44 protein-coding genes are annotated in these 48,752 nt (G+C 64.3%); 11 read left to right on the top strand and 33 right to left on the bottom strand.

Annotated elements, in window-relative coordinates:
* The 16 genes from AS156_RS34465 to AS156_RS34390 all read right to left on the bottom strand — a co-directional run.
* On the bottom strand, positions 1–870 hold an 870-nt coding region (locus AS156_RS34465), incomplete at its 3' end, for an ABC transporter ATP-binding protein (protein ID WP_245313199.1).
* Positions 867–2,411: a glycerol-3-phosphate dehydrogenase gene (gene glpD, locus AS156_RS34460; RefSeq protein WP_066513815.1), complete on the bottom strand. Its 1,545-nt coding sequence runs from the start codon at positions 2,409–2,411 to the stop codon at positions 867–869. The genes glpD and AS156_RS34465, both read right to left, overlap by 4 nt.
* A 433-nt stretch (positions 2,412–2,844) precedes the next feature.
* A complete protein-coding gene (locus AS156_RS34455) occupies positions 2,845–3,675 on the bottom strand; it encodes a DeoR/GlpR family DNA-binding transcription regulator (RefSeq protein ID WP_066513814.1) in 831 nt (276 codons plus the stop codon).
* Positions 3,676–3,792: 117 nt separating this feature from the next.
* Positions 3,793–4,467 (bottom strand): HAD family hydrolase, encoded by a 675-nt coding sequence (locus AS156_RS34450; protein WP_066513813.1) that lies wholly within the window; start codon positions 4,465–4,467, stop codon positions 3,793–3,795.
* An 84-nt stretch (positions 4,468–4,551) separates the two neighbouring features.
* Positions 4,552–4,746: a hypothetical protein gene (locus tag AS156_RS34445; protein WP_066513812.1), complete on the bottom strand. Its 195-nt coding sequence runs from the start codon at positions 4,744–4,746 to the stop codon at positions 4,552–4,554.
* Positions 4,747–4,912: 166 nt separating this feature from the next.
* Positions 4,913–5,344, bottom strand: a complete 432-nt coding sequence (locus tag AS156_RS34440; protein WP_066513811.1) for an acyl-CoA thioesterase — start codon at positions 5,342–5,344, stop codon at positions 4,913–4,915.
* Positions 5,341–7,437 carry a 3-hydroxyacyl-CoA dehydrogenase NAD-binding domain-containing protein gene (locus tag AS156_RS34435; RefSeq protein WP_066513810.1) on the bottom strand — a complete coding sequence of 699 codons (2,097 nt, stop codon included), beginning with the start codon at positions 7,435–7,437 and terminating at the stop codon, positions 5,341–5,343. Before AS156_RS34435 ends, AS156_RS34440 begins: the two co-directional genes overlap by 4 nt.
* A gap of 2 nt (positions 7,438–7,439) precedes the next feature.
* Positions 7,440–8,723, bottom strand: coding sequence for an acetyl-CoA C-acetyltransferase (locus AS156_RS34430; protein WP_066513809.1), 1,284 nt, complete (start codon positions 8,721–8,723; stop codon positions 7,440–7,442).
* The gene (locus AS156_RS34425) at positions 8,723–10,990 is read right to left on the bottom strand and encodes an acyl-CoA dehydrogenase (protein ID WP_066513808.1); all 2,268 of its coding nucleotides are present in this window, start codon (positions 10,988–10,990) and stop codon (positions 8,723–8,725) included. Before AS156_RS34425 ends, AS156_RS34430 begins: the two co-directional genes overlap by 1 nt.
* A 402-nt stretch (positions 10,991–11,392) precedes the next feature.
* On the bottom strand, positions 11,393–12,643 hold the full coding sequence (locus AS156_RS34420) for an SMP-30/gluconolactonase/LRE family protein (protein ID WP_066513807.1): 1,251 nt from the start codon (positions 12,641–12,643) through the stop codon (positions 11,393–11,395).
* Between the two features lie 1,067 nt (positions 12,644–13,710).
* Positions 13,711–14,334 carry a flavin reductase family protein gene (locus AS156_RS34415; RefSeq protein WP_066513806.1) on the bottom strand — a complete coding sequence of 208 codons (624 nt, stop codon included), beginning with the start codon at positions 14,332–14,334 and terminating at the stop codon, positions 13,711–13,713.
* Between the two features lie 90 nt (positions 14,335–14,424).
* Entirely contained in the window at positions 14,425–15,033 is a 609-nt protein-coding gene (locus AS156_RS34410; protein WP_066513805.1) for a TetR/AcrR family transcriptional regulator, read from the bottom strand.
* A gap of 21 nt (positions 15,034–15,054) precedes the next feature.
* Positions 15,055–18,195: an efflux RND transporter permease subunit gene (locus AS156_RS34405; protein ID WP_066513804.1), complete on the bottom strand. Its 3,141-nt coding sequence runs from the start codon at positions 18,193–18,195 to the stop codon at positions 15,055–15,057.
* A 137-nt stretch (positions 18,196–18,332) separates the two neighbouring features.
* Positions 18,333–19,439 carry an efflux RND transporter periplasmic adaptor subunit gene (locus AS156_RS34400; RefSeq protein WP_066513803.1) on the bottom strand — a complete coding sequence of 369 codons (1,107 nt, stop codon included), beginning with the start codon at positions 19,437–19,439 and terminating at the stop codon, positions 18,333–18,335.
* Between the two features lie 316 nt (positions 19,440–19,755).
* A complete protein-coding gene (locus AS156_RS34395; protein ID WP_066513802.1) occupies positions 19,756–21,081 on the bottom strand; it encodes an MFS transporter in 1,326 nt (441 codons plus the stop codon).
* Between the two features lie 151 nt (positions 21,082–21,232).
* Positions 21,233–22,396 carry a winged helix-turn-helix domain-containing protein gene (locus AS156_RS34390; RefSeq protein WP_066513801.1) on the bottom strand — a complete coding sequence of 388 codons (1,164 nt, stop codon included), beginning with the start codon at positions 22,394–22,396 and terminating at the stop codon, positions 21,233–21,235.
* Between the two features lie 420 nt (positions 22,397–22,816).
* Here AS156_RS34390 and AS156_RS34385 point away from each other — a divergent pair, with 420 nt between their 5' ends.
* On the top strand, positions 22,817–23,446 hold the full coding sequence (locus AS156_RS34385; protein WP_066513800.1) for an OmpA family protein: 630 nt from the start codon (positions 22,817–22,819) through the stop codon (positions 23,444–23,446).
* Positions 23,447–23,460: 14 nt separating this feature from the next.
* Here the strand turns inward: AS156_RS34385 and AS156_RS34380 are convergent, their stop codons facing one another.
* Positions 23,461–24,777 (bottom strand): phospholipid carrier-dependent glycosyltransferase, encoded by a 1,317-nt coding sequence (locus AS156_RS34380; RefSeq protein ID WP_066513799.1) that lies wholly within the window; start codon positions 24,775–24,777, stop codon positions 23,461–23,463.
* A 221-nt stretch (positions 24,778–24,998) separates the two neighbouring features.
* On the opposite strand from AS156_RS34380, the gene AS156_RS34375 reads away from it, so the two are divergent.
* Together AS156_RS34375 and AS156_RS34370 are read left to right on the top strand one after the other, a co-directional pair.
* Positions 24,999–25,709 (top strand): FecR family protein, encoded by a 711-nt coding sequence (locus AS156_RS34375; RefSeq protein WP_066513798.1) that lies wholly within the window; start codon positions 24,999–25,001, stop codon positions 25,707–25,709.
* Positions 25,710–25,711: 2 nt separating this feature from the next.
* Positions 25,712–26,872, top strand: coding sequence for a hypothetical protein (locus tag AS156_RS34370; RefSeq protein WP_082747906.1), 1,161 nt, complete (start codon positions 25,712–25,714; stop codon positions 26,870–26,872).
* Positions 26,873–26,998: 126 nt separating this feature from the next.
* Here the strand turns inward: AS156_RS34370 and AS156_RS34365 are convergent, their stop codons facing one another.
* The 3 genes from AS156_RS34365 to AS156_RS34355 all read right to left on the bottom strand — a co-directional run bounded on the left by AS156_RS34365 (position 26,999) and on the right by AS156_RS34355 (position 29,068).
* Entirely contained in the window at positions 26,999–27,487 is a 489-nt protein-coding gene (locus AS156_RS34365; RefSeq protein ID WP_066513796.1) for a VOC family protein, read from the bottom strand.
* A gap of 30 nt (positions 27,488–27,517) precedes the next feature.
* Positions 27,518–27,949 (bottom strand): VOC family protein, encoded by a 432-nt coding sequence (locus AS156_RS34360; protein ID WP_066513795.1) that lies wholly within the window; start codon positions 27,947–27,949, stop codon positions 27,518–27,520.
* A 105-nt stretch (positions 27,950–28,054) separates the two neighbouring features.
* Positions 28,055–29,068 carry an alpha/beta hydrolase gene (locus AS156_RS34355; RefSeq protein ID WP_066513845.1) on the bottom strand — a complete coding sequence of 338 codons (1,014 nt, stop codon included), beginning with the start codon at positions 29,066–29,068 and terminating at the stop codon, positions 28,055–28,057.
* 228 nt (positions 29,069–29,296) lie between these two features.
* On the opposite strand from AS156_RS34355, the gene AS156_RS34350 reads away from it, so the two are divergent.
* Complete coding sequence (locus AS156_RS34350; protein WP_066513794.1) at positions 29,297–30,823, top strand: amidohydrolase family protein; 1,527 nt, start codon at positions 29,297–29,299, stop codon at positions 30,821–30,823.
* 142 nt (positions 30,824–30,965) lie between these two features.
* Here AS156_RS34350 and AS156_RS34345 read toward each other — a convergent pair whose 3' ends face one another.
* Both AS156_RS34345 and AS156_RS34340 read right to left on the bottom strand, forming a co-directional pair.
* On the bottom strand, positions 30,966–31,703 hold the full coding sequence (locus AS156_RS34345; RefSeq protein WP_066513793.1) for an enoyl-CoA hydratase/isomerase family protein: 738 nt from the start codon (positions 31,701–31,703) through the stop codon (positions 30,966–30,968).
* A gap of 165 nt (positions 31,704–31,868) precedes the next feature.
* The gene (locus tag AS156_RS34340; protein WP_066513792.1) at positions 31,869–32,390 is read right to left on the bottom strand and encodes a cupin domain-containing protein; all 522 of its coding nucleotides are present in this window, start codon (positions 32,388–32,390) and stop codon (positions 31,869–31,871) included.
* 146 nt (positions 32,391–32,536) lie between these two features.
* Here AS156_RS34340 and AS156_RS34335 point away from each other — a divergent pair, with 146 nt between their 5' ends.
* A complete protein-coding gene (locus AS156_RS34335) occupies positions 32,537–32,752 on the top strand; it encodes a CsbD family protein (protein WP_066513791.1) in 216 nt (71 codons plus the stop codon).
* Between the two features lie 57 nt (positions 32,753–32,809).
* On the opposite strand, the gene AS156_RS34330 is transcribed toward AS156_RS34335, so the two are convergent.
* From AS156_RS34330 to ggt, 3 genes are all read right to left on the bottom strand, one after another.
* The gene (locus tag AS156_RS34330) at positions 32,810–33,817 is read right to left on the bottom strand and encodes a D-2-hydroxyacid dehydrogenase family protein (protein WP_066513790.1); all 1,008 of its coding nucleotides are present in this window, start codon (positions 33,815–33,817) and stop codon (positions 32,810–32,812) included.
* A 28-nt stretch (positions 33,818–33,845) separates the two neighbouring features.
* Positions 33,846–34,247 (bottom strand): FKBP-type peptidyl-prolyl cis-trans isomerase, encoded by a 402-nt coding sequence (locus AS156_RS34325; RefSeq protein ID WP_245313202.1) that lies wholly within the window; start codon positions 34,245–34,247, stop codon positions 33,846–33,848.
* An 89-nt stretch (positions 34,248–34,336) separates the two neighbouring features.
* Positions 34,337–35,923 carry a gamma-glutamyltransferase gene (gene ggt, locus AS156_RS34320; protein ID WP_066513788.1) on the bottom strand — a complete coding sequence of 529 codons (1,587 nt, stop codon included), beginning with the start codon at positions 35,921–35,923 and terminating at the stop codon, positions 34,337–34,339.
* A gap of 168 nt (positions 35,924–36,091) precedes the next feature.
* On the opposite strand from ggt, the gene trhO reads away from it, so the two are divergent.
* A complete protein-coding gene (trhO, locus tag AS156_RS34315; protein WP_066513787.1) occupies positions 36,092–36,844 on the top strand; it encodes an oxygen-dependent tRNA uridine(34) hydroxylase TrhO in 753 nt (250 codons plus the stop codon).
* The gene (locus AS156_RS34310) at positions 36,837–37,052 is read left to right on the top strand and encodes a SlyX family protein (protein ID WP_066513786.1); all 216 of its coding nucleotides are present in this window, start codon (positions 36,837–36,839) and stop codon (positions 37,050–37,052) included. Before trhO ends, AS156_RS34310 begins: the two co-directional genes overlap by 8 nt.
* A gap of 34 nt (positions 37,053–37,086) precedes the next feature.
* Here the strand turns inward: AS156_RS34310 and AS156_RS34305 are convergent, their stop codons facing one another.
* Complete coding sequence (locus AS156_RS34305; protein ID WP_245313198.1) at positions 37,087–38,019, bottom strand: LysR family transcriptional regulator; 933 nt, start codon at positions 38,017–38,019, stop codon at positions 37,087–37,089.
* A 330-nt stretch (positions 38,020–38,349) separates the two neighbouring features.
* Between AS156_RS34305 and AS156_RS34300 the strand changes: the two genes are divergently transcribed.
* The 3 genes from AS156_RS34300 to AS156_RS34290 are packed head-to-tail and all read left to right on the top strand — an operon-like array spanning position 38,350 to position 40,760.
* On the top strand, positions 38,350–38,763 hold the full coding sequence (locus tag AS156_RS34300) for a TadE/TadG family type IV pilus assembly protein (protein ID WP_066513784.1): 414 nt from the start codon (positions 38,350–38,352) through the stop codon (positions 38,761–38,763).
* 1 nt (position 38,764) lies between these two features.
* On the top strand, positions 38,765–40,429 hold the full coding sequence (locus AS156_RS34295; RefSeq protein ID WP_066513783.1) for a pilus assembly protein TadG-related protein: 1,665 nt from the start codon (positions 38,765–38,767) through the stop codon (positions 40,427–40,429).
* A 40-nt stretch (positions 40,430–40,469) separates the two neighbouring features.
* Positions 40,470–40,760, top strand: coding sequence for a PilZ domain-containing protein (locus AS156_RS34290; RefSeq protein ID WP_245313197.1), 291 nt, complete (start codon positions 40,470–40,472; stop codon positions 40,758–40,760).
* A gap of 199 nt (positions 40,761–40,959) precedes the next feature.
* On the opposite strand, the gene AS156_RS34285 is transcribed toward AS156_RS34290, so the two are convergent.
* Positions 40,960–41,145 carry a hypothetical protein gene (locus AS156_RS34285; protein WP_066513843.1) on the bottom strand — a complete coding sequence of 62 codons (186 nt, stop codon included), beginning with the start codon at positions 41,143–41,145 and terminating at the stop codon, positions 40,960–40,962.
* A gap of 121 nt (positions 41,146–41,266) precedes the next feature.
* On the opposite strand from AS156_RS34285, the gene hemE reads away from it, so the two are divergent.
* Entirely contained in the window at positions 41,267–42,313 is a 1,047-nt protein-coding gene (gene hemE, locus AS156_RS34280) for a uroporphyrinogen decarboxylase (protein WP_066513782.1), read from the top strand.
* Between the two features lie 244 nt (positions 42,314–42,557).
* On the opposite strand, the gene AS156_RS34275 is transcribed toward hemE, so the two are convergent.
* The 6 genes from AS156_RS34275 to AS156_RS34250 all read right to left on the bottom strand — a co-directional run bounded on the left by AS156_RS34275 (position 42,558) and on the right by AS156_RS34250 (position 47,127).
* Positions 42,558–44,189: a GMC family oxidoreductase gene (locus AS156_RS34275; protein ID WP_066513781.1), complete on the bottom strand. Its 1,632-nt coding sequence runs from the start codon at positions 44,187–44,189 to the stop codon at positions 42,558–42,560.
* A 208-nt stretch (positions 44,190–44,397) separates the two neighbouring features.
* Positions 44,398–45,213 (bottom strand): GntR family transcriptional regulator, encoded by an 816-nt coding sequence (locus AS156_RS34270; RefSeq protein ID WP_066513780.1) that lies wholly within the window; start codon positions 45,211–45,213, stop codon positions 44,398–44,400.
* 134 nt (positions 45,214–45,347) lie between these two features.
* The gene (locus tag AS156_RS34265; protein WP_066513779.1) at positions 45,348–45,677 is read right to left on the bottom strand and encodes a 2Fe-2S iron-sulfur cluster-binding protein; all 330 of its coding nucleotides are present in this window, start codon (positions 45,675–45,677) and stop codon (positions 45,348–45,350) included.
* Between the two features lie 12 nt (positions 45,678–45,689).
* Positions 45,690–45,986, bottom strand: a complete 297-nt coding sequence (locus AS156_RS34260) for a ferredoxin (protein WP_066513778.1) — start codon at positions 45,984–45,986, stop codon at positions 45,690–45,692.
* A gap of 3 nt (positions 45,987–45,989) precedes the next feature.
* Complete coding sequence (locus AS156_RS34255) at positions 45,990–46,334, bottom strand: 2Fe-2S iron-sulfur cluster-binding protein (RefSeq protein WP_066513842.1); 345 nt, start codon at positions 46,332–46,334, stop codon at positions 45,990–45,992.
* Positions 46,335–46,359: 25 nt separating this feature from the next.
* Positions 46,360–47,127 carry an iron-containing redox enzyme family protein gene (locus AS156_RS34250; RefSeq protein ID WP_066513777.1) on the bottom strand — a complete coding sequence of 256 codons (768 nt, stop codon included), beginning with the start codon at positions 47,125–47,127 and terminating at the stop codon, positions 46,360–46,362.
* Between the last annotated feature and the right edge of the window lie 1,625 nt (positions 47,128–48,752).

Here is a 48,752-nt window from a genome sequence, read left to right as displayed (position 1 = left end):
GCGGCCGGCCGCGGCACTGCCGACCTCGAGCTGGTGCGCGCGGAAGCCGACACGGTAGATGCCGTCGGGCACATTGGCGTAGAGGCCGGTCGCGGGCGCCTGCTCGCCGCCGGTATAGATCACCTGCCCACCCTTCTTCTCGATACCGATGATGTTGAGCGGCGGATCGGAAAACACCTGCGCGACGCGCAGCGTATCCGGATGGCGGTAGACCTTCGGCGTCTCGCCGATCTGCAGCGCCCGGCCTTGCCACATGCACACGGTGTTGCCGCCGAGCAGCAGCGCTTCCGACGGTTCGGTGGTCGCATAGACGAAGATCGCGCCCGAGGCCTCGAAGATCCGCGGCAGTTCGGCGCGCAGCTCCTCGCGCAGCTTGTAGTCGAGATTGGCTAGCGGTTCGTCGAGCAGCACCAGGTCCGCGCCCTTGACCAGCGCCCGCGCGATCGCGGTGCGCTGCTGCTGGCCGCCGGAGAGCTGCAGCGGCGTGCGCTTCAGGAAAGGTTCGAGCCGCAGCAAGCCTGCGGCTTCCGCGACCCGCTTCTCGATCTCGGCGCGCGGCTTGCCCTGCACGCGCAAGGGCGAGGCGATGTTCTCGTAGACAGTCAGCGAGGGGTAGTTGATGAACTGCTGATAGACCATCGCGACCGAGCGCTGGCGCACGTCGGCGCCGGTGACGTCGTTGCCGTCGACCAGCACGCTACCCGTGGTCGGCTTGTCGAGGCCGGCGAGCAGCCGCATGATCGAGGTCTTGCCCGACAGCGTCGGCCCGAGCAGCACGCTGAGCGTGCCGCGCTCCAGCGTGAGCGAGACGTCGCGGATGGCCGGAATACCGTCCACCGTCCGCGTGACGTTCTGCAAAGTGACGCTCATGGCCGTCCTCCCGCTTCGCGGAGGGGACGTTCACCGGACACGCGGTTGGCGGCCATCCACTCGTCGAGCGCGGCGATTTCACTCGCCGTCATCCGCAGGCCCAGCTTGGATCGCCGCCATACGACGTCTTCCGCGCTCTGAGCCCATTCGTTCGCCATCAGGTACCGGACTTCACTTTCCGTCAAGGTGGCGCCGAACGATCGGCCTAGATCATCAGCGGATTTCGCATTGCCCAACAGTTTGGTCGCGCGCGTGCCATAGGCATGCGCAAGACGGTTCGCGTGCGGCTGCGAGAGGAACGGGTAGTTGCGCATCAACTCGGCGGTCAGCGCCGCGACCGCGGAGACGTCCATGTCGCCGCCGGGCAGCGGCGCCTTGCCGGTCCAACCCTCGGACGCTTTCGCGTTGCGAAGATAGGGTGACAGCCGCTCCAGTGCCTCTTCGGACAGCCGGCGATAGGTGGTGATCTTCCCGCCATAGATCGACAGCAGCGGCGCGCCACCGGGCGTGTCGAGCTCGAACACATAGTCGCGGGTTGCGGCCTTGGCCTCGCTCGCGCCGTCATCATAGAGCGGACGCACGCCGGAATAGTCCCAGACGACGTCCTCGGGCTTGACCGGCTTCGCCAGATATTCGCTGGCGGAGGCGCAGAGATATTCGATCTCCTCCCGCGTCGCCTTCACCTTGGCCGGATCGCCGTCATAGTCGCGATCGGTGGTGCCGATCAGCGTGAAGTCATCCTGATACGGGATGACGAAGATGATGCGGCCATCGGCGTTCTGAAAGATGTAGGCGCGGTCGTGGTCGTAGAGCTTCTTGACCACGATGTGCGAGCCCTGCACCAGCCGCACCTTGGCGCGGGCATTGACGCCGGCACCCGACGCCAGCACCTGCTCGACCCAGGGTCCGCCGGCATTGACCACGACGCGGGACTTGATCACCTCGCGCGCGCCGCTCGCGCGGTCCTCGATCGTGACGTGCCAGACGCCGTCGACCTGCCTGATCTCGACCGCGCGGGTGCGGGTGCGGATGTCGGCGCCGCGATCGGCCGCATCGCGCGCGGTCAGCGCCACCAGCCGCGCGTCGTCGACGAAGCAGTCGGAATATTCAAAACCCTTGCTGTAGCGGCCGGGGATCAGCGGCTTGCCCACCACGTCGCGGGCGAGATCGACCGAGCGCGTCGCCGGGAGCAGGTGTCGGCCGCCGATGTGATCGTAGAGGAACAGGCCGAGCCGCAGCAGCCAGGCCGGGCGCAGGCCGGCATGGTGCGGCAACACGAAACGCAGGGGACGGATGATGTGGGGTGCGATCTGCCAGAGGATCTCGCGCTCGATCAGCGCCTCGCGCACCAGGCGAAACTCATAATATTCGAGATAGCGCAGACCGCCATGCACGAGCTTGGTCGACCAGGACGACGTCCCGCTCGCCAAATCATTCATTTCACAGAGGAAAACAGAGTTGCCCCGGCCCGCCGCATCGCGCGCGATGCCGCAGCCATTAACGCCGCCTCCGATGATGGCGAGGTCGTAAATTCGATCCAAAGAACGCTTCCCCCAGTGACCGCCTTCGCTTCGGCGGTTTTACTTTCGGATTGGATTAAATCACAACAGAAAACGAAAGCAAACCGAAAATGGGAACTTTCGTTGGGGATTTTTGGGGAGGGGAACCGGTCGGGGCTTGGTGGTTGCGGTTCGTCCAAATCTTTGACCGTCACCCTGAGAAGCCGCGCAGCGGCGTCTCGAAGGGTGCGCGGCCCCACTGGTGGCCGTGCACCCTTCGAGGGCCGCTGAAGAAGCGGCCACCTCAGGGTGACGGTGAGAGATTTGCGCGCGCGGCTTCGTCGAACGCCGCGTCTCTGGAATACTGGATCGCCCGGTCCCCTCTATGCCAAGGCTCCGACGGGGCCAGTACCCGCAGGCACGCCGAACCTTCAGCGGAGGCGGCAAGCCGGGCGATGACAGCGAGGGTACGGAATCAGGCGCTGCGCAGCGTGACGGGGGCGGGCTCGGCGCCGTTGTCGTCGATATCCGTGGGCGGCTTGTCCATCGCGACGACGACTTCGATGCCGCGCGAATGGCAGATATTGGCGAGGCCCGCGGGCAGCGGTGAATCCGTGATGAAGGTCTGGATCTGGCTGATATGGGCGATGCGCACCGGCGCGCTGCGGCGGAGCTTGGTCGCATCGGACACCAGCATGACGTTGCGCGCATTGGCGATGATCGCCTGCGCGACCTGCACCTCGCGATAGTCGAAGTCGAGCAGCGCGCCCTCCTCGTCGATCGCGGACGCGCCGATGATGGCGTAGTCGACCTTGAACTGGCCGATCAGCTGCGTCGCGGTCGAGCCGACCACGGCGCCGTCGGCGCGGCGCACGGTGCCGCCGGCCACCACCACCTCGATGCGCGGATGGCGGTAGAGCAGCATCGCAACGTTGAGGTTGTTGGTGATGACGAGCAGATCCTCGTGCGAAGTCAGGGCGCTCGCCACCTCTTCGGTCGTGGTGCCGATATTGATGAACAGCGAGCAGCCGTTCGGAATTCGTGCGGCCGCGGCGGCGCCGATCGCCTTCTTCTCGTCCGCCGCGACGAAGCGGCGCGCCTCATAGGCGAGGTTTTCCACGCCGGAGGCGATGATCGCGCCGCCATGGATGCGGGTCAGCGACCGCTGGTCGCAGAGATCGTTGAGGTCCTTGCGGATGGTCTGCGCCGACACCTCGAATCGCTTGGCAAGGTCCTCCACCATCACCCGGCCGAAGGCACGTGCGATGTTGAGGATTTCAGTCTGACGATGCGATAGTCCGGCCACGGTGGCACCCTCGAAGCGGCAAGTCGCCTATCGTGCGACCGTTCGGCACCGAGGTCAACGAGGGAAGCAGGGCCAAGCCGGGAGTCGCGTCGCAGCGACGGCCAGATCGCTAACACGTCACCACGCCATGGCCGACGCGACCAGCCTGATCAATTCCGGATCGTCGAACGCCTTCGCGCTGGCGATGGCGCCGGCTGCGACCAGATCCGCATGGCTCAATCCGGTTCGCATCCCGATCGTCGCGATCCCTGCGGCGGTGGCGGACTGAACGCCGGAGCGCGAATCCTCGAACGCCAGCGCGGCCTCTGCCGACGCGCCGGCGAGGCGCAAGCCCTCCAGATAGGGCAAAGGATGCGGCTTGCCGTGCGCCAGTTCGTCGCCGATCACGACAGCCTTGAAGCGATGCGCGATGCCGAGTCCCGACAACAGCAATTCGGCATTCGGGCGTGGCGCGTTGGTCACCGCGACCATGGGGACGCCGACATGATCCGCCTGGTCGAGCAATGCCATCAATCCCGGCACCGGTGCGATCTGGCCGCGGACCAGTTCGCGGAAGACCCGCTCCTTCTCGCCGAGGATGACGATGCGGCGCTCGACCGGTTCGTGTGCCAGGAAACGCTCACCGATCGACGCGTTGGAGAAGCCCTGCAACTCCTTGCCGAAGCGCGCGTGATCAAAGGCATGTCCGTGAGGACCGAGCACCTGGTTGAACGCAGCCAGATGGAGCGGATCGGTATCGGCCAGCGTGCCGTCAATATCGAACAGCAGCGCCTTGCCTTGTTCCTGCAACATCCGGGTCATGTTTCCGTGAGTCCGGATGCATCAATACAGACTCTTGCGGCGCGCGCAAATGGCGCATCGCAGGTCAAAGGCCGTTCAGGAGGCAAACTGCAGAATTTGCCCGGTCACAAGACGGCGCGCCGCACGCTCGGCCTCGCGTGCATTGCGGAATATCTGGCCTTCAAGGGCGTCGAAGCGGTGCGATGCTGCAAAGAACTGATAACCGCGCGCATCGCGCACCACGATACCCGCTGTCTCTGAACTGACTTCGATGACGTAGCTGTCGGACATTGTTGGCCTCGGATTGATTCCGCGCCGACAACGGCATTGCCGCCCGTTTGTTCCTCATCAAATTTGCAGGTGGCGAAGCGCCGTAGCCTGCAGTTGACCAGAGCCGGGCTCGATTTTGACACGTTTTGTTGAAGCGAGTCGGAGACTGATTCGCGCAGGCAACGCGCTACGTCTCGATCGTTTCGCCGTCGCGCTGAATCGCCTGGGGATGGCCCTGCTCGTCGATCGAAACGTAAGTGAAGTTGCCGTCGGTCACCAGGACTGATTGCTGGTCGCGGCGTCGCAGCACCCAGGCTTCGAGATGCACGGTGACCGATGTGCGACCGACGCGCACCAGATTGGCGTGCACCGAGACAAGATCGCCGACATAAACGGGCTTGCGGAAATTCATCGCCTCGATCGCGACCGTCACGGTGCGCGACTTCGCCACCTTGGAGGCGAACACGCCGCCGCCGAGGTCCATCTGGCTGAGCAGCCAGCCGCCGAAGATATCGCCATTGGCGTTGGTGTCGGCCGGCATCGCCAGCGCACGGATGCAGAGATCGCCCTGCGGCTCGTTCCCGGAGATCGGCGGCGCGTGGATGTGCGTGTCGGTCACTTGAAGGTCTCCCAGCCGGCATCAGGCGTAAAGCGATCGCCGAATTTCTGCGCGAGCGCGCGCAACGCGGACACCACATTGTCGGCGCCTCGCGTGCGGGCGTAGTTGAGCGGCCCGCCGCGGAACGGCGCATAGCCGGTGCCGAAGATCATCGCGCCATCGACCATGTCGGCCTCATCGACGATGCCCTCGCGCAAAGCCGCGACGCAGACGTTCGAGATCGGCAGCACCAGGCGATCGATCATCTCATCGGTCACCCGCGGACCGGTCTCCGGCAGCGGGGTCTTCTCCGCCTTGCCGTCCTTCCAGGTGTAGAAGCCCTTGCCGGTCTTGCGGCCGAGCTCGCCCTTGGCGACCTTCTCGCGCAGCCAAGCCGGCGTCGGCGGCAGATGATCGCCGAACTTCGAGCGCAGCATGTCGCCGACATCGAGACAGATGTCGAGGCCGACCTGGTCGGCCAGCTCGATCGGGCCCATCGGCATGCCGAACTGCACCGCGGCCGCATCGATCAGGCGCTGGTCGATCTTCTCGTCCAGCATCACCATCGCCTCGAGCATGTAGGGCGTCAGCGCGCGGTTGACGAGAAAGCCGGGCGAGCTCTTCACCGGCAGCGGCAGGCGATCGATGGCGCCGACGAAGGCCTGCGCTTCCCTGAGCATGGCAGCATCGGTGCCGTCATGGCTGACGACCTCGACGAGCTGCAGCCGCGACACCGGGTTGAAGAAATGCAGGCCGAGCAGCCGCTCCGGCCTCGCGAGCGTGGTGCGCAGATCCTGCAACGGGATGCTCGAGGTGTTGGTGGCGAGGATCGCGCCTTGCTTCATCTTCGGCTCGAGGCCGGCATAGACCTTCTGCTTCAGCTCGAGCTTTTCCGGCACCGCCTCGATGATCAGATCGGCATTGCGGACGCCCTCTCCGTCCATGTCGGGGATCAGGCGGTCGAGCGCGTCGCGCTGGTCGATCTTCTTGCGCATGATCTTGCCGAACAGATCGGCGGCACGCTTCATCGCGCCGGCGATCGGCTCGGCCTTCATGTCGGCCAGCGTGACCCGCATGTCTTCATGAGCGCACCAGGCCGCGATGTCGCCGCCCATCGCGCCGGCACCGATGACATGGACGTGCTGCACCTTGTTGCCGCCGCCGGCCGCCTTCTTCATCTGCTCGCGCAGGAAGAACACGCGGATCAGGTTCTGCGCTGATGGCGTCACCATGAGATTGGCGAACGAGGTCTTTTCCGCGTTCAGCATCGCCGAACGGTTGCCGGCATGCTTCTCCCAGAGATCGATCAGCGCGTAGGGCGCGGGATAATGGACGCGCGGCGCCGCCTTCGCAGCCTCGCCGCGCATGCGGGAGGCGAGGAAGCCCCTCACCGGCGCAAGATTGAGCAGCGAGTTCATTGCGCCCCGCCTGGCGCGCTTCAGGCGGCCGAACACCGCGTCCCTCACGGCGTTGCGAACGTGACGCTCCTGCGTGACGGCATCGACCAGCCCGAGCGATCTGGCGCGGCGCGCATCGATGGTCTTGCCGGTCAGCATCAGCGTCATCGCCTGCATCGGATTGATCAGTTCGGTGAAACGCACGGTGCCGCCGAGGCCGGGATGCAGGCCGAGCAGCACCTCGGGAAAGCCGAAGCGCGCATCGTCGATCGCAATCCGCATCTGGCAGGCCAGCGCAACCTCGAGCCCGCCGCCGAGGCAGAAGCCGTGGATGACGGCGACCGACGGCACGCGCAGGGCCTCCAGCCGGTCGATCACCGCATGCGCCCGGCCGATCTCTGTCTCGACCGCGCGCGGGTCGCTCACGCCGCGGAATTCGTTGACGTCGGCGCCGGCGATGAAGCCGCTTCGCTTCGCCGAGCGGACCACGAGGCCGGCCGGCCGCTGGCTTTCCAGCGACGTCACGATCGCGTTGAGCTCGTCGATCATGTCGGCGGAGATCGTATTGGCGCTGGCGCCGGCGCGGTCGAACAGCAGCCAGGCAATGCCGTCGTCGTCGCGCGTCAGCTTGAAATTCCGGTAGGGACTGTCGGCCGCGGGCGTCGGCCCGAGCTCGAGCACGCGGTCGGCGAGGACGTCGATGATCTGAGAATCCATGATCACACCGTCTCTATCAACATCGCGCCGCCCTGCCCGCCGCCGATACATTCGGTGGCGACGCCACGCCTGGTGCCGAGCCGCTTCATCGCATTGACGAGATGCAGCACGATGCGGTTGCCGCTGGTGCCGACGGGATGACCGAGGCTGATCGCGCCGCCGTCGACATTGAGCTTGGCACGGTCGATCTCGCCGGCGGCGCCGTCGAGGCCGAGGATCTCGCGGCAGAACTTGTCGTCGTTCCAGGCGGCGAGGCAGCCGAGCACCTGGGTGGCAAAGGCCTCGTTCAGCTCCCAGGTCTCGACATCCTGCAGGGTCAGCTCGTTGCGCTTCAAGAGCGCACTCGCCGACAGCACCGGGCCGAGGCCCATGATCGAGGGATCGAGCGCCGACCACTGGCTGTCGAGGATCACGGCCTTCGGCGTCAGCCCGTGCTGTGCGACCGCGGTCTCGGAGGCAAGGATCACCCAGGACGCGCCGTCGGTGATCTGCGAGGAATTGCCGGCGGTGACCTGGCCCCAGGGCCGCTCGAACACCGGCTTGAGCTTTGCCAATGTCTCCGGCGTCGAATCCGGGCGGACGCCGTCGTCATGGTCGTAGAACTTGCCGTCGCGCGAGAAGGCGGTTTCGACCTCGCCCTTGAGGTAGCCCTGCTTCTGCGCATTCGCCAGCCGCTGGTGACTCTCTGCGGCATAGGCATCGGACTGCGCGCGGGTGATGCCGAAGAGATGGCCCACCTTCTCGGCGGTCTGCCCCATGTTGAGCTCGGTGATGGGATCGGTCAGCCCGCGCTCGAGGCCGATGATCGGCTTGAGATAGCTCGGCCTCACCTTCAGCGCCGCGGCGATCTTGGCGCCGATGCCCTTGGCACCGGCGAGGCCCGCAAACCAGCGCACGCCGGCATTGGGCCAGACCAGCGGCGCGTGGCTCAGCGCCTCGGCGCCGCCGGCGAGGATCAGATTGGAGATGCCCTCGCGGATGTAACGATAGCCGGTGTCGATCGACTGCATGCCGGATCCGCAATTGATCTGCACGGTGAAAGCGACCATCTTCTCGCCCATGCCGAGCCGCAGTGCCGCGACACGCGCCGGGTTCATCTCGTCGGCGATGACGTTGACGCAGCCGAGGATCACCTGGTCGAAGGCGGTGGGTGCGAAGGGCTGCCGCGCCAGCAGCGGCCGGCCGCATTGCACAGCGAGATCGACCGGAGTGAACGGGCCGGGGCCGGAGCGCGCCTTCAGGAACGGCGTCCGGCTGCCGTCAACGATAAAGACTGGTCGCGCCATCAGCTCGCCGCCCTCTGCTCACCCAGTTCCTGGAAGAACTGATGCACGCCGGCGGATTTCTTGTAAATCGGGGACAGCGCCTCGGGTGCGAAATCGTCGACCTCGATGACCTTCGCAACGGCCTCGCGGGCGGCGGCCAGCTTCTCGCCCTCGCCCTGGGTGATGACCCCCTTCTTGACCGCGTCCTGCCAGTCATGGATGCGCGCGGCATGCAGCCGTTTCGCAGCGTCCTCGGACTCGGTCACGAGGCGGAAGGCCTTCTCGAGCCGCGCGATGCCGCGATCGTCCTCGACGAAGGCGAGATCCGGCGTCAGGCGATCGCGCGCCGCCGACGGCGACAGCACGAGCTGCGCGCATTGGTGGATGACGCGATCCGACGGTCCGACGACGCGCGCGCCAAACGGCTGGATCAGGAATTTCAGCACCCATCCGACGACGCGGTTCGGCAGATTGGCGAGGATTTCCGCAAAGCGGTTCTCGATGGTCTTGAAGCCGGTCGCCATGCACCATTCGAGCGCGGGGAGATCTTCCTTCTGGCGGCCCTCGTCCTGCCAGCGCTTCAGCGCGGCAGAGAGCAAGTACAGCTCGGACAGGATGTCGCCGAAGCGGGCGGACAGCATCTCCTTGCGCTTCAATGCGCCGCCGAGCGTCAGCAGCGCCATGTCGGCGCAGAGCGCGAACGCCGACGAATAGCGCGAGAGCTGGCGATAGTACTCTGTCGCCTCGCCGGCATCCGGCGCCGGCGCGAACAGGCCAAAGGTCCAGCTCCGGCCCCAGGCGCGGACCATGGTCGCGAAGCTGTGACCGACATGCTTCCAGAACGCGGTGTCGAAGGCGGTCAGGCCCTTGTCGCGATCGGCCTCGCCGAGCGCGTTCATCTCCTGCAGCAGATACGGATGCGCGCGGATCGCGCCCTGCCCGAACACGATCAGATTGCGGGTCAGGATATTGGCGCCCTCGACCGTGATGCCGACCGGCACCGAGCGGTAGAGCTCGCCGAGATAGTTCTGGGGTCCGTCGATCACGGCCTTGCCGCCATGGATATCCATCGCGTCGTCGATCGCGATCCGCATCCGCTCGGTGGCGTGCAGCTTCATGATGCCGGAGATGACGGCGGGATGATGCCCCTCGTTCAGCGCGGCGCAGGTCAGCCGCCGCGCGGCGTCGAGCAGATAGGCGGTGGCAGTGATGCGCGCGAGCGGCTCCTCGATGCCTTCGAACTTCGCGATCGAGATGCCGAACTGCTCGCGGATCCGGGCATAGGCGCCGCTGGTGCGCGCAGCATAGGCGGCACCGGCGGCCGACAGCGACGGCAGCGAGATGCCGCGGCCGGCGGCGAGCGCCGTCATCAGCATCTTCCAGCCCTGACCGAGCCGTGCCTGGCCGCCGATGATGTAATCGAGCGGGATGAAAACATCGCGGCCCCAGTTCGGGCCATTCTGGAACACCTGCATCGCCGGCAGATGGCGGTGGCCGATCGAGACGCCAGACAGATTGGTCGGAATCAGCGCAACGGTGATACCGAGCTCTTCCTCCTTGCCGACCAGGTGATCAGGGTCGTAGGCCTTGAAGGCGAGCCCGAGCAGCGTCGCGACGGGACCGAGCGTGATGTAGCGCTTGTGCCAGTTGAGCTTCAGCCCGAGCACCTCGCGGCCTTCGAAAATGCCCTTGCAGATGATGCCGGTGTCGATCATCGAGGCAGCGTCCGAGCCGGCCTCGGGGCTGGTCAGGCCGAAGCAGGGAATGTCGCGGCCGTCGGCGAGCCGCGGCAGCCATTTCTGCTGCTGCTCCCTGGTGCCGAAGCGCATCAACAATTCACCTGGTCCGAGCGAGTTCGGCACCATCACGGTGACAGCCGCGGTCAGCGAGCGCGAGGAGACTTTGCGCACCACTTCGGAATGCGCGTAGGGCGAGAAGCCGAGGCCGCCGAATTCCTTCGGGATGATCATGCCGAAGAATTTGTTGCGCCTGACGAAGTCCCAGACCTCGGGCGGCAGATCGCGCCATTCCCAGTTGATCTTCCACTCGTCGAGCATTGCGCAGAGCTGGTCGACCGGGCCGTGCAGGAAGGCGTTCTCCTCGTCGGTCAGCTTCGCCGGCGCGAAGGCCAGCAGCTTCGACCAGTCCGGATTGCCGGTGAAGAGATCGGCATCCCACCAGACGTCGCCGGCTTCCAGCGCCTCGCGCTCGGTGTCCGACATCGTCGGCAGCACGCCGCGCGCCCAGGAGAAGATCGGCTTGGTGATGAAGTCGCGGCGGAAGCTCATGGTGGGGTCCTCATGAATCGGCGGCGCGGGCGGGGTGATCCTAGCGGAAAGTGCCTGTCACCGGTGAACACTTCGCCCTTCAAATAAAGCGAAATTGACACTGGCAGCGCGCCGTTTGTTAACGGCAGGCCGTGCGTTCAGTTCCGAAAGCCGAGGTGCGACAATCAGGTAGCCGGGGATGGCGCCGTCCGTCCGATCCACGCGAGGCTTAGTCGAGCAGGCGCGGCAGCGGAAGTTCACCTCTCCCTTGGGAGAGGTCGGCGCGCAGCGCCGGGTGAGGGGTTACGGTCCCTCGTGAGAGCAGCGCCCCTCACCCGATTTGCTGCGCAAATCGACCTCTCCCCGCTGGGGAGAGGTGAAACGAGTCCGCGGTCAGAACCGTTCAATCCGGTCCATTCCTCGTTAGGCCGGCCCCGCCCCCTGGGTCGCGGTATAGACCGCATAGAGCGACTGGCTGGCGGCCATGAACAGGCGGTTGCGCTTGGGGCCGCCGAAGGTGATGTTGCCGCAGACCTCCGGCAGGCGGATGCGGCCGAGCAGCTTGCCTTCCGGCGACCAGCACGTCGCACCGTTGTAGCCGACGGCGCGGCCGGCATTGCTGGAGCACCAGACATTGCCGTTGACGTCGCAGCGGATGCCGTCCGGTCCGCATTTCACGCCGTCGACCATGAAGTCGGCGAACCGCTTGCCGTTGGAGACCTTGTTGTCGGCGCCGACATCGAACACGAACACGTCGCCCTTGCCGCCTGGGCCGGTGTCGCCCGGTCCCTTGCCGGTCGAGACGACATAGAGCTTCTTGTAATCGGGCGAGAAGCAGATGCCGTTCGGATCGGGCACCTGGTCCTCGCTCACGACGACATCGATGCGCCCGGACGGATCGACGCGGTAGCAGTTGGTCGGCAATTCGCGCTTGAACGGCACGAAGCCCGGCGGTTGCCCGATCCGCGGATTGAGCTTGCCGGCCGGATTGACCGGGCCGCCCGCGGCGTCGGGCTCGCCCTCATAGAGCTGGCTGCCATAGGGCGGATCGGTGAACCAATAGCTGCCGTCGGGATGCGCGACGATGTCGTTCGGCGAGTTCAGCTTCTTGCCGTTGTAGGAGTCGGCGAGCACGGTGGCGGTGCCATCGTTCTCATAGCGCACCACGCGGCGGGTGAGATGTTCGCAGGAGAGCTGGCGGCCCTGGAAGTCGAACGAGTTGCCGTTGCTGTAATTCGACGGCATGCGGAAGACGCTGACGTGGCCGTCATCCTCCGACCAGCGCATCTGCCGGTTGTTGGGGATGTCGCTCCACAGGAGATAACGGCCCTGCGAGCTCCAGGCCGGGCCCTCCGCCCACAAGACGCCCGTGTAGAGACGCTTGATCGAGGTATTCGGCTGGGCGAGGTCGTTGAAGGACGGATCGACCGCGATGACGTCGGGGTCCCAGAAATAGGTGGTCGGCGCCCCTCTCGGGCTGAAGTCGCGCGGTGGGCTCGTGATCGTCGTCGGCGGACTGACCGGCGCAGGCGCTGTCGCATTCTGGGCCAGCGCACTGCCGAGTCCCGTGGCGGTGGCGGCGGCAGAAACTGCCAAACCCTGGACCAGCGTTCGTCGTGAAACGTTTGGCTCGCGCCGCACTTCTGTCGGATCGCGCCGCTCTTGGCGTGTCATCGCATCCTCCCACTGAGTTAGCCGGCCGTTGATCCGGCCTGGCGCGTGGAGGTTAGACTGCTCCCGGCGAGGTTGCGAGTGACGGTTTTTCATGTCTGCGCGCGGAAAGCTCACATTGTTGTGGTTCCCGCCTCCATCATCGCGGGGCGAGAAGGCAAAGCGCCGTACTCGCCATAAGCCCTCTTCGTCGCTTGATGCACACGTCGCGCCACATTCACAACTGTCGTCCCTGCGAACGCAGGGGCCCATACGCCGCGGCGGGTGTTGTGAATCGGGCCCGTCGTTCCAGCATCATGCAACAATGAACATTCGTGGTTATGGGTCCCTGCATTCGCAGGGACGACACTGACTGTGCTGCGCGATTTGTGAGTCGAACGTCCGTTGCCCTCTGCGTCGCTTGATCCGCGCGTCACGCCACATTCACAACTGTCGTCCCTGCGAACGCAGGGACCCATACGCCGCGGCGGGTGTTGTGAATGGGGCTCGTCGTTCCAGCATCATGCAACAATGAACATTGGTGGTTATGGGTCCCTGCGTTCGCAGGGACGACACTGACTGTGCTGCGCGATTTGTGAGTCGAACGTCCGTTGCCCTCTGCGTCGCTTGATCCGCGCGTCGCGCCACATTCACAACTGTCGTCCCTGCGAACGCAGGGACCCATACGCCGCGGCGGGTGTTGTGAATGGAGCTCGTCGTTCCAGCATCATGCAACAATCAACATTCGTGGTTATTGGTCCCTGCGTTCGCAGGGACGACACTGAGTGTGTTGCGCGATTTGTGAGTCGAACGTCCGTTGCCCTCTGCGTCGCTTGATCCGCGCGTCACGCCACATTCACAACTGTCGTCCCTGCGAACGCAGGGACCCATACGCCGCGGCGGGTGTTGTGAATGGGGCTCGTCGTTCCAGCATCATGCAACAATGAACATTGGTGGTTATGGGTCCCTGCGAACGCAGGGACGACACTGAGTGTGTTCCGCGATTTGTGAGTCAAACGTCCGTTGCGAGGAGCAAGCGGGCCGCGCGAATGCGCGCCCGTAGGCCCGCAATGACGGCTACGTGGACAAGCTCAATCCGGCCGGAGCATCTCGAACATGTTTTCCGGCTTGATCTCGAAATAGTCGCCCCTCCGTCCGGCGCGGACGATGGGATGCGCGAGGCCGGTCTGGTAGATGCCGTCCTTGATGAAGGCCTTGTCGATATGGACGGCGACGACCTCGCCGAGCGTCAGCCAGGCTTCGGCCTTGCGGCCGTTGGCACCCTGCAGCTGGACGATCTGGCTCACCTTGCATTCGAACGAGACCGGGCTCTCGGCGACGCGCGGCACGTTGACGAGCTTGCCGGGCACGGGGGTCAGCCCCGCGAGTTTGAATTCGTCGACATCGCGCGCGACATGGGCGGCGGTCGCGTTCATGTGCCTGGCGAGATCCATCGTCGCCAGATTCCAGACGAACTCGCCGGTGTCCTGGATGTTGGCGACGCTGTCCTTCCAGTTGGTGGAGGAGAAGCCGATGATCGGCGGCACGTAGCAGAAGGCGTTGAAGAAGCTGTAGGGCGCCAGATTGACGTTGCCCTTGGCATCGCGCGAGGAAATCCACCCGATCGGGCGTGGCGCGACGATGGCGTTGAACGGGTCGTGCTTGAGGCCGTGGCCGTTCTTCGGCTCGTAGAAATGCAGGTCTTTCGCGGTCACGCTGGGCCCCTCGTCATTCCGGGTTCGATGCTTACGCATCGCCCCGGAATGACGAGGAAGTCAACTGACTAAAACGTCAGCTCTGACGGCTCAATTCGCCCGGGCCCGCGGTGACAGGGCGGCAATCACGAAATCGATCATCTGGTCGATGGTCGGGCCCGGCTTGGTCGCGCATTGGGCGATCATCTGCGGGTGGAAGAAGCGCATCATGGCGGTGCAGGCGCAGAGCGAGGCGAGCTGCAGGTCCTTGACCTCGAATTCCCCCGAGGCCGCGCCTTGGGCGATCACCTCGCCGATAATGCGGGCGATCAGTTCCATATGGGCGACGCAGACTTCCCAGTCCTCCTGCATCGCGATCTCGACCATCTCGTGCAGCTTGGAATCGCCGACATAACGCTCGGTGTTCATGCGATTGATGGTCGTCATCATCTCGCGCAGGCGCGCTGCGGCCGGCCCTTCTGATCGGGCGATGCGCTGTGCCTCGATCTCGACCTCGCCCATCAGGCCGCGCGCCACGCCCTCGTGGATCGACTTCTTCGAGTCGAAGAAGCGGTACACGTTGGCGGGGCTCATGCGCAGCTCCTTGGCGATGTCAGCCACCGTGGTCTTCTGGTAGCCGATTTGCCGGAACAAACGCTCCGCCACCACGAGAATCCGCTCGCGGGTGTCAGTTTCGCTATGCTCCGAAATCAGCGTCATGTCGGTCTACTCAATGTTCATTTATTCTGCCGCTTCAGCAAGCGGAAATGCGCGTTGCGCATCGCCGGCATGCTGCGGCGCGGTATTGGACTGCTCGCCAGGACCGCACTCGTCCAGAGTCTTGCGGAACCAGAGGGCGTAAAGGCCCGGCAGATACAGCAAGGTCAGGAAGGTCGCAACAAACAATCCGCCCATGATGGTGATCGCCATCGGGCCCCAGAACGCCGAGCGCGACAGCGGGATCATGGCCAGGATGGCGGCAAGCGCGGTCAGCACCACCGGCCGGGCACGGCGGACGGTGGCTTCGACGATCGCCTCCCGCCGCGTCAGGCCGTGCGACACGTCGCTCTCGATCTGATCGACCAGGATCACCGCGTTGCGCATGATCATGCCGGCCAGCGCGATCAGGCCGAGCAACGCCACGAAGCCGAACGGCTGGTTAGCGACGTTCAGGCCCAGCGAAGCGCCGACGATGCCGAGCGGCGCGGTCAGGAACACCAGAAACAGGCGCGAGAAGCTCTGCAACTGGATCATCAAGAGCGTCAGCATCACCATCACCATCACGGGGAAGAGGACGAAGATCGACGCATTGCCCTTGGCCGACTCCTCGAACGCCCCGCCCGGCTCGATCCGGTAGGCCGGCTCGAGATGATCCTGGATGTCCTTCAGCTTCGGCGAGATCTGGTTGGTGACGTCGGGCGCCTGCACGCCGTCGACGACGTCGGAGCGCACGGTGATCGCCATGTCGCGGTTGCGCCGCCACAGGATCGGCTCCTCATGCGCATATTCGATTTTTGCAATTTGCTGGAGCGGGACCGCCACACCATTGCGTGACGTGATTGTGAGATCGCCGACCCGGCCGAGGTCGAGCCGCTCCGACGGCACGGCGCGTGCGATCACGCCGACCTTCTCGATGCCGTCGCGGATTGTCGTGACCGGCGCACCCGAGATCAGCATCGACAGCGCCTGCGAGACGTCCTGCGGGGTGAGGCCGAGCGCGCGCGCCCGATCCTGGTCGACGACCAGCTTCAGGTAGGGCGACTGCTCGTTCCAGTCGAGCTGGACGTCCTTGACGTTCGGATTCTGGCGCATGATGTCGCGCACCTTGTAGGCGATATCACGCACCTTCTCGGCGTCAGGCCCGATCACCCGAAACTGGACCGGGAAGCCGACCGGCGGACCGAAATTGAAACGATCGACCCGGACCCGCGCCTCGTTCAGCGCACCGTCGGCCACCGCCTGTTCGATCTTCGCCTTGATGCGTTCGCGCGCCTCGACGTTCTTGGAGAGGATCACGATCTCGGCAAAGGCCTCGTTCGGCAGCTGCGGATTGAGGCCGAGCCAGAAGCGCGGCGAGCCCTGGCCGACATAGGCGGTATAGGTCTGAATGTCCTGATCGTCCTTCAGGAGTTTTTCAGCCTCCTTGACCGCCTTCTCGGTGACGTTGAAGGCGGTGCCCTCGGGCAGACGGAGCTGCAGGAACAGCTCGGGCCGCTCCGACAGCGGGAAGAACTGCTGCTGGACATGACCGAACGCGACGATCGAGGCGACGAAGACGCCGACGGTCGCGGCCACCACCTTGACGCGGTGATCGACGCACCACTGCACGACGCTGCGCAGGCCGCGATAGATCCGCGTCTCGTAGATCGCGTGCGGATCGTGATTCTGGTGCACCTTGATGTTCGGCAAGAGCTTGACGCCGATATAGGGCGTGAAGATCACCGCCACGAACCAGGAGGCGACCAGCGAGATCGCCACGATCCAGAAGATGCCTCCGGCATATTCGCCGACCGCAGAATTGGCGAAACCGATCGGGAGGAAGCCGGCGGCCGTGACCAGCGTTCCCGTGAGCATCGGAAACGCGGTGGATTCCCAGGCAAAGGACGCCGCCTTCATGCGGTCCCAGCCCTGCTCCATCTTCACCACCATCATCTCGACCGCGATGATGGCGTCGTCGACCAGGAGGCCGAGCGCGATGATCAGCGCTCCGAGCGTGATGCGGTGCAGATCGAGCGACATCGCGTTCATCACGATGAAGACGATGCCGAGCACCAGCGGCACCGATAGCGCCACCACAATGCCGGTACGCCAACCGAGTGCGACGAAGGAGACGAACAGCACGATCGCGAGCGCCTCGACGAAGGAGTGCACGAACTCGCCGACGGCATGCTCGACCACCTTGGGCTGATCGGCGATCTGCTCGACATTGATGCCCTGCGGCACCGCCTTCATGAACTCGGCGGTTGCCTTCTTGACGTCCTCGCCGAGCTCGAGAATGTTGGCGCCCTTGGCGGTGACGACGCCGATGCCGAGCGCGGGCTTGCCTTCCTGACGCACCTTGAAGGTCGGTGGATCGACATAGCCATGGGTGACGGTGGCGATATCGCCGAGCCGGAACACGCGGCCGTTGCTCTCGACTGGGGTTTCGGCAACGGCCTTGACGCCGTCGAGCGCGCCGGTGACGCGGAGCGGCACGCGCTGCGAGGAGGTCTCGACGGTGCCGGCGGGCGTCACGTTGTTCTGCTTGGCGAGCGAATCGAACAGCGCCTGCGGCGTAATGCCGAGCGTGGCGAGCTTGGCATGCGAGAACTCGACGTAGATGCGCTCGTCCTGGATGCCGTAGAGGTCGATCTTGGTCACCCCCGGCACCTTCAGGAGTCGCTGGCGGAAGCCTTCGGCGACCTTCTTCAGCTGCGCATAGTCGGCGCCGTCGCCGGTCATCATGTAGAGAATCGAATCGACGTCGGAGAATTCGTCGTTGACGACGGGACCGAGGATTCCGGCCGGCAGCTCGCCCTGCACGTCAACCAGCTTCTTGCGCAGGAGATAGAAGAGATAGGGCACGTCCTTCGGCGAGGTCGAATCCTTGAAGGAGACCTGCATCGCCGTGAAGCCCGGCTTGGAATAGGTCTGCACCTTGTCGAAGAACGGCAGCTCCTGCAGCTTCTTCTCGATGGGATCGGCGACCTGCATCTGCATTTCCTGCGAGGTCGCGCCCGGCCACATCACCGACACGTTCACCACCTTCACGGTGAAGAACGGATCCTCGGCGCGGCCGAGCTTCTCGTAGGAGAAGTAACCGGCGACGCCGAGCACGATCATCAGGAACAGCACCAGGGTCGGGTGGCTGACCGCCCACGCCGAAAGGTTGAAGCGCTTCATCGAACTCTCCAAGTCCAATTCGTTTCGACTTCAACCGTCATTGCGAGCGAAGCGAAGCAATCCATTCTTCCACCTGCGGCGACATGGATTGCTTCGTCGCTTCGCTCCTCGCAATGACGGAACTCAATGATCCGGGATCAGAACGACAGCGACGAGACGACGCGGACCTTCTGGCTCGGATCGAGCTTCTGCACGCCGAGCGCCACCACCTTGGCGCCTTCGTCGACGCCGCCCGAGATGATGACGCTGTCGCTCTCGTAGGACTTCACCTTGACCGGCTTCAGCGCGACATCACCCTTGTCGTCGACGATGAAGAGCGAGGGATCGCCGCCCTCGCTGAACAGTGCGGACAGCGGCAGCTTGGCGACGCGCTCGCTCGCGTTGTCGGCCAGCGTCAGCGTCGCGGTCATCCCGAGCGAGACGGAATCGTCGGCGTCAGGCAGCGAGAATTTTGCCAGATAGGTGCGGGTTGCCGGATCGGCCGACGGTGCGACCTCGCGCAGCTTCGCGGTATAGGTCTTCTTGGCGTCCGACCACAGCGTCACCGTGGCTACGCCCGACCTGGCACGATTGAGAAGCGTCTCTGGGATCGCGACGACAGCTTCCTTCTCGCCAAGTCGGGCGACACGGATCGATGCCTGGCCCGCGGCAACCACCTGGCCGGGCTCGATCATGGTCGCTGTGACGACACCCCGGGTGTCGGCCACCAGCGTTGCGTAAGAGAGGGAGTTCCTGGTCAGCTCGACCGAGCGCTCGGCGCGGTTCAGCCGGGCGCGGGCCTCGTCGCCGGCAGCCTTGGCGGAGTCGAGCTGCGCGTCGGTGGTCCAGCCCTTGGCCTTGAGATCCTTGGCACGCTGCTCGGCGGCGGCGGCCTGCGCCAGCACGCCGGTGGCGGCGCGAAGCTCGGCCTCCGCCTGCTCGGCCTGCAGCTTCAGATCGACCTCGTCGAGGGTGGCCAAGGGCTGGTCGACGTCGACTGTCTGTCCGACCTCGACCAGCCGCTTGGCCACCTTGCCGGCAACCCGGAAGCCCATGTCGGCTTCGATCCTGGGCTTGATGGTGCCGACAAAACTGCGCTCGGGGGTTTCAGCCTCGTAATGGACGGTCGCCACCAGAACGGGGCGTCCCGGTTCGACCTTCTCGGCCGTCTTCTCGTTGCAGCCGGTCAGCGCGAATACCGCAAATGCTAACGACGCCCCCGTCAAGAGCCTGTAATAGCTCGAGAAAATGGAACGGACGAACATCTGACATCTCCATCGGCTGACGACTGATGAAGACTATCGATTTATCACTGATAAATGTCAATATTCGTCAGTAATAACTAATTCGTGAGGACGGCCTGGGAATCGGCGTCGGATTTGCGGGTGTGGCGACTTGGAAGATGCCTAGTCCGGGACTGTGTATGGGGTTGTTTTCGATTTTTTTGGTCCAGCCGAGCGGCTGGATCACGCCAATACCTGTCCCATACGCCCGGTAGCGTCGGACGTCGGAGGACGGGTGGAGCGGAAAGGCGCGATCCAGGCTACGACGGGTCAGCCCGCCCCTCCGCAGACGTCATCGCTACTTCGCGCCGGCGAACTCGGCCTTGGTCTCGTGGCTGCCGATGAAGACGAGCAGGCCCGCGATCAGCGGCAGCAGCGACAACACCAGCAAGCCCGTGGACGTGCTGCCCGTCGACTCCTTGACCCAGCCGATCAGATAGGGGCCGCCGAAACCGGCGAGGTTGCCGATCGAGTTGATCAGCGCGATCGCGCCGGCGGCCGCGGTGCCGGAGAGCCATGCGGTCGGCAGCGTCCAGAACACCGCGAAGGTGCAGAACACGCCGATCGCGGCGATCGTCAGCACGACCATGGTCATGGTGGGATCGGTGATGTAGCTGGAGACGCCGAGCGCCAGCGCGGTGAGCAGCAAGGGAGCGCCGACATGGAAGACGCGCTCGCGCGTGGCGTCCGAGCGGCGCGCCCACAGGATCATCGCGATGGTGCCGAACACATAGGGGATCGCGGTGACGAAGCCGGTCTGCGCATTGGTGAGGCCGAACGCCTTGACGATCGTCGGCAGCCAGAACTGCATGCCATAGAGCGCGGCGACGAAGCCGAAATAGATTGCGCTCAGCGCGAGCACCTTGGGCGAGGTGAGCGCCTGGACGAGTGAGAAGTGCTGGGCCGCCTGCTTGGCCGCAACCTCGGCATCGAGCTTCGACTTCAGCCATGCCTTCTGCTCGGCCGAAAGCCAATCGGCCTTCTCCGGCCTGTCGGTGAGGTAGAACCAGGTGACGAGGCCGAGCAGCACCGAGGGGACGCCCTCGACGATGAACAGCCACTGCCAACCCTTGAACCCCATCACGCCGTCGAGCCCGAGCAGCATGCCGGAGATCGGCGCGCCGATCACGGTCGAGATCGGCACGGCGAGCGCGAAGGCCGCCAGGAAGCGGGCGCGATATTGGGCCGGGTACCAGTAGGTGAGATAGAGGATGATGCCGGGGAAGAAGCCGGCCTCCGCCACGCCGAGCAGGAAGCGCAGCGCGTAGAAGCTCCGCTCGTCATAGACCGCCGCCATCAGCGCCGAGAGGATGCCCCAGCTCACCATGATGCGGGCGATCCAGCGGCTGGCGCCGAACTTCTCCAGCGCCAGATTGCTCGGCACCTCGAAGATGAAATAGCCGACGAAGAAGATGCCGGCCCCGAAAGAGAACACCGTCGGCGAGAACTTCAGCTCCGAATTCATGGTGAGCGCGGCGAAGCCGAGATTGACGCGGTCGAGATAGGAGAAGAAGTACGCCAGGATCAGGAACGGGATCAGCCGCCAGGAGATCGCGCGGATGGTGGACGTTTCGATCTCGCTGCGGGCGCCGCTGTTGGGCGCGATGGTCGCGGTCTGGCTCATGTGTTTCCCCCAGGGTATCTGCTTGCCCCGACGATTATTGATTGGCAGCGCGTTGAGCAATGGCAAAAACTCATAACACACAGCGCCAAACGGGAACGCGAGCGACGCCGCGCGACCCGGTGGCTCGCAATGACGGCGGGGGAATCCCGCCCTACTCCGCCAGTTGAAACCGCTCGAAGCGATCGAGCTCCTCCTCGATCCGGCGCTTCAGCTCCTTGCGCGCCGCCTGCTTCTTGCCGTTGCCGACCCAGCTCCATTTCTGCATCAAGAGCTTCTTATTCTGCCGGTCGGTCTTCAGGTCGAGGGCGGCGACGATGTCGTCTCCGACCAGGACCGGCAGCGCGAAATAGCCGAACACGCGCTTGTCCTTCGGCACATAGGCCTCGAAGCGATGGCCGTAGCCGAAGATCAGCTCGGTGCGCTTGCGCTGGATGATCAGGGGATCGAACGGCGAGAGGATGTGGACGAGGCCGGGGTCGCCCTCCCCGGTCGGCTCCAGCACGTCCGGCTGCGCCCAGTGCTCCTGCTTGCCGGCGCCGTCGACCGCGATCTGAACCAGCTCCTTGCGGCGCACGCGGGCCTCGATCAGGCGACGCACCGCCTGCTTGCTGGGCGCGTCGAGGTGGCAGATCGAGTCCAGGCTGACGATGCCCTGCGAGCGCAGCGCACGGTCGAGCAGATAGGCGATGATTCCGGATGCGGCGGCCGGCTTCGGCGGCTTCTCCCAGCCGAAATGCCGGGTCGTCAGCTCGTAGGTCTTCAGCATGCCGTTGCGCTCGCTGATCGTGACCGCGCCGCCATAGAAGGCGAGCTGCAGCGCGCGCTTCGAGGGCTTCCGGCTCGCCCAGAGGTGCTCCTTCTCGGTCAGCACGTCGTCCTCGATGTCGCGGATGGTGAGCGGACCGGCGCGCACCAGCCGCATCACCTTGCGGGTGTCGGCCGGCGTCACCGAGGCGAACCATTTGTGGCCCTCGCGCTTGTGCGCCTTCATCGCCGGCAGGAAGAAGCTGATGTCCTTCGACGGGATGTAGGACAGCGCATGCGTCCAGTATTCGAACACGCTCTTGTCCGTGCTCTGCGCCTGCTTGAGGTCGGCGCGGCGGTAATCCGGAATGCGGGAAAACAGGATGTGGTGATGGCAGCGCTCGATCACGTTGATGGTGTCGATCTGCACATAGCCGAGATGGGTGACAGCTGCCGTCACGGCGGCAGGCCCCTCACCGAACGGCGCTCTTGTATCGAGCCGCTGTGCGCGCAGCCAGATGCGGCGGGCGTCGGCATTGCTCAACGGAATGGGGGCGGTCGTGCGGGGCATTTCGTTGCAATGTAGCGAGATTTGCGCGCCTGTGGAGAGCGGTCCGGCGGATATCAGCTCCGCAGCGTCGTCAGCGCTTCGGCTGCTCCGTGACCGACCCGGTCGACATCTCGGCCTCGCAGAGCGCATCGACGTCGCCGACTGGTCGCGATCATGATCGTCCCTGCGATGGTCCCGATAGCCACGCTGCCGCCTGATCTGCTCGAACACACCCGCCCGTCTAAGCTTGCTGACGCACTTCCGATGCGCCTCAGGCTAGGCGACTATCTGGCCGATTATTTGACCTTGCTCCGCCACGTCGCGACGGCAATGCCGGCTATGTGACTTACATCACATTCGCGACTTTGAACCGATCCTACGGTCGCACCATCAAATCGACAGCAAGCCGGATTGGCTCGCGTGAAAGTTGAGGAGCAACCCATGACCCGCTCTCATGTTCTTTCCCTTCTGATCGGCGCCACGCTGGCGATGACGGCGGGCCTCGCGCTGGCTGGCGACAACATCGTCCCGGCCGATCAGATATTGACCGCGCTGAAGCCCAGGCCGGTGACCCGCAGCCTCTCGGCCGGCGCGCAGGTCGATCCAGCCGTCTCGGCGAAGGAGACGGCCTTCCTCAACAGCGTTCGTAACCGTCAGACCCGATCGCTGTCGCTCGGCGAACGCCAGGAGATCGCCGAGATCGCGACCAACAAGCCGAAGATCGATCTTGAGATTCACTTCGACTACAACTCGGCCGAGATCAACAAGGGCTCGACCCAGGCCGTGCAGGAACTCGGCAAGGCGCTGTCCGATCCTAGCCTGCAGGGTTCGACCTTCGTCGTCGCCGGCCATACCGACGCCATCGGCGGCGAGGCCTACAATCAGGATCTGTCGGAACGCCGCGCCGACACCATCAAGACGTATCTGGTCGAGCACTACGGCCTGAACGGGTCAAACCTGGTGACCGTCGGTTATGGCAAGACCCGGCCGAAGAACCCCGACGCACCGTTCGATCCGACCAACCGTCGTGTGCAGGTCGTGAACATGGCGACCAAGACTGCCGCACAGTAAGCCAACGCCGGATCTCAGATCCAGCTCTGGAACAGCATCAGCCGGTTGAAGGTCGCCATCGACGTCTCGATGAAGGCCGCCGTGATCGGCAGCATCACGACGAAGCCCGCGCACCCGACGGCCACGAAAGCCCACAGCAGCCAGCGCGGCGCGGGCTTGCGCGTCAGTGCATAGACCAGCACGAAACTCGCCGTCGTCGCCGCGGGCAGATAATAGTAGATGAAGCCGAGCACGCGCGGCAGCAGCGCCCAGGCGAGATACGGGCCCAGGTAGAACGCCAGCACCAGGAACGCATCGCGGTTGCGCGTGACAATCCAGTCGCGCAGCGCGACGACGAGCGCGATCAATACGGGCCACAGGATCAGCGGATTGCCGAGAAACACGATCGCCGCGATCCTGCCGTCGGCCAGCTTGTCGAACAGATACCAGACCGGCCGCACCAGGAACGGCCAGGACGGCCACGAGCTCATGTAGGTATGGCCCGCGATTGCACTGGTCGTATTGTCGGCAAAGATGCGGCGCTGCGCCTCCAGGAGGTCCGGGAGCGAGAAGCCGTACAGCGGCACGAAGGTCGCGAGATAAACGACCGCGGGGATCAGCACGAAGCAGGCGATGAAGTGGTGCAGGCGGAAGTCCGGCCAGAGATCGGGCTGGTACCAGTCCTCGGAATTGCCGTCGGCAAAGCGCGTGCGCCAGCCCTGCATCAGGCGGACCGCGGCGACGATCACGATGCAGGTCGCGAGCACGAACAATCCGCTCCATTTGCAGGCTGCCGACAGGCCGGCAGCAAGCCCCGCCAGCGCGAAAGCGAGCTGCGGACGCTGCTGCCTGAATCCGTGGATAAAGGCCGCTATCGCAAACAGGCTGAAGGCAAGCGCGAAAATATCCAGCATCGCGATGCGCGACTGCACGAACAGCATCTGGTTGAAGAAGGCGAGCAGCACGGCCGCAAGCGCGCGTCCCTGCGATGCGAACAGCGCGAGCCCACAGAAATAGACGCCAACGAGGGCGAGCGCGCCGAACAGCGTCGCGGGATAGCGCCACCCCAGCGGCCCGTCACCAAACGCCCTGATCGAGAGTGCGATGATCTCCTTGGCGAGCGGCGGATGCATCGGGTTGAGGATCGGCTCCTCGATCACAGGCAACAGCATCTGCCGTGCCGCCGGCACGTAATGCACCTCGTCGAAATAGAGCTTGTCCGGCGTGGTGACCCCGAGCAGCAACACGACCTGGGCGACGACGAAAATGGCTGCCGCGACGATTGCCGTGCGCGCGGCTGAACGCCGCGGCTGTGGCTCAGATGCGGTGTTCACGGATCGACGGCGCTGCAACGGATGCGTGTGTGATCGAAGTGTGAGCTACGCCGATATTCTCGGGTGTGATGTGTGTGACCTGTGTGATTGGAGCTCACTTTCATGCGCATTGCGTTGAACGATTTCGAATCCGCCGACACTAACCATCCAATCAGCTCAGCGCTGCTTGTGACAAATATACAATATCAGATGCTGGCGCGGTCCGGTACGATGATGGGGTTAAATCGATCGGTTTTGAAATGTATTCGCGCCACGGCTTTCTCTCAATCCTTGCACTGGGTTTTGTAGTCGCGCTGACGGCAGGTCCCGCTCAGGCGCAGACGCGCGTCGGCGAAGCGGCCGTCGTCAAGAATGAGGTCGTTCGCATCGCGGCGTCGACAACGCAGATCAATGTCGGCGATGCCGTGCTGCGCGATGAGGTCGTGCGCACCGGTCTCGACAGCGCCACGCGACTGGTGATGGCCGACAGCACCAACCTCTCGCTCGGACCGAGCGCGACGATCAAGCTCGATCGCACCGTGTTCGACGACGATCATCATTATCGCGACGTCGCGATCCGTCTGACATCGGGCGCATTCCGCTTCGTCACCGGTCATTCGGACAAGGCCGCCTACAAGGTCACGACGCCGCTTGCGACCATCGGCGTTCGCGGCACCATCCTCGATATCCTGTCGCAGCGCGGCAGGACCACCGTGGTGCTGCAGGAAGGTGCTTCGACCGTTTGCACCACGAGCCGGCAGTGCCTCGACCTGACCCAGCCCGGCGATACCGCGATCATCACCTCGACCGGCGGCCGCACCACGATTCAGAAGACCAACAACTCGCCCTGGACGTTTGCTGCGAACTGCGCTCAGGCTGCAGGCCTCTGCTCGGTCACACAATATGCCGATGCAACGCCGGTGACACCGCCGGTCGAGGACGATCCCACCGGCATATTGTGCGGGCGGTGACCATGGCACGGCGCACGCATCATCGGATCAAGTCCGCGGCGACGGTCGCGATGCTGTCGCTTGCGATGATGCAGGCGCTGGGGGCTCCGGCTCGGGCCCAGTCGCCAACGCCGACACCCACGCCGACCTATACCCCAATGCCCACACCGACGCCGACCCCGTCATATACTTCGACACCTACGCCTACTCCGACGCCGACCCCCACGCCGACACCGACGATCACGCCCACACCGACCCCGAGTCCTTCGCCCTCGCCGACGCCGATCACCGGCGCGCCGTCGAGCGGCAGTTCGATCAACGGCCTCGCAGATCAGCGCTTCAACCAGATGATCACCAACCGCGTGCTCGGTTCGGTGCTGCTCGGCGTCAACGAGCAGATCAATTGCAACGACTGCGTCAGCGCCTTCGGCTCGGCCGGCTCGTTCTCGGCCGGCATCCATGGCCGCAAGACCATCACGCCGAATCTGTCGCTGCTCGCCGGCATCGCCTATACGCAATACGGCGAGGGTGGCTACAACGTCACCAGCGCGCCGATCGGCGCCTTCGCGCTGCGCTATGACTTCGTCGACTGGGGCTCGTCGCGGCCGTTTTTCGACATCGGCGCGATCCTCTCGCCGTTCGAGAAGGTACGCTACACCCGCACCTACACGACGAGCCTGGGCGCGGTGTCGGTGACCGGCGAAACGTCAAGTGAGAACTACGGTGTCTATGGCCGCGCGGGCTGGATCACCCGGCTGTCGGCGCGCGACGAGGTCGCAGCCTCGGTCGAGGTCTGGCAGCTCTGGCAACGGGTCAAGGGTTACAGTGATCCCGCCGTCGCGTTCAATCCATTCGACGCTGCGATCGCTGACGGCACCGATCGCACCAATCTGGTCAAGATCGGCGGCCAATGGACGCATCTGTTCGGATCGAGTGTCGAAGCCAACATCAACGGCGGCTACGTGCAATCCTTTGCCGCCCATTCCGGCATCGTCGCCAGCGTCACTGGCGATGGCACCATCGTGCCCACGATGGGCAATCAAGGCTGGTTCGAATATGGCGGCCGGCTCGGCTTCCGCATCACCAAGGGCTGGGTCGCAGACCTCTTCGTGAACGGCACCGCCGGCCCGCAGCCGGTCGGCAGCACAGTTCATGGCGGCGTGGGCTTGCGGATCAATTATTAGGCATACTGTCATGCCCCGCTTCATGCGGGGCATCCAGTACGCCGTGGGCCATCGGCGGAGCGAGGGCGTCTCTGGAGTGCTGTCATCGCCCGGACGAGCCGGGCGGTGACAGTGTTGACGACCGGCTTACGCAGCCGCCTCGCCCTCATAGGCCTTGCGCAGGCCTTCGACGTCGAGCTTGATCATACCGAGCACCGCCTGCATCACGCGCGCGGCACCGGCGGCGTCAGGGCCGGCGAGATATCGGCGGACCGCCATCGGCACGATCTGCCACGCCACGCCGTAGCGATCGCGCAGCCAACCGCATTGCTCCTCTTTGCCGCCATTCGCGAGCAGCGCGGCCCAAAGCCGATCGACCTCGGCCTGATCGACACAGTCGATCGCGAACGAGACCGCGTGGGTATGCTCCATCTTCATTCCGCCGTTCAGCGCCATGAAGCGCTGACCGGCGAGCGTGAATTCGACCAGCAGCACCGTGCCGGCCTTTCCGCCGGGGCTGTCGATGACGTTCTTCTGGACCGTCTCGATCCGGGAATCGGGAAGCAGCGAGACGTAGAGGTTCGCGGCCTCCTCAGCCTCGCCGTTGAACCACAGGCAGGGTGATACCTTGGACATGCGTGAGTTCCTTGTGACGGCGGGAGGCGATCAGGCGTTGGCCGCGGCGGACTGCGCCTTCATCGCGGCTTCGACATCCATCCACATCACTTCGAAGATATGACCGTCGGGATCCTCGAAGCTGCGGCCATACATGAAGCCGTAATCCTGCTTGGGGCTCGGATCGGCGGAGCCGCCGGCGGCCTTGGCCCTGGTCACGGTGTCGTCAACCGCATCGCGGCCGTCGGCGGAAAGGCAGATCAGCACTTCGCTCGTGGTCTTGGCATCGGAGATGGTCTTCGGCGTGAACTGCCGGAACTTGTCATGCGTCAACAGCATGACGTGGATCGTGTCGGAGATCACCATGCAGGAGGCGGTGTCATCGGAGAATTGCGGATTCCTTGTCGCACCGACCGCCTCGTAGAAGGCGGTAGAGCGGGCGAGATTGCTGACCGGCAGATTGACGAAGATCATCTTGGCCATGAGGCACTCCTTTTTGGCGGGTTGTGCCCCAAGGACGAAGCCGACGCCAAGCACCCGACATCGCACCGCAGATTTTCTTTGCGGCGTCCTGACGCAGGCGAGGCGTCAGATCACGATCGGTTTCGGCATGGTCAGGAACGCCCGCGCAACGTGCCAGAACAGCTCCCGATTGATCGCGAGCGCGACAGAATGCGCGGTACCGGGCAGAATGACGAATTGCCGATCGCCGTTCGGCAGCTTGTTGAAGAACTCCTCGAGATCGGGGACGGCGGCAACGCCGTCATATTCGCCGCGGACCAGCAGCACCGGCGCCAGCACCTTGTCCGGATGCACCACCGGCAGGTTTGCGGTCATGTCGAGATAGGTGCCGGTCGGGATCTGGTCGCCGAACTGCATCTCGACATCGGCCAGCGCCTCGATCACTGCGGGATCCGACGTGCCCGGCTTGTCGCGGGTTGCGATCGAGCGAATCATGTCGCGGTCGCGCTTGCGCATGTTGTGGGTGCGATAATAGGCGAGCTGCTCGGCGCGCTTCGCCAGTGTCGGCGATCCCTCGCCTTTGTAGGTGAAGGCGGCGAACACCAGCCGGTCGATGTGCTCCGGCGCGGCCATCGCATAGGCGCCGGCGCGCAGCGCGCCGGAGGATTCACCGATGAAATGATATCTGGTCTGTCCGGTCTCGCGGGCGACGACCTCCACCGCGGCCTTCAGGTCCTCGACGCCGCTTGCGATGTCCGCATTGCCGGACGTGCGGCCCGACTTGCCGTAGTTCTCGTGGTCCATGGTCCAGCAATCGAAGCCGAAGCGGGCAAATGCGTTGAGCAGCGAATACTCGCCCTTGCCCGGCACGGTGAGGTCGAACGCGCGCGATGTGACCGACGAGCCGTGGACGAAGAACACGACGGGACGCGCGGGCTCGCCCGGCTTCGGCGCACCGATCCGCTTGCGAAACATCCACAGCGGAATGTCGCCCTTCTTCGCCCAGTATTCGCTGCTCCAGATTTCGCCTTCGGCAGGAACTGCGGTTGCAGCCTGCACCGGCGGAGCGCCGAGGGCCGCTGCCGTTGCAACGCCGATGCCCTTGATGACGGTGCGGCGCGATTGATCGGACTGCGTCATGGCTCGCCTTCCCTTTCGGACTTCTTCATCGGATCCGGTGAGATCGAGCATAGCAGCGCACACACGATGCCGCGAGCGGACGCGCGGTGCCGGCATCTCACAATGACAAATTCGCTGCACGATCTTGTGAACGCGGCTGCCGGAGTTCAGCGCGGACGACCGATGGAGTTGGGCCTAGTCTCCGCGGCGATCCGACCGGAAATATCCGGCGCGAAGCGGGAGCCAAGTATGAGCAGCAATCTGACCGAAGAAGAACTTGCCGCCTTGATGCCCTCCGAACTGTGCCAGTACCAGACCCCGATCCCGACGCAGATCGTCTCCAGCGACGAGTTCTATCCCGATCCGCAGAATGAACGGCAGCGCGAGGTCGAGGCGCGGCTGCTCGCGATGGCCGACGATCTCGGCGGCAAGCAGGGCCTCGACCGCCGCAGGTTCTTCCAGACCGCGGCCGGCATGGCGGCCTCCTTCGTCGCCATGAACCAGGTCTACGGGCCGCTGTTCGATGTGACGCCTGCGGAAGCTGCGACACCCGCGATGGCGCAGGAGCGCGCCAGCGGGCTGAAGAACCAGTTCATCATGGACATGCACACGCATTTCCTGCGCGACGACACCCGCATCATGGGCTTCGTCGAGATGCGCAAGGCGGTCGGCAAGGCCGGCTGGAACAAGGAGCTCAACGATCACGAGCAGACCATCGAGGACCTGAAGTTCAACAACTACAAAAAGGAGATGTTTCTCGATTCCGACACCAAGATCGCGCTGATCTCCTCGGCACCATCAGACATCGAGCAGGACTGGTTCCTGACCAACGAGCAGATGGCTGATGCTCGCAAGAAGATCAACGACGAGGCCGGCACGCGGCGCATGTTCTGTCACGCGATCTTCACGCCGGGGCAGCCCGGCTGGCTCGACAAGCTCGACGCTGCGCTGGCCCTGAAGCCGGAATCCTGCAAGGGCTACACGATCGGCGACAACACCCACAAGGACATCAGCCGCTATCCGTGGCGGATGGACGACGAGAAGGTCGCCTACAAAGGCTACGAGAAGATGGTGAAGGCGGGCATCAAGAATGTCTGCATCCACAAGGGCCTGTTCCCGCCCGGAATCGAGAAGCAGTATCCCAACCTTCGTGGCTTCGCCGACGTCGCCGATGTCGGACAGGCCGCCAAGGACTGGCCGCAGCTCAACTTCGTGATCTATCACTCGGCCTATCGCCATGTTGGCGGCGATCCCAGGGTCGCGCTCGCCGAGTTCGAGCGCACCGGCCGCATCGCCTGGACCAGTGATCTCGCCGACATCCCGGCGCAATACGGTGTCAACAACGTCTATGGCGATGTCGGGCAATTGTTCGCGACCACGCTGGTCGCGGAGCCGAACGTCTGCGCTGCACTGATGGGGACCCTGATCAAGGGGCTCGGCGTCGATCACGTCTGCTGGGGCACCGATGCGCTGTGGACCGGCGCGCCGCAATGGCAGATCGAAGGACTGCGGCGGCTCGAAATCCCCGAAATGATGCAGAGGAAGTTCGGCTATGCGCCGCTTGGGCCGGCCGACGGACCGGTGAAATCAGCGATCTTCGGCGACAACAATGCGCGGCTCTACGGCATCCAGCCGAAACGCGCGATGCTCGATATCAAGGGCGATCGCTTCGCAATGATGAAGGCGACATATGAGAAGGCCGGCCCCGAGCCGTCCAACCGGCGCTACGGCTATGTGGTGCCGAACGGCCCGATCGATCACAGCGTGTTTGCCTGAGGTTCTAACCCGTCATTGCGAGCGAAGCGAAGCAATCCATTCCTCGGCTCGGGGATAGATGGATTGCTCCGTCGCTTCGGCGCAAAATTGCTCCGCAATTTTGTCGCGAGCTCCACGCAATGACGGCGGAAAGCGGTTGCTTCTACTTCCCCGTGAACCTCGGCGGCCGCTTCTCGCCGAACGCTTTCGCGCCTTCCTTCAGGTCTTCGCTGTCCTTGATCGCATCGAGCAGCCTGCGCACCTCGGCCACCGTCTCGAGCGGCCCCTTCGGCATCGCGTCGCGCGCGAGCTTCTTCAGTGTCTGCACGACCAGCGGCGCGTTGCCGGCGATCTTGGCCGCCATCTCCTGCGCCACCGCGACATGCTGCCCTGCCGGCGCGACCCGATTGACGAAGCCGATCTGATAGGCGCGCTCGACTGGCAGCTCCTCGCCGATCAGCAGAAACTCCATCGCGATCTTGTGCGGCATCCGCGCCAGCACCGAGGACACGCCGCCACCGGTGGTGCCGATCTTGGCCTCCGGATAGACGAAGCGCGTCGTCTCTGATGCGACGCAGATGTCGGCCATCTGCACCAGCACGAAGCCACCACCAACGACCCAGCCGGAGGTGGCCGCGATGACCGGTTTGTCGAGCTCGACGCCGAGGCCGGGCACCGCCTGCCACATATTGGCCGGGAAATCCCTGACGTCGGCGCCGACGCAGAAATACTTCTCCTCGACTGAGGCCAGCACCGCGACGCGATCGTCGCTGTCGCGGAAACGCCGCCACACGTCACGCAGTTCGTCGCACAGCGCATTGTTGAGCGCATTGTGCGACGAGACACGCTCCATCGTGATGGTCGCGATATGATCGGCGCTCTCGTAACGGACGAGCGTCATGCTGGCCTCCTACCTACACTGTCATTCCGCGGCACGCGCGCAGCGCGGAATCTGGGGCTGATGGAGCGGGATTCCGGGTTCGATGCGGAGCCTGTCTTCGGGCCGCGCCTTGCGCGGACCCGGTGGCATCGCCCCGGAATTGACCGCGCGAAATTTGCCGCGCGATTATTTCTTTTCGTCGGGATGCCGGTGCACCGGATCGACCCACAGCACGTTCTCAGGCTTCTCGACCGGCTCGATGTCGAGATTGATCGCGACCGCCTCGCCGTCGGAGCGCACCAGCACGCATTCCAGCACCTCGTCGGGGCTGGCGTTGATCTCCTGATGCGGCACGTAGGGCGGCACGAAGATGAAATCGCCGGGACCGGCTTCCGCGGTGAACTGCAGCTTCTCGCCCCAGCGCATCCGCGCCTTGCCCTTCACGACATAGATAATGCTTTCGAGATGGCCATGATGATGCGCTCCGGTCTTGGCATCGGGCTTGATGCTGACGGTGCCGGCCCACAATTTCTGCGCACCGACGCGGGCGAAATTGATCGCGGCCTTGCGGTCCATGCCGGCGGTCGACGGCACGTTCGGGTCGAGCTGATTGCCCGGAATGACGCGTACGCCATCGTGCTTCCAGCGCTCGTCGTCGTGATGGTGGTGATGGTCGTGGGAGTGGGTGTGATCGTGGGAACCGCTCATCGTTCTTGCTTTCGTTGGCCAAGTTTCGTGCGTGGAACGCTACCGAAAAGCACGCGCGCAGGCGAGTGCAAAATCGGAACATCGCCAAATCGGGAACATAGCCATGTCCCGGCGCGTTGCGTCAGCGTATTTTGAAGGAGTAATTCATGAGTAGCTCGACCGACAAGATCAAGGGCAAGGCCAACGAGGCGATCGGCAGGATGAGGCGGCATCTTGGCCGCGCCACCGGTTCTCTGGCGATGCAGGGCAGAGGCGCGATCCAGGAAGCCAAGGGCAAGGGACAGAAGGCGCTCGGCGGCGCCAAGAGGATCCTCCGACATGCCGTCGACAGGGCGAGCGCAGCGGCCCACTGGCCTCGCTGAACGATAGACAAGACGGCCGGCCCATCGGGCCTGCCGTTCGAGCATGAGCGACGCTGGTCAGCCGCGCGGGCGCGGACGTGCCAGCACATCCGGATGTGTCAGCACATCTGGATTGACGACATTCGTCGGCGTACCGGCGGCGTAGGCCACGGTCTGATCGAAGATATCGGTGAACTGGATTTCGTACTCGTCGCGCGAGACGTAGCCGAGATGCGGCGTGCAGACCACGTTGTCCATGTTCAGTAGCGGATCGGACGTGTCGCGCAGCGGCTCCTTTTCGTAGACGTCGATCGCGGCCATGCCGGGCCGCCCCGCGCGCAGCGCGTTGACCAGCGCGCCCGGCTCGATCAGCGGCGCGCGGCTGGTGTTGACGATCAGCGCCGTCGGCTTCATCTGCGCGAGGTCTTCCGCCTTGACGATGCCGCGGGTGGCGTCGACCAGCCGCATATGCAGCGACAGCACATCGCATCGCCCGAAGAAATCCGCCTTGCTGGCGGCCGTCTCGTGGCCGTCGGCACGCGCTTGCGCAAGCGCGGCCTCGCGCGCCCAGACCAGCACGTTCATGCCGAACGCCTTGCCATAGCCTGCGACCACAGCGCCGATGCGGCCATAGCCGTAGATGCCGAGCGTCTTGCCGCGCAGGGTGTGGCCGACGCCGATCTGCCACTTGCCGGCCTTCAGCGCGGCCATCTGCTGCGGGATCGCGCGCATCGCTGCGAGGATCAAACCCCAGGTGAATTCTGCAGTGGCGTAGGACGGCGTATCGGCGTGCTGGCTCGACGAGACGATGATGCCGAGTCGCGTGCAGGTCTCGATGTCGATATGCGGGAAAACGCTGCGCTGGCTGATCAGTTTCAGCCTCGGCAGACGCTCCAGCAAGGGCGTGCGGATCTGCGTCCGCTCGCGGATCAACACCAGAACGTCGGTGTCACACAACCGCTCGGCCAGCGCATCGACGTCCTGGACGTGATCGTTCCAGATCTTGACGTCGTGGCCGTCGAGCTTGCGGAAACAATCCAGGGTGCGCACCGTGTCGAAATAATCGTCGAGAATCGAGATCTTCACGGCTGCGCCTCCTGTTGTCGCATGCCGGCTATTTCACACCCAGCAGTTCGACATCGAACATCAGCGTCGCATTCGGCGGGATGACACCGCCGGCGCCGCGGGCGCCGTAGCCGAGACTGGGCGGGATGATCAGCGTGCGCTTGCCGCCCACCTTCATGGTGGCGACGCCCTCGTCCCAGCCCTTGATCACGCGGCCCTGGCCGATCGGAAACTCGAACGGCTCGTTGCGGTCGACCGAGGAGTCGAATTTCTTGCCCTTCTGGCCGTTCTCGTAGAGCCAGCCGGTGTAGTGCATGACGCAGATCTGGCCGGGCTTCGGCGAGGCGCCGGTGCCGACCTTGCTGTCGATGATCTGGAGGCCTGAGGGCGTGGTCATGGGCTTTCCTGCAGTTTGGGCCGCTGCCGTGCTGATGACAACGGGCGTGGAGATCGCCGCAGCCGCGGCTGCGAATGCGGTCCTGATGATGGTGCGTCGTGACGATCGCATCTGAATCCCTCTGCTTGTTTGACGGTAGCCGGTCAGTAGCCGAGCGCGCAGCCGTCCTTGCGCGGGTCGGAGCCGCCGGTCAGCGTGCCCTTGTCCCAATCGATCCAGATCGCCTGGCCGCCGCCGAGCGGGGCCACTACGCTGGTGGTCTTGTGACCGATTGTCTTCAACCCCTCGACAATCTCCGCCGGCACGCTGTCCTCGAGCTGGTAGACGCCCTCGTAATGCAGGCCGCGCGGCATGTCGATCGCCTCCTGCACGTCGCAGCCATAGTCGAGGATGTTGGTCAAAACGCGGGTCTGACCAACCGGCTGGTACTGCCCGCCCATCACGCCGAACGGCATCACGGCACGGCCGTTCTTCGTCGCGAGCGACGGGATGATGGTGTGCAGCGGACGCTTGCCCGGCGCGATGCAGTTGGGATGGCCGGGCTGGATGCGGAAGCCACCGGCGCGGTTCTGCAGCAGGACGCCGGTCTTATCAGAGACGATCGCCGACCCGAAGGAGTGCGCGATCGAGTTGATGAAGGAGCAGACGTTGCGGTCCTTATCGACCACGGTGATGTAGACCGTCGACGGGTTCATCGGCGGCGCGACGTTGGGCAGGTCGAGTAACCGGTCCATCCGGATGTTCTTGATGTGCTCGTCGGCGAATTCCCTAGCCAGGATGCCGGCGACGTCGACATGAACGTGCTGGGGATCGGCGATATGCTGCTCGCGCATCATGTAGGCGATGCGCGCGGCTTCCGCTTCGAGATGGAAGCGCTCGATGCTCAGCGGCTTGAACCTGGTGAGATCGAAACGCGAGAGGATGTTCAGCATCACCAGCATGGTGATGCCCGGACCGTTCGGCGGGCACTGCCAGACGTCGTAACCCTTGTACATCGTGCCGATCGGCGACGTCGTCTCGGTCGAGTGCGCGGCGAAATCCTCCAGCGTGTGCAGGCCACCGATCCCGCGCAGCGTGTCAACCATGTCGGCCGCGATCTCGCCGCTATAGAAGGCGTCGCGGCCCTTTTGCGCGATCGCGCGCAGCGTCTTGCCGAGCTCCGGCTGGCGGATCACGTCGCCGGCCACCGCGGGCTTGCCGTGCGGCAATAGGTAGCGCTCGGTGTTGGTGCCGTTCTTCAGCTTCTCGAACTGGTTCTTCCAGTCGAAGGCGATGCGCGGCGCGACGACGTAGCCCTCTTCGGCGGCCTTGATCGCCGGCTGCAGCAGCCGGTCGAAACCGAACTTGCCGTGATCCCTGAGAATCACGTCCCAGGCATCGACGGCGCCGGGAATGCTGACCGCATGCGCGGAGGTCAACGGCACCGAATGGATCTTGCGCTCGAGATACCAGTCGACATTCGCCGCCATCGGCGCGCGGCCGGAGCCGTTATAGGCAACGATCTTGCCCTCGCCGCGCGGCTGGACCAACGCGAAGCAATCGCCGCCGATGCCGGTCGATTGCGGTTCGATGACGCCGAGCAGCGCGCAGGCCGCAACCGCGGCGTCCGCGGCCGTGCCGCCCTCGCGCATGATCTCGATGGCCGCAAGCGCCGCCTCCGGATGCGACGTCGCCACCATCGCGTTCTGGGCACGAACCGTGGAACGGCCGGCGAAATGGAAATTCCTCATAACGGGGAGCTCGCTTGATCGTGATCTTCTGATACCGCCGCGGCGGACGCGGAGTACATCGCACATTCATCCCCGGCAGGGCAATGCCTGGTATGCCAGAGGAATTATCACGATAACGCATGGCTTTGCGGGGTTTCGCCGGCTTGGCCAGCCTGATAAACCGCCGCCATGCTCCTCAAGGTCGCCGCCTTCTACCAATTCGCCGCATTGCCGGACTTCCGGGCACTGCGCGAGCCCCTGCGCGCGCTCTGCGCCGAACTTGGTCTCAAAGGCAGCGTGCTGCTGGCACATGAGGGCATCAACGGCACCATTGCCGGCACGGCTGATGCCATCGATGCCCTTGTCGCGGAGTTGCGGCACGGGGCGTTGTTCGACGGCCGCCTCGACAATCTCGAACTGAAATTCTCGGAAGCGGCACAGATGCCGTTCCAGCGGCTGAAGGTGCGGTTGAAGAAGGAGATCGTGACGCTCGGCGACACTACGGTCGACCCGACACGGCGGGTCGGCACCTATGTCGACGCCGCCGACTGGAACGCGCTGATCGCCTCTCCCGACATGCTGGTGCTCGACACCCGCAACGCTTTCGAGGTCGCGATAGGCACCTTCGAAGGTGCGCTCGATCCCGAGATCGCCAGCTTCGGACAATTCAAGGAATTTGCGGCGCGTCACCTTGATCCGGCAAGGCATCGCAAGATCGCGATGTTCTGCACCGGCGGCATCCGTTGCGAGAAGGCCAGCGCCTATCTGCTCGCGCGCGGCTTTGCCGAGGTCTATCACCTCAAGGGCGGCATTCTGAAATATCTCGAGGAAACGCCGGAGCGGGAGAGCCGCTGGCGCGGCGAATGCTTCGTGTTCGACGAACGCGTCGCGCTCGGCCACGGCTTGCGCGAGCGCACATCCGAAAGCGCGCCCCATGACTGACACCGCGAAACTGGGCGCCCGGATCGATGCGCTGGAGGTCCGGCTGACCTACCAGGACGAGACCATCGAGACACTGAACCAGACCATCACGGCACAGTGGAAGCAGATCGACGCGCTGACGCGTCAGATCGCCGAGCTCCGCGACCGGCTGCAGGAAGCCGAGCGCAGTACGCCGGGGCCCGCCAACGAGAGACCGCCGCACTATTGACCGGCGCCGTCACGGCACGGCGAGACCGGCCGAACTACACGTTGCTCACCTGGCGTATCGTCTTCGTGCCGTTGAAGAACAGGCTGGACAGCCGCTGCACCAGCGCGGTCGCACGGCTTCCTTCGAGGCCAGGGCGCACACACAACAATCGCTTCCGAACCGGCAGTTCCGGCAGATAATAATCCTTCGCCGAAACGAGGAACGGCGGGATCATTCGCTCGGGGCATGCGGTGAGGCCGTAACCTGCCCGCGCAGCCTCGAGCCGCAACTGATGGTTCGGACTTCTGAACACGATCTTGTACGAGATGTTGTGCTTGGTGAGCGTGCGCATCATCCAGTCGTCACCAGGCCACGCCAGGATCGGGATCGGCGCACCCGGTCGCAAGACGAAATCCCGTGACCGCACCCACACCGAACGCTCTTCGGCCTCGCTCGCTATCGTGACTTCGTCTTCGGCTTCCAGCGAGGGATTACCGTAGACAAAGGCAATATCGACGTAGCCGTCGATCAGTCCCCTGATGATCGCCGGCGACATGTCGACGTGAACCATGATATCGGCGAGCGCATCGACCGGCTGGAGCTTGAGGAATTCTTCCGCGAGCATCGTGCTCATGCCGAGCCGTAAGGGCTGCGGGCCCTCATTGTTGCCGCCGAGCCGCAGCAGTTGGTCATTCGCTTCGAGGATACGCCTTGCCTGCTGCACGGCGACCTTGCCGAGTTCGGTCGTCGTTGTCCCGTTCGCCGTTCTGACGAAGAGCGCACCACCAACCAGGCTTTGCAGGCGCTTCACCTGCGAGCTTATCGCCGGCTGACTCAGTCCGAGACGCTCACCGGCCTTCGATAAACTTCCCGTTTCAGAAATGGCAACGACGGTGCGAACGATCTCGGTAGGAATATTCAAGTATTGACGTGGTCTGTGCATCGCGAGCCCTCCAATCTCAGCACGGGACGCAATAACGATCTCCACATTATGTGATTGAGCTATACTAACATTTGGTTGCACTTTGGTTTAGCTTCAATTTGCAGCGATATCCCATCATATGCATCGTTACGTGCATTACCACGTAGTGCTACGGTATCGAACGGCCGCATTTGCTGCTGTGCGCTGCATCTCCCCCCGGGTTTCTCCGGGTGCGCATCAATTTTTTTGATCGCCCCATAACGCACCGGGCAGCCCATAAAGGGTAGTGCGGCTATTTGCGCGGATTGCTGTCACTGATTCGCTGAAGCGTTCTCATAGTTTTCCTTAATCAAAGCCTCGCAACGATGCGAAACAGTTCGCGTTGCGAGGTTTGCCATGTTCGGGTTTTTCCGCTGCCGAAGCGGCGCATCAGCCGTCGAGTTTGCTCTGCTGTTGCCGCTGTTTCTCGCCTTCATATTCGGCATCGTCGTGTTCGGCTCATATCTGGCGATGGTGCACGGCGTTCAGCAACTCGCCGCCGAGGCGGCACGCTCGTCGATTGCCGGAATGACCGACAGCGAGCGCAACAGCCTGGCGACAAACTACGTCGCGGCGAATGCCTCGACCTATCCCCTGCTGGTTCCCGGCAATCTCTCGGTCAGCGCTGCGTCGTCACCGTCTAACGCAAACGTCTACGTCGTGACGGTGAACTACAACGCGGCTGGCAACTTCATCTACAAGCTCCCCTTCGTGCCCGCGCCGTCGGCCACGATCGTCCGCTCGGCGGCGATCCAGTACGGAGGGTTCTAGAATGTCCGCGATGCTGATGCTGTTGCGGCGTTTCCGCGCCGATCGTCGCGGCAACTTCGCGATGATGAGCGCGGGTCTGATGACCCTCGTCGTCGGCTGTGCCGGACTTGCAATCGATCTCGGCACGATCTTCACCGACCGGCGAAAGACGCAGAGCACGGCGGACCTCGCCGCGATCATCGCCGCCAGCAACCTCAACAATGCAGTCAATGCCGCGACGGCAACCGTCACGCAGAACAACTATCCAGCCAGCGCGCTGGTCAAGGTCGAGACCGGAACATACACGGCGAACAGCGCCGTCGCGCCGCAATCCCGGTTCGTGACGCCGGCAGTCGGCACCGCCAACGCCGCACGGGTCACGCTGAATACGCAGACGTCGCTCTATTTCGCGCGTTATCTGACCGGCCAAAGCAGCTTCACCATCCGGACGACGGCCACCGCGGCGTCGACGGAAATGGCATCGTTCGCGATCGGGTCGCGGCTGCTCTCGCTCAATGGCGGCCTGCTCAACGCAATGCTCGGCAGCATGCTCGGCACGACGCTGTCGCTCTCGGTGATGGACTATAATGCCCTGCTAGGCGCCAAGGTCGACGCGCTGGATCTCCTCTCGGCGCTGGCGACGCGGGTCAATTTGACCGGCGTGACCTACAACACCCTGCTGACCAGCAACATCAAGCTTCCCGACATCATCGCGGCCGCACTGGCCGCGCAGCAGAGCACCAACGGCGCGAACTCCGCGACGACAGCACTGTCGACGGTCTCCCAGGCCGTGAGCGGCCTCACGACCAAGATCACCCCCGGCTCACTGATCGACCTCGGCCCCTTTGCCAACCTCACGGTCGGGCAGAAGCCGAAGCTGAGCGCCACCGTTACGCTATTCGACCTGCTGTCCACGGTCGCGCAGATCGCCAACGGCACGAACCAGATCGCGACCACGGTCAATCTCGGCTTGCCCGGCATCGCCAACGTGACCGTGCTCGCTACCGTCGGCGAACGGCCGGTCGGATCGGGTTGGGTATCGCTCGGCACCCAGGGCGCGAGCGTCCACACGGCCCAGACCAGAATCCTCGCGTCGATCCAGGTGCTCGGCAGCGGCAGTGTCCCTGCCGTCAACCTGCCGATCTATGTCGAGGTCGCTGCGGGCACGGCGACGCTCAATGCGGTGTCCTGCGGCTATCCGAACATCAACACGTCGCAGGTCACGCTGGGCGCGACGCCCGGGATCGTCAATGCGTGGATCGGCGGCGTCACCGCCGCCGACATGACGAATTTCACCAGCCAGCCGAACCCGCCGGCGGCAACGCTGGTCAATCTTGCGCCACTTCCCGTCACCGTGACAGGCCGGGCCAACGCTTATATGGGCAACACCACGCCGACGAACGTGACGTTCAGCTACAGCGACATTCAGTCGCTGAACACGAAGAACGTGACGACGACCAATTTCACCTCGTCACTGACGTCGAGCCTGCTGGGCAATCTGACGCTGAACGTCAATGGGCTTTCCATTCCCGGCGTCGGCGCGACGGTCGCCGGCATTCTGAACGGCGTCACCAACCCGGTCGACCAGGTGCTGGCATCGGTGCTTGCAACGCTCGGCGTGAAGATCGGTTCGGTCGATCTGTGGGTCATGGGGATCCGTTGCGACGGCGCGGTGCTGGTCAACTAGCGGCGATCGCGACAGGCCGACAACGGGGCAGGAGATTGCTGTGAACGCAACTTTGAAGCGGTACAAAACCGACAGCCAGCGAACCGTCCTGATGAAGCGCGGAACGATCTTCTTCCGCGATACCGAGATCGGATGTCTCGTGCTCAACATCTCGACCGGGGGCGCGGGACTCGCCGTCGAGAACGACGCGCCGATTCCGTTCGCGTTTAATCTCGAGATCGAAAGCGAGCCGATCCGGAGACGCTGCGTTGTCGCCTGGCGTCTCGAACGCCGGCTCGGCGTGACCTTTGAATTCGACCGGATGCAACGCCCCGAGCAGGGCCTGGTCTAGATCGCGCGACAGGCCAAGACACCAGCTCCCCTGAGAGCCGCCCGGCATCCGCGCGGCGTATCAGCTGGGCACGCTGCCCACACCAAATGCCGCGATCACGCCCCGCACCACCTGCGCCATCGTCATCAAACCACTGAGTGGCTCGCCGCGCAGTCGAACTCAGCCTGATTCGTGGTTAGCGCAACGCTGCCCAAAACGATCAATTGCCCTCGTTGCGGTCGCGCCTTGACGGGGCGGGCTGCGTCACGCTGACCGCATCGGACGCCGGAAAGGTGCCCTCAAGGCCGGCCTGCAGCTCCGTGCAAATGTCGCGGTCGGCAGCCTGCGCCTTGTGCGGCGCGTCTGCATGCTTGTCATGCGCAGCAGGATCGAATTTCTCGGCCATATCGTCCTCCATTGCTGGATCAACGCGCCCGCGCGAACCGGGGTTCCAGATCCGCCTTGGCCCGTGACGATGCACCGTGTATCAGGGGCAGCAACTTTCTTTCGCGCTCAGGAACTTTTGCGTGCCCCAGGATTCCGCGACCAAGCCGCTCATCGACGTCTTGTCGGGTCACCGGCAGAACGTGCCGCCGCTCTGGATGATGCGGCAGGCCGGCCGCTATTTGCCGGAATATCGCGAATTGCGCGCGAAGGCCGGCAGCTTCCTCGATCTCTGCTTCAACCCGGACTATGCCGCCGAAGTCACGTTGCAGCCGATCCGCCGCTTCCACTTCGACGCCGCGATCATCTTCTCCGACATCCTGGTGATCCCCCACGCGCTCGGCCGCGCGGTGCGCTTCGAGGTCGGCGAAGGCCCGCGGCTGGATCCTCTCGCGACGCCCGATCAGATCGCAACCCTCGCAACGGAAGCGGACTTCAACAAGCTGGAGCCCGTCTATGAAGCGCTGCGCCGCGTCCGCAGCCAGCTTGCACCCGAGATCGCGCTGATCGGATTCTGCGGCGCGCCGTGGACGGTTGCAACCTACATGGTGGCCGGACAAGGTACGCCGGATCAGGTGCCGGCGCGCATGCTCGCCTATCGTCATCCGGATGCCTTCGCGAAGATCATCGACGTCCTGGTTGAGAACTCGATCCAGTATCTCGTCGGCCAGTTGCAGGCCGGCGCCGACTGCCTGCAGATATTCGACACTTGGGCCGGCGTGCTGCCGCCACGCGAATTCGCGCGCTGGTCGATCGGGCCGGTCAAACGCATCGTTGCCGGAGTGCGCAAGCAGGTCCCGGGCGCCAGGATCATCGGCTTCCCGCGCGGTGCTGCCGGCATGCTGCCGAACTATGTCGAGCAGACTGGTGTCGATGCCGTATCCATCGATTGGACTGCCGAGCCGTCGATGATCCGCGAGCGCGTGCAGTCGCGCGTCGCCGTGCAAGGCAATCTCGATCCGCTGGCGCTGATCACCGGCGGTGCCGCGCTTGACCGCGCGGTGGACGATGTCCTGGAAAACTTCGGCAAGGGCCGGCTGATCTTCAATCTCGGCCACGGCATCCAGCCGGAAACGCCGATCGCCCATGTCGAGCAGATGGTCAAGCGGATGCGGGCATATAAGGGCTGATGTCTTGTAGTCCGGATTTTTGCGTCGCCGGATCCGGCTACGCAGCAATGAGGAGGGATAGACCGTCACCCCTGAGGTGGCCGCATCTTCAGCGGCCCTCGAAGGGCGACGGCCCGGCTCTCGGCCGTTCATCCTTTCGAGACGCGCGGAGCCTGTCATCGGGCCGCGCTTCGCGCGGACCCGTTGGCGCTGCTCCAGCGACAAAGGCAAAGCCTTTGCGCGGGGATGACGGGTCGGAAGGCAGCTACCGCGCATCCTCCAGAATCATGTCCGACGCCTTTTCCGCGATCATGATCGTCGGCGCGTTGGTGTTGCCCGACATCAGGTCGGGCATGATCGATGCGTCCACCACGCGCAGGCCTTCGATGCCGCGCACCTTGAGCCGCTGATCGACGACCGCGGTCGGATCGTTGCCCATCCGGCAGGTCGAGGTCGGGTGATAGACCGTGCTGCCGGTGCTGCGGCAGAACGCGAGCACGTCTTCGTCGCTGACGGTCTTCGCGCCGGGATAGACCTCCTCAGCGCAATAGTCCTTCAGCGCGGGCGCAGCCAGGATCTTGCGCAGGATGCGGATGCCGTCGATGAAGGCGCGTTGGTCGGTTTCGGTGGCGAGATAGTTGATCCGGATTTCCGGCGGGACGCTCGGGTCCGCGCTCCTGATCCGCAGCGAGCCGCGGCTTTCGGGCCGGAGCTGGCAAACTGAAGCGCTGAAGCCGGAGAACGGATGCAGGTTCTCGCCCATCTTGTCGGTCGAGAACGGGATGAAGTGGATCTGGATATCCGGCGTCGCGAGACGCGGACTGGTCTTGAAGAATGCGCCCGAGGTGCCGGCGGCAATGGTCAGCGGCCCGCGGCGCAAGGCGGCGTAGTGGACGCCGGCCCAGATCCGCCGCAGCGGATTGTTGACGACGTCGTTGAGCGTGACCGGATGCCGGCATCGCGTCACGATCCGGACCTGCAGATGGTCCTGCAAGTCATTGCCGACACCGGGCGCATCGAGCACCACATCGATGCCATGCTGCTTCAGGAGATCAGCAGGTCCGACCCCGGAGAGCTGCAGCAACTGCGGCGAATTGTACGCGCCGCTCGACACCAGGACTTCCCTGCGCGCCTTCGCGCTACGCAATTGTCCGTTCTGTTTGTACTCCACCGCGCTGGCGCGACGGCCGTCGAACACGATGCGCTGCGCCAGTGCCGAGGTCTCGACGCTGAGATTGCCGCGCGCCAGCGCCGGACGCAGATAGGAACGCGCCGTGCTGGCGCGCCGGCCGCGCCGGGTCGTGGTCTGGAAGAAGCCGGCGCCCTCCTGGGTCGCACCGTTGAAATCCGGATTGGTGGGAATGCCGGCTTCAGCCGCCGCATGAACGAAGGCTTCCGACAACGGATCATGATGCCGCCAGTCCGATACCGGCAGCGGTCCGTCCGCACCGTGATACTTGTCGGCGCCGCGCTGCTGGTTTTCCGCTTTCTTGAAATAGGGCAGCACATCGTCATAGCCCCAGCCGGCATTGCCGCGCTGGCGCCAGCGGTCGTAGTCCTCGTGCTGGCCGCGCACATAGAGCAGGCCGTTGATCGAACTGGAGCCGCCCAGCACCTTGCCGCGCGGCTGGAACACCTGGCGGCCGTTCAGCCCCGGCTCCGGCTCGGTCTGATACATCCAGTTGACGGATTTTTCCTTGAACAGCTTGCCGTAGCCGAGCGGGATGTGAATCCAGATATTGGAATCCTTCGGCCCGGCCTCGAGCAGCAGCACCGAATGCTTGCCGTCGGCGCTGAGGCGATTGGCCAGCACGCAGCCGGCCGAGCCGGCTCCGACGATCACATAATCGAACTCGGCCACGTCGTTCGGCGACGCGCCATGATTGTTGTTGTTCATTCGTTTCCCCCGGGCCATACGGCGCGGCCGGCAAGCGACCACGGAGATCGTCTGGGAATCTCAACGAGACTCGCACGCGTCGCCATGTGTCGAACCGACCCGAGAAGACGTAGCGAGCGTGGCAGATGCGGTCAAGAAAGATAGAGCGCCGATCCGGCGGAGGTACTACAGGACGTCCGGTCGTCGGGTGCCGCGCGTGCTGACGGTGTCAGTCCTCGGTCTTTCGCCGCCGCGTGGCTGGCCGTGCCTCGCCGCGGCGCGCCGGCTTGGTCGCCAAAGCGCGTTCGGGGTTGGAAGATGCCGACGGCAGGCCATATTTCGCCTCCATCTGCTCCAGCGAGGCATCTTCATCCGGCACGTGGAGGCTCGAGAGAAAATCCGCCCCGGCCCGCATCACATGCTCCGCGGCCAGCGTGGCTGCGGCGCGCTCGTCGCCGGCAATGATGGCGCGCAGGATTGCGGCGTGCTCGTCCCAGGTGCGGGCCTGGCGCACCGGATCGGTCGGCGCGAACAGCATCGCGGTGCGCTCGCGCAACCGCTTCAGCAGGTCTGCCAGCACGCGATTGCGGCCGGCTTCCGCCAGCTCATGATGGAATTGCTGATTGAGATCGGACAGCAGATCGTAGCGCCGCGCCGCGACCGCCTCGTTGCCCTGCTTCAGCACGGCAGCGATCCGCTTGATGATGCTCTCCTCGCGGCGGCGCGCGGCAAGGCGGGCGTTCTGCCCCTCGAGCAGCGCACGGACCTCGATGGTTTCACGCGCCTCCTCGTCGGACATCGTCACGACGGAGGCGCCGCGCCGCGCGGTAACCTCGACCAGTCCCTCCGACTCCAGCACGCGGATCGCTTCGCGCACAGGATTGCGGGAGACGCCGAGCTCATCGGCGAGGCGTCCTTCGACCAGCCGCTCGCCGGGCTTCAGCCGCCGGCTCAGGATAGCCTGTCGCAATTCCTCGATCACCCGACCGTGGAGGGAAAGGTAATCGTCGCCGAGACGTTTGGAGTTTCCGAGCCTGCCTGCCATGAAGTGACCTGTCCGGCCGCACTCCACTCAATTGCGTGGACCACCGAACGACGAGGTCCTACGAGTTGCCAGAATCCTAGCCGACGGCGATATCAGCGTATTTAGACCGCCGGCTGCACACCATCAAGCCGCGCTCATTCGCCGTCAACAGCTACAGGGCGAACAGGCTGTACCGCCGGCTTCGGCGTCCAGGACACGCTCACGCTGCCGGTCAGAAAGGTCTGGCACGCCATCCGGTAGCCGGCCGCGAACTGCTCCTCGGTGAGGTGCTTGCGCTCCTTCGGCTTGATCGCGTCGGTGTTCTCGATGCCCTTCTCGATCACGCATTTGCAGGTGCCGCACAGGCCGCCCCCGCACTTGAACGGAATGCCGCCCTGCTCGCGCAGCGAGACACGCAGCAGGTTGCTGTTCTCCGGCGCGGTCACGGTTTTCCCGTTATTGGTCACGAACGTGACTTCGATCATCGCGACATCCGCTCAGCGCTTCTGCAGCTTCGTATCCATGTGGCCGAACGTGACGAGGTGCTCGAGCTCACTCAGCGCCCGCTCCGGCGTTTCGAACTTCTCGAGGAATTTCGACGGCACCTCGTTCACGATCTGCGGCGACCAGGCCTCATCGATGACCTTGACCTTGGTCTCCTTGACCAGCTCCGCGATCACGAAGGTCGCCTTCCTGACGCCGTAGAACAGATAGTCATAGGCGGCGAGCGGCCGCAGGCCTTCGACGATCTCGGTGTGGAATTGTCCCGGCTTGCTCGTCAGTATCACATACATCGGTCACGGCCTCCCAACCGCGGCACCCGCCGGCGCGACGACATCGGCCAGCGGCGTCGCCTCCTGCGACAGTTCAATGTCGTGTGTGAGCCAGAGCTGGCAGGCGAGCCGGTAGCCCTGCTCGATCCTGGCGCCGAGGCGCTTCTTTTCCTTCCAGTTCGGCTCCGGCAAATGCTCGCTGCCCTTGATGATCAGCGACGCGCATTTCCCGCACTTCCCCATCCCGCAGCCGTAAAGGAGGTTGGGATAGGGAAACTGGCGGATGCCCGCACGCACGACGAGATTGGTGTTCTCCTTGATCTCGCCGACGAAAGTTTCGCCGTTACGGTGAAAAACCACGCTGGGCATCGCGCCGCTCTCCGCTCGCAGCTGCTCAGGCCTGCAGCAGGACACGCTCGTCGGCGGGCACGCCGCTGGCGAGATCGAGCTCCGACAGCGGAATGTCGTTCGCGACGTAGTCGTGGTACAGCGCGGTCGTGTAGAGCAACCGCATCTGCGCGCCGATTTCACAGATCTTCAGGCAGCGCTGCTGCAGCTCCACCGTGTTGGCGTGCTCGAGCACGATCTGGTAACCGCGCTCGCCGTGGATTTCGTCCGACACGATATGAAGGTCGAAGAATTCGACTTCCTCGTCGGTGAACTTATACTTGTCGCGCAGCGTCGGCGTCTGCTTGCGGTAGATCGACGGCACCTGCGATTCCAGACCGACCACGAGGCCCGCCACCGCGACGATCGGGTCCTCACGCATTGCAACCGAATAGCACCAGCTCTGCAGCCCGCGCGTCGTCGGCGTCATGTTGTCGGGATCCTTGACCCGCGCTCCGGTGGTGCCGCAAGCCTCCGCAAAGCGGATCAGCAGATCAGTGTGGCGGTCGCCGCCGATCTCTTCCTCGTACATGTTGGCGAGCAGGAAGTCCTTGGCTTCCTGGTACTGCTCGGGCATCCGCGCATAGATGTAGCCGAGGTAATCGGCGAACGGCCCGACATAGTGGTAGTGGTTCTCGGCCCAGCGCGCGAGATGCGCGCGGCTCAGCTTGCCGCTGGCCCACGCCACGCTGAACGGTGCCTTGTTGGCGCTCTTGCCCTTGATCGCGTTTTCGAGGGCGGTACGAAATTCCACATGATCCATCAGCTTCTGCATGGTCGCGCTCCTGTGCCGTGAACAATGGCCGTCCGGGCGTTGGACCGCTGACCGTGGCCCGCAACGGCGTCATTTTCGGTATACTGTATACTAAATTGATGCCTGTCAACGTTGAAGACCGGCCGGATACACAGGCCGCGGGCATGGCCACAAACGTGGCAGATGTGCCTTCGTTATGCGCATTTCCACTTCAAAATGCTATTCAGTGGTGGCACCGCACCGCGTACATCCCGATGATGCGCTCGCAATTTGTTCTTGCCATATTTGAATACAGTATACATCATGCGCCGCATTCCTGAGGGGGGAAGCAACGGCATGCAGCACGTTCCAATCGTTGCGGCGCATTGGGTTTATCTGCTCGGCGTCGCCATCATCGTCCTGACCATGATCTGGCGCGCCAACGTCGTCGTGCCGTCGATTCTCGCGACATTCCTGGTCGCGCTGGCATGGACGCACAGCCCGGTCGCGGCGCTCGCCAGCGTCTTCAATGCGAGCTTCACCGCTGCCAAAGAGCTCTTCAACATCTTCCTGGTGATCGCGCTGATGACGGCGCTCTTGAATGCGCTCAAGGTGCTACGCTCCGACATCCGCATGGTGGAACCGTTCCGTGCCGTGATGAAGACCGGGCACACCGCCTATTTCGTGCTCGCCGCCATCACCTATGTGATTTCCTTGTTCTTCTGGCCGACGCCGGCGGTGCCGCTGGTCTCCGCGGTGCTGTTGCCGGCGGCGATCGCGGCCGGGTTGCCGCCGCTCGGCGGTGCGATCGCGATTGCGATTGCCGGACAGGGCATGGCGCTGTCCTCGGACTACGTGATCGGCGTCGCTCCCGGCATCAGCGCCAAAGCGGCCGGCGCCGCGGTCAGCGCCGCAACGGTGGCGGACCGCGCGCTTGTGCTGTCGCTGATCACCGGCGGCATCGCGCTGACGCTCGCCTATCTCTCGATCCGCAAGTCGATCACCAAGGCTGACGACCGGCTGCTGGGGCGCTGGCAGGCGCAGTCGAGCAACGGCCAACTGGCGCGCCTGGAGCAGGAAGGCACCTTCGACAAAGCCGAGATCGCGCGCGGCACCGCCGACGGCCAGCGGCCGTTTGCGACCCAGGCGCAGATCGACAAGGAACTCGCCCAAGTGCCGCCCCGGCGCGAGGGCTGGTCGAAATTCTTTGCCATCGCGACGCCGCTCGCCTTTCTTTGCGTCATCGCCGTCATGGTGCTGGCCAAGATCGGCATCGGTCACGACCTGAAGGGCGGCAATGCCGCCGCGCTGGTCGGTGGCGTCGCCGCGATGCTGATGATCTGTGCGTCCTCCGTCTCCGGCGATCTGCGCAAGTTCCTCGACACCAGCGCCGATCACATCACCGAAGGCTTCGTCTTCGCGTTCAAGGCGATGGGCTCCGTGCTGCCGATTGCGGGCTTCTTCTTTCTCGGCGCCGAGCCCGGCCTGTCCTCGCCGATCCTCGGCATGCCCGCTGCGCACGCGCCGAGCCTGCTGTTCGAGCTGATCCAGACGGCGCAGGCCTGGATCCCGAGCAATCAGCTGTTCGTTGCCTTCGGCGTGCTGATCGCCGGCATGATCACCGGGATCGACGGCTCCGGCTTCGCCGGCCTGCCGCTGACCGGCTC

This window comes from Bradyrhizobium macuxiense (assembly GCF_001542415.1).
GTDB classification, from domain to species: Bacteria; Pseudomonadota; Alphaproteobacteria; order Rhizobiales; family Xanthobacteraceae; genus Bradyrhizobium; species Bradyrhizobium macuxiense.
Note: the sequence above shows the minus strand (reverse complement) of the source record. Positions and strands in the feature narration are given on the sequence as shown.

Bases quoted from the DNA above. Each gene is read 5' to 3' on its own strand.
- AS156_RS34450 (WP_066513813.1), bottom strand. From the start codon at position 4,467: ATGTTGCAGGAACAAGGCAAGGCGCTGCTGTTCGATATTGACGGCACG.
- AS156_RS34445 (WP_066513812.1), bottom strand. From the start codon at position 4,746: ATGTCCGACAGCTACGTCATCGAAGTCAGTTCAGAGACAGCGGGTATC.
- AS156_RS34435 (WP_066513810.1), bottom strand. From the start codon at position 7,437: ATGGATTCTCAGATCATCGACGTCCTCGCCGACCGCGTGCTCGAGCTC.
- AS156_RS34430 (WP_066513809.1), bottom strand. From the start codon at position 8,723: ATGGCGCGACCAGTCTTTATCGTTGACGGCAGCCGGACGCCGTTCCTG.
- AS156_RS34425 (WP_066513808.1), bottom strand. From the start codon at position 10,990: ATGAGCTTCCGCCGCGACTTCATCACCAAGCCGATCTTCTCCTGGGCG.
- AS156_RS34420 (WP_066513807.1), bottom strand. From the start codon at position 12,643: ATGACACGCCAAGAGCGGCGCGATCCGACAGAAGTGCGGCGCGAGCCA.
- AS156_RS34410 (WP_066513805.1), bottom strand. From the start codon at position 15,033: ATGACGCTGATTTCGGAGCATAGCGAAACTGACACCCGCGAGCGGATT.
- AS156_RS34405 (WP_066513804.1), bottom strand. From the start codon at position 18,195: ATGAAGCGCTTCAACCTTTCGGCGTGGGCGGTCAGCCACCCGACCCTG.
- AS156_RS34400 (WP_066513803.1), bottom strand. From the start codon at position 19,439: ATGTTCGTCCGTTCCATTTTCTCGAGCTATTACAGGCTCTTGACGGGG.
- AS156_RS34395 (WP_066513802.1), bottom strand. From the start codon at position 21,081: ATGAGCCAGACCGCGACCATCGCGCCCAACAGCGGCGCCCGCAGCGAG.
- AS156_RS34390 (WP_066513801.1), bottom strand. From the start codon at position 22,396: ATGCCCCGCACGACCGCCCCCATTCCGTTGAGCAATGCCGACGCCCGC.
- AS156_RS34385 (WP_066513800.1), top strand. From the start codon at position 22,817: ATGACCCGCTCTCATGTTCTTTCCCTTCTGATCGGCGCCACGCTGGCG.
- AS156_RS34375 (WP_066513798.1), top strand. From the start codon at position 24,999: ATGTATTCGCGCCACGGCTTTCTCTCAATCCTTGCACTGGGTTTTGTA.
- AS156_RS34370 (WP_082747906.1), top strand. From the start codon at position 25,712: ATGGCACGGCGCACGCATCATCGGATCAAGTCCGCGGCGACGGTCGCG.
- AS156_RS34365 (WP_066513796.1), bottom strand. From the start codon at position 27,487: ATGTCCAAGGTATCACCCTGCCTGTGGTTCAACGGCGAGGCTGAGGAG.
- AS156_RS34360 (WP_066513795.1), bottom strand. From the start codon at position 27,949: ATGGCCAAGATGATCTTCGTCAATCTGCCGGTCAGCAATCTCGCCCGC.
- AS156_RS34355 (WP_066513845.1), bottom strand. From the start codon at position 29,068: ATGACGCAGTCCGATCAATCGCGCCGCACCGTCATCAAGGGCATCGGC.
- AS156_RS34350 (WP_066513794.1), top strand. From the start codon at position 29,297: ATGAGCAGCAATCTGACCGAAGAAGAACTTGCCGCCTTGATGCCCTCC.
- AS156_RS34345 (WP_066513793.1), bottom strand. From the start codon at position 31,703: ATGACGCTCGTCCGTTACGAGAGCGCCGATCATATCGCGACCATCACG.
- AS156_RS34340 (WP_066513792.1), bottom strand. From the start codon at position 32,390: ATGAGCGGTTCCCACGATCACACCCACTCCCACGACCATCACCACCAT.
- AS156_RS34335 (WP_066513791.1), top strand. From the start codon at position 32,537: ATGAGTAGCTCGACCGACAAGATCAAGGGCAAGGCCAACGAGGCGATC.
- ggt (WP_066513788.1), bottom strand. From the start codon at position 35,923: ATGAGGAATTTCCATTTCGCCGGCCGTTCCACGGTTCGTGCCCAGAAC.
- trhO (WP_066513787.1), top strand. From the start codon at position 36,092: ATGCTCCTCAAGGTCGCCGCCTTCTACCAATTCGCCGCATTGCCGGAC.
- AS156_RS34310 (WP_066513786.1), top strand. From the start codon at position 36,837: ATGACTGACACCGCGAAACTGGGCGCCCGGATCGATGCGCTGGAGGTC.
- AS156_RS34300 (WP_066513784.1), top strand. From the start codon at position 38,350: ATGTTCGGGTTTTTCCGCTGCCGAAGCGGCGCATCAGCCGTCGAGTTT.
- AS156_RS34295 (WP_066513783.1), top strand. From the start codon at position 38,765: ATGTCCGCGATGCTGATGCTGTTGCGGCGTTTCCGCGCCGATCGTCGC.
- AS156_RS34285 (WP_066513843.1), bottom strand. From the start codon at position 41,145: ATGGCCGAGAAATTCGATCCTGCTGCGCATGACAAGCATGCAGACGCG.
- AS156_RS34275 (WP_066513781.1), bottom strand. From the start codon at position 44,189: ATGAACAACAACAATCATGGCGCGTCGCCGAACGACGTGGCCGAGTTC.
- AS156_RS34270 (WP_066513780.1), bottom strand. From the start codon at position 45,213: ATGGCAGGCAGGCTCGGAAACTCCAAACGTCTCGGCGACGATTACCTT.
- AS156_RS34265 (WP_066513779.1), bottom strand. From the start codon at position 45,677: ATGATCGAAGTCACGTTCGTGACCAATAACGGGAAAACCGTGACCGCG.
- AS156_RS34260 (WP_066513778.1), bottom strand. From the start codon at position 45,986: ATGTATGTGATACTGACGAGCAAGCCGGGACAATTCCACACCGAGATC.
- AS156_RS34255 (WP_066513842.1), bottom strand. From the start codon at position 46,334: ATGCCCAGCGTGGTTTTTCACCGTAACGGCGAAACTTTCGTCGGCGAG.
- AS156_RS34250 (WP_066513777.1), bottom strand. From the start codon at position 47,127: ATGCAGAAGCTGATGGATCATGTGGAATTTCGTACCGCCCTCGAAAAC.